Origin of the sequence: Xanthomonas sp. BRIP62418, from assembly GCF_003993495.1 — a bacterium.
GTDB classification, from domain to species: Bacteria; Pseudomonadota; Gammaproteobacteria; order Xanthomonadales; family Xanthomonadaceae; genus Xanthomonas; species Xanthomonas euroxanthea.
On record NZ_QEZG01000047.1, the window covers coordinates 1 to 57,226 of the forward strand.

General features: G+C 67.9%; 46 protein-coding genes, 1 other RNA gene and 1 pseudogene (1 of these 48 cut by a window edge). 30 read left to right on the plus strand and 18 right to left on the minus strand.

Annotated elements, in window-relative coordinates:
- Positions 1–311 precede the first annotated feature (311 nt).
- From betA to EO174_RS16925, 7 genes are all read right to left on the minus strand, one after another.
- Entirely contained in the window at positions 312–1,982 is a 1,671-nt protein-coding gene (betA, locus tag EO174_RS16895; RefSeq protein WP_126946096.1) for a choline dehydrogenase, read from the minus strand.
- Between the two features lie 179 nt (positions 1,983–2,161).
- Positions 2,162–3,634: a betaine-aldehyde dehydrogenase gene (gene betB / locus EO174_RS16900; protein ID WP_126946099.1), complete on the minus strand. Its 1,473-nt coding sequence runs from the start codon at positions 3,632–3,634 to the stop codon at positions 2,162–2,164.
- Positions 3,635–3,674: 40 nt separating this feature from the next.
- Entirely contained in the window at positions 3,675–5,654 is a 1,980-nt protein-coding gene (betT, locus tag EO174_RS16905) for a choline BCCT transporter BetT (RefSeq protein ID WP_104649710.1), read from the minus strand.
- Between the two features lie 136 nt (positions 5,655–5,790).
- Entirely contained in the window at positions 5,791–6,528 is a 738-nt protein-coding gene (locus tag EO174_RS16910) for an endonuclease/exonuclease/phosphatase family protein (RefSeq protein WP_104533297.1), read from the minus strand.
- Between the two features lie 49 nt (positions 6,529–6,577).
- The gene (locus EO174_RS16915; RefSeq protein ID WP_126946102.1) at positions 6,578–7,393 is read right to left on the minus strand and encodes a thiol:disulfide interchange protein DsbA/DsbL; all 816 of its coding nucleotides are present in this window, start codon (positions 7,391–7,393) and stop codon (positions 6,578–6,580) included.
- Between the two features lie 91 nt (positions 7,394–7,484).
- Positions 7,485–8,135 carry a thiol:disulfide interchange protein DsbA/DsbL gene (locus EO174_RS16920; RefSeq protein ID WP_104586010.1) on the minus strand — a complete coding sequence of 217 codons (651 nt, stop codon included), beginning with the start codon at positions 8,133–8,135 and terminating at the stop codon, positions 7,485–7,487.
- A 96-nt stretch (positions 8,136–8,231) separates the two neighbouring features.
- Entirely contained in the window at positions 8,232–9,032 is an 801-nt protein-coding gene (locus EO174_RS16925) for a c-type cytochrome (protein ID WP_164739813.1), read from the minus strand.
- 144 nt (positions 9,033–9,176) lie between these two features.
- On the opposite strand from EO174_RS16925, the gene yihA reads away from it, so the two are divergent.
- Positions 9,177–9,800, plus strand: coding sequence for a ribosome biogenesis GTP-binding protein YihA/YsxC (yihA, locus tag EO174_RS16930; RefSeq protein ID WP_024939454.1), 624 nt, complete (start codon positions 9,177–9,179; stop codon positions 9,798–9,800).
- Positions 9,801–9,872: 72 nt separating this feature from the next.
- On the opposite strand, the gene EO174_RS16935 is transcribed toward yihA, so the two are convergent.
- Positions 9,873–10,847 (minus strand): MBL fold metallo-hydrolase, encoded by a 975-nt coding sequence (locus EO174_RS16935; protein WP_126946105.1) that lies wholly within the window; start codon positions 10,845–10,847, stop codon positions 9,873–9,875.
- A 104-nt stretch (positions 10,848–10,951) separates the two neighbouring features.
- Positions 10,952–11,788 carry a helix-turn-helix transcriptional regulator gene (locus EO174_RS16940; RefSeq protein WP_126946108.1) on the minus strand — a complete coding sequence of 279 codons (837 nt, stop codon included), beginning with the start codon at positions 11,786–11,788 and terminating at the stop codon, positions 10,952–10,954.
- Between the two features lie 312 nt (positions 11,789–12,100).
- Between EO174_RS16940 and EO174_RS16950 the strand changes: the two genes are divergently transcribed.
- Positions 12,101–13,465, plus strand: coding sequence for a glutamate--cysteine ligase (locus EO174_RS16950; RefSeq protein ID WP_126946111.1), 1,365 nt, complete (start codon positions 12,101–12,103; stop codon positions 13,463–13,465).
- 127 nt (positions 13,466–13,592) lie between these two features.
- Here EO174_RS16950 and EO174_RS16955 read toward each other — a convergent pair whose 3' ends face one another.
- Together EO174_RS16955 and EO174_RS16960 are read right to left on the minus strand one after the other, a co-directional pair.
- The gene (locus EO174_RS16955; RefSeq protein WP_104586008.1) at positions 13,593–15,116 is read right to left on the minus strand and encodes an ATP-binding protein; all 1,524 of its coding nucleotides are present in this window, start codon (positions 15,114–15,116) and stop codon (positions 13,593–13,595) included.
- The gene (locus EO174_RS16960; protein WP_104649706.1) at positions 15,113–15,832 is read right to left on the minus strand and encodes a response regulator transcription factor; all 720 of its coding nucleotides are present in this window, start codon (positions 15,830–15,832) and stop codon (positions 15,113–15,115) included. Before EO174_RS16960 ends, EO174_RS16955 begins: the two co-directional genes overlap by 4 nt.
- A gap of 137 nt (positions 15,833–15,969) precedes the next feature.
- Between EO174_RS16960 and EO174_RS16965 the strand changes: the two genes are divergently transcribed.
- The 7 genes from EO174_RS16965 (at position 15,970) to fghA (ending at position 24,795) form a co-directional block, all read left to right on the plus strand.
- Positions 15,970–17,070, plus strand: a complete 1,101-nt coding sequence (locus EO174_RS16965; RefSeq protein ID WP_126946114.1) for a glycosyltransferase — start codon at positions 15,970–15,972, stop codon at positions 17,068–17,070.
- Positions 17,071–17,304: 234 nt separating this feature from the next.
- Complete coding sequence (locus EO174_RS16970; protein WP_126946117.1) at positions 17,305–17,601, plus strand: hypothetical protein; 297 nt, start codon at positions 17,305–17,307, stop codon at positions 17,599–17,601.
- Between the two features lie 363 nt (positions 17,602–17,964).
- A complete protein-coding gene (locus tag EO174_RS16975) occupies positions 17,965–21,534 on the plus strand; it encodes a PAS domain S-box protein (RefSeq protein ID WP_241240037.1) in 3,570 nt (1,189 codons plus the stop codon).
- A gap of 279 nt (positions 21,535–21,813) precedes the next feature.
- The gene (gene frmR / locus EO174_RS16980) at positions 21,814–22,089 is read left to right on the plus strand and encodes a formaldehyde-responsive transcriptional repressor FrmR (RefSeq protein WP_016902624.1); all 276 of its coding nucleotides are present in this window, start codon (positions 21,814–21,816) and stop codon (positions 22,087–22,089) included.
- 63 nt (positions 22,090–22,152) lie between these two features.
- Positions 22,153–23,262 (plus strand): S-(hydroxymethyl)glutathione dehydrogenase/class III alcohol dehydrogenase, encoded by a 1,110-nt coding sequence (locus EO174_RS16985; protein ID WP_104585998.1) that lies wholly within the window; start codon positions 22,153–22,155, stop codon positions 23,260–23,262.
- A gap of 68 nt (positions 23,263–23,330) precedes the next feature.
- Positions 23,331–23,906 carry an S-(hydroxymethyl)glutathione synthase gene (gene gfa, locus EO174_RS16990; RefSeq protein ID WP_104586020.1) on the plus strand — a complete coding sequence of 192 codons (576 nt, stop codon included), beginning with the start codon at positions 23,331–23,333 and terminating at the stop codon, positions 23,904–23,906.
- A gap of 58 nt (positions 23,907–23,964) precedes the next feature.
- Positions 23,965–24,795: an S-formylglutathione hydrolase gene (fghA, locus tag EO174_RS16995; RefSeq protein WP_104585996.1), complete on the plus strand. Its 831-nt coding sequence runs from the start codon at positions 23,965–23,967 to the stop codon at positions 24,793–24,795.
- Positions 24,796–25,374: 579 nt separating this feature from the next.
- Here the strand turns inward: fghA and EO174_RS17000 are convergent.
- Positions 25,375–26,784, minus strand: coding sequence for a PLP-dependent aminotransferase family protein (locus EO174_RS17000; protein ID WP_126946123.1), 1,410 nt, complete (start codon positions 26,782–26,784; stop codon positions 25,375–25,377).
- 157 nt (positions 26,785–26,941) lie between these two features.
- On the opposite strand from EO174_RS17000, the pseudogene EO174_RS17005 reads away from it, so the two are divergent.
- Positions 26,942–27,160 (plus strand): annotated as a pseudogene (locus tag EO174_RS17005) (phenazine biosynthesis protein PhzF); the annotation flags it as partial.
- Complete coding sequence (locus EO174_RS17010; RefSeq protein WP_126946129.1) at positions 27,157–28,083, plus strand: DMT family transporter; 927 nt, start codon at positions 27,157–27,159, stop codon at positions 28,081–28,083. The pseudogene EO174_RS17005 and the gene EO174_RS17010, both read left to right, overlap by 4 nt.
- Positions 28,084–28,122: 39 nt before the next feature.
- Here the strand turns inward: EO174_RS17010 and EO174_RS17015 are convergent, their stop codons facing one another.
- Positions 28,123–28,461 (minus strand): hypothetical protein, encoded by a 339-nt coding sequence (locus tag EO174_RS17015; RefSeq protein WP_161960113.1) that lies wholly within the window; start codon positions 28,459–28,461, stop codon positions 28,123–28,125.
- Between the two features lie 1,539 nt (positions 28,462–30,000).
- Between EO174_RS17015 and EO174_RS17030 the strand changes: the two genes are divergently transcribed.
- The 6 genes from EO174_RS17030 to EO174_RS17055 all read left to right on the plus strand — a co-directional run bounded on the left by EO174_RS17030 (position 30,001) and on the right by EO174_RS17055 (position 38,068).
- Positions 30,001–30,093, plus strand: coding sequence for a potassium-transporting ATPase subunit F (locus tag EO174_RS17030; protein ID WP_006452907.1), 93 nt, complete (start codon positions 30,001–30,003; stop codon positions 30,091–30,093).
- Between the two features lie 15 nt (positions 30,094–30,108).
- A complete protein-coding gene (gene kdpA / locus EO174_RS17035; RefSeq protein WP_126946132.1) occupies positions 30,109–31,923 on the plus strand; it encodes a potassium-transporting ATPase subunit KdpA in 1,815 nt (604 codons plus the stop codon).
- 11 nt (positions 31,924–31,934) lie between these two features.
- Positions 31,935–33,983, plus strand: a complete 2,049-nt coding sequence (gene kdpB, locus EO174_RS17040; protein ID WP_126946135.1) for a potassium-transporting ATPase subunit KdpB — start codon at positions 31,935–31,937, stop codon at positions 33,981–33,983.
- Between the two features lie 3 nt (positions 33,984–33,986).
- On the plus strand, positions 33,987–34,640 hold the full coding sequence (gene kdpC, locus EO174_RS17045) for a potassium-transporting ATPase subunit KdpC (RefSeq protein WP_126946138.1): 654 nt from the start codon (positions 33,987–33,989) through the stop codon (positions 34,638–34,640).
- Between the two features lie 61 nt (positions 34,641–34,701).
- Positions 34,702–37,362 (plus strand): sensor histidine kinase KdpD, encoded by a 2,661-nt coding sequence (locus EO174_RS17050; RefSeq protein WP_126946141.1) that lies wholly within the window; start codon positions 34,702–34,704, stop codon positions 37,360–37,362.
- Positions 37,352–38,068 (plus strand): response regulator transcription factor, encoded by a 717-nt coding sequence (locus EO174_RS17055; RefSeq protein WP_126946144.1) that lies wholly within the window; start codon positions 37,352–37,354, stop codon positions 38,066–38,068. The genes EO174_RS17050 and EO174_RS17055 overlap by 11 nt, the downstream gene beginning before the upstream one ends.
- 10 nt (positions 38,069–38,078) lie before the next feature.
- Here EO174_RS17055 and EO174_RS17060 read toward each other — a convergent pair whose 3' ends face one another.
- From EO174_RS17060 to EO174_RS17075, 4 genes are read right to left on the minus strand one after another with little or no spacing between them, the layout of a single operon-like run.
- Positions 38,079–39,467, minus strand: a complete 1,389-nt coding sequence (locus tag EO174_RS17060; protein ID WP_126946147.1) for an FAD-linked oxidase C-terminal domain-containing protein — start codon at positions 39,465–39,467, stop codon at positions 38,079–38,081.
- Positions 39,464–40,003: a metal-dependent hydrolase gene (locus EO174_RS17065; RefSeq protein WP_126946150.1), complete on the minus strand. Its 540-nt coding sequence runs from the start codon at positions 40,001–40,003 to the stop codon at positions 39,464–39,466. Before EO174_RS17065 ends, EO174_RS17060 begins: the two co-directional genes overlap by 4 nt.
- Positions 40,004–40,019: 16 nt before the next feature.
- Entirely contained in the window at positions 40,020–40,388 is a 369-nt protein-coding gene (locus EO174_RS17070; RefSeq protein WP_104584541.1) for a YraN family protein, read from the minus strand.
- Between the two features lie 4 nt (positions 40,389–40,392).
- Complete coding sequence (locus tag EO174_RS17075) at positions 40,393–42,123, minus strand: penicillin-binding protein activator (protein WP_126946153.1); 1,731 nt, start codon at positions 42,121–42,123, stop codon at positions 40,393–40,395.
- An 82-nt stretch (positions 42,124–42,205) separates the two neighbouring features.
- Here EO174_RS17075 and rsmI point away from each other — a divergent pair, with 82 nt between their 5' ends.
- Together rsmI and rnpB are read left to right on the plus strand one after the other, a co-directional pair.
- The gene (gene rsmI / locus EO174_RS17080; RefSeq protein ID WP_126946156.1) at positions 42,206–43,027 is read left to right on the plus strand and encodes a 16S rRNA (cytidine(1402)-2'-O)-methyltransferase; all 822 of its coding nucleotides are present in this window, start codon (positions 42,206–42,208) and stop codon (positions 43,025–43,027) included.
- A gap of 163 nt (positions 43,028–43,190) precedes the next feature.
- Positions 43,191–43,617, plus strand: an RNA gene (gene rnpB, locus EO174_RS17085) — RNase P RNA component class A.
- Between the two features lie 698 nt (positions 43,618–44,315).
- Here rnpB and EO174_RS17090 read toward each other — a convergent pair.
- The gene (locus EO174_RS17090) at positions 44,316–45,071 is read right to left on the minus strand and encodes an NRDE family protein (protein ID WP_126946159.1); all 756 of its coding nucleotides are present in this window, start codon (positions 45,069–45,071) and stop codon (positions 44,316–44,318) included.
- Between the two features lie 314 nt (positions 45,072–45,385).
- Between EO174_RS17090 and mraZ the strand changes: the two genes are divergently transcribed.
- The 11 genes from mraZ to EO174_RS17145 form a co-directional block, all read left to right on the plus strand.
- Entirely contained in the window at positions 45,386–45,841 is a 456-nt protein-coding gene (gene mraZ, locus EO174_RS17095; protein WP_016903087.1) for a division/cell wall cluster transcriptional repressor MraZ, read from the plus strand.
- A gap of 14 nt (positions 45,842–45,855) precedes the next feature.
- On the plus strand, positions 45,856–46,899 hold the full coding sequence (gene rsmH / locus EO174_RS17100; RefSeq protein WP_164740245.1) for a 16S rRNA (cytosine(1402)-N(4))-methyltransferase RsmH: 1,044 nt from the start codon (positions 45,856–45,858) through the stop codon (positions 46,897–46,899).
- Positions 46,896–47,159 (plus strand): cell division protein FtsL, encoded by a 264-nt coding sequence (ftsL, locus tag EO174_RS17105; RefSeq protein WP_005991913.1) that lies wholly within the window; start codon positions 46,896–46,898, stop codon positions 47,157–47,159. Before rsmH ends, ftsL begins: the two co-directional genes overlap by 4 nt.
- Positions 47,160–47,238: 79 nt before the next feature.
- Positions 47,239–49,107 carry a penicillin-binding protein 2 gene (locus tag EO174_RS17110; RefSeq protein ID WP_104584549.1) on the plus strand — a complete coding sequence of 623 codons (1,869 nt, stop codon included), beginning with the start codon at positions 47,239–47,241 and terminating at the stop codon, positions 49,105–49,107.
- 8 nt (positions 49,108–49,115) lie between these two features.
- The gene (locus EO174_RS17115; protein WP_181116520.1) at positions 49,116–50,591 is read left to right on the plus strand and encodes a UDP-N-acetylmuramoyl-L-alanyl-D-glutamate--2,6-diaminopimelate ligase; all 1,476 of its coding nucleotides are present in this window, start codon (positions 49,116–49,118) and stop codon (positions 50,589–50,591) included.
- Positions 50,588–52,081, plus strand: coding sequence for a UDP-N-acetylmuramoyl-tripeptide--D-alanyl-D-alanine ligase (murF, locus tag EO174_RS17120; protein WP_126946162.1), 1,494 nt, complete (start codon positions 50,588–50,590; stop codon positions 52,079–52,081). Before EO174_RS17115 ends, murF begins: the two co-directional genes overlap by 4 nt.
- Complete coding sequence (gene mraY / locus EO174_RS17125; protein WP_104538520.1) at positions 52,071–53,156, plus strand: phospho-N-acetylmuramoyl-pentapeptide-transferase; 1,086 nt, start codon at positions 52,071–52,073, stop codon at positions 53,154–53,156. The genes murF and mraY overlap by 11 nt, the downstream gene beginning before the upstream one ends.
- The gene (gene ftsW / locus EO174_RS17130) at positions 53,156–54,526 is read left to right on the plus strand and encodes a putative lipid II flippase FtsW (RefSeq protein ID WP_126946165.1); all 1,371 of its coding nucleotides are present in this window, start codon (positions 53,156–53,158) and stop codon (positions 54,524–54,526) included. The genes mraY and ftsW overlap by 1 nt, the downstream gene beginning before the upstream one ends.
- Complete coding sequence (gene murG, locus EO174_RS17135) at positions 54,523–55,794, plus strand: undecaprenyldiphospho-muramoylpentapeptide beta-N-acetylglucosaminyltransferase (protein WP_126946168.1); 1,272 nt, start codon at positions 54,523–54,525, stop codon at positions 55,792–55,794. The genes ftsW and murG overlap by 4 nt, the downstream gene beginning before the upstream one ends.
- Positions 55,791–57,224, plus strand: a complete 1,434-nt coding sequence (gene murC / locus EO174_RS17140; RefSeq protein ID WP_104584564.1) for a UDP-N-acetylmuramate--L-alanine ligase — start codon at positions 55,791–55,793, stop codon at positions 57,222–57,224. The genes murG and murC overlap by 4 nt, the downstream gene beginning before the upstream one ends.
- Positions 57,221–57,226, plus strand: the 5' portion of a protein-coding gene (locus EO174_RS17145; RefSeq protein ID WP_126946171.1) for a D-alanine--D-alanine ligase. 951 nt of this gene lie beyond the right edge of the window; only the first 6 of its 957 coding nucleotides appear in the window; it begins with the start codon at positions 57,221–57,223; its stop codon lies beyond the right edge, outside the window. The genes murC and EO174_RS17145 overlap by 4 nt, the downstream gene beginning before the upstream one ends.

A 57,226-nucleotide genomic window follows, 5' to 3' on the forward strand; every position in this document is an offset into this window, starting at 1 on the left:
ACCATGCAGACCGACCATCTCGACTGGTCCTTGCCCGCCCACCCTCGCGGGACACGCCGTGAGTACGTCCGTGTAGGCTCTTACGCGGCATCCATGCCGCGTAAGGTCCCGCGACGGTGGGCGGGCAAGGACCAGTCGAGATAGTCGGTCTGCAGGGTAAGAGCGGTGCTGATGCGCCTCGTTCGGTCATGAAGCATCGGCTCCACGTGATGCACACCGCACCACAGACAGCTTTTCGAACAAGCGCCGACCAACTTTCTGGTGAGGGCACCGCGCACTCGACCCGGGGCGGCACACCGCGTTTTCTAGCCTCACCCGCGCACGGGCGCATCGCCGGCCACGTAGTAGTCGGCCGTGCTGCGCGGCAGCGGCGTGCGGCCACGCATGCGGTCGGCGATCTTCTCGGCGATCATGATGGTGGTGGCATTGAGGTTGCCGGTGATGATGCGCGGCATGATCGATGCATCGATCACGCGCAGGCCTTCCATACCGTGCACGCGGCCCTGTCCATCGACCACCGCCATGTCATCGCTGCCCATCGCACAGGAGCAGGACGGGTGATACGCCGTCTCTGCGCGCGCGCGCACGAAGGCGTCCAGCGCGGCATCGGTCTTGCAGTCTGCGCTCGGGCTGATTTCGCGGCCGCGGTAGGCATCCAGTGCGGGCTGGGCGATGATCTCGCGGGTGATGCGGATCGCATCGCGAAATTCCTGCCAGTCCTGATCGGTGGATTGGTAGTTGAACAGGATCGACGGATGCTGGCGCGGGTCGCGCGACTTGGCATGCACGCGCCCGCGGCTGGGGGTGCGCATCGAGCCTACATGCGCCTGGAACCCGTGTTCCTTCACCGCATTGCTGCCGTTGTAATTGATCGCGACGGGGAGGAAGTGGTACTGGATATTGGGCCAGTCGAATTCCTCGCGCGTGCGGATGAAACCGCCGGCTTCGAATTGATTGCTGGCACCGGTGCCGGTGCCGGCGAACAGCCACTGCGCACCGATGGCCGGCTGGTTCCACCATTGCAATGCCGGATACAGCGACACCGGCTTGGTGCAGGCGTACTGGATGTAGACCTCCAGATGATCCTGCAGGTTCTGGCCGACGCCCGGCAGGTCGTGCACCAGTTGCACATCGAGTGCGCGCAGCAGATCCGGCGCGCCGACGCCGGAGCGCTGCAGCAGCTGCGGCGAGGCAATTGCTCCGGCACACACCAGCACTTCGCGGCGCGCATGTGCGTCGACGCCTTCGCTGCTGTTGCCGACCAGGTAGTGCACGCCGATTGCGCGCTTGCCGGCAAACAGGATGCGGTCGGTGGTGGCATGGGTGACGATGTGCAGGCCCTCGCGCGGGCGCGCCATGTCCAGATAGCCGCGCGCCGTGCTGGCACGGCGCCCCTGCGGCGTCACCGTGCGGTCCATCGGCCCGAAGCCTTCCTGCTGATAGCCATTGAGATCGTCGGTGCGCGGGTAACCGGCCTGCACGCCGGCATCGACCATGGCGTGGAACAGCACGTTGTTGTCGTTCTTCGGCGTGGCCACGCTGACCGGGCCTTCGCCGCCGTGATACGCGTTGGCGCCGATGTCGCGTGTTTCGGCCTTGCGGAAGTACGGCAGCACATCGCGGTAGCTCCAGTCCTCCAGGCCCGGGCGCCTGGCCCAGTGGTCGAAGTCCAGCGCGTTGCCGCGGATGTAGCACATGCCGTTGATCAACGATGAGCCGCCCAGACCCTTGCCGCGCCCGCATTCCATGCGCCGGTTGTCCATATGCGGCTCCGGTTCGGTCTCGTAGGCCCAGTTGTAGCGGCGGCCCTGCAACGGGAAGGCCAACGCCGCCGGCATCTGGGTGCGGAAGTCCAGCCGGTAATCCGGACCGCCCGCTTCCAGCAGCAACACGCTGACGCCCGGATCCTCGGTCAGGCGCGCAGCCAGCACGTTGCCTGCCGAGCCGGCGCCGATGATGATGTAGTCGTATTCGCGTTGCATGGGGTTCTCCTTGTTGCGGTGCCGGTGTGAAGCGGCTTTCAAAACGATTGCGCGGTGGACCGGCGGCCGCTGTTCGAAACGGCAGCGTTCAAGCCGGCAGCGCGATCCGCAGGTTGCGGCTGGCGCATGGCGCATGGCGCGGTGCCGCTGGCGGCTGCCTGCCAGGTGGTGTCGGCCCGTCAGAACACCGACGCGTAGCGTTCCAGTTCGACCTGGATGGATTTGGTGCGGGTATAGGCCTGCAGCGTCGCCAGGCCGTTTTCGCGGCCCACGCCGGATTGCTTGTAGCCGCCCACCGGCATCGGTGCCGGCGATTCGCCCCAGGTGTTGATCCAGCAGATGCCCGCTTGCAGGCGATGGATCAGGCGATGCGCGCGCGCCAGGTCCGGCGTCACCACGCCCGCGGCCAGGCCGTAGGTGGTGGCATTGGCGCGTGCGATCGCTTCGTCTTCGTCGTCGTAGGTGAGCAGGCTCAGTACCGGCCCGAAGATCTCCTCGCGCACGATGGTCATCACGTCGGTGCAATCGCTGAAGATGGTCGGTGCGACATAGCAGCCTTGCGCCAATGCGCCGTCGCGCAGACGTTCGCCGCCGCACAGCAGGCGTGCGCCCTCGGCCTTGCCCTGTTCGATGTAGTCGAGCACGCGCTGCATGTGCGCGGCGCTGACCATCGGGCCGAAGGTGGTGCGTTCGTCCAGCGGGTCGCCAATGTGGATGCGTTGCACGCGTGCCAGCAGCCGCGCCTCGAAGGCGGTGCGCAGCGCGCGCGGCACGAACACGCGCGTGCCGTTGGTGCACACCTGCCCGGAGCTGTAGAAGTTGGCCATCATCGCGATGTCGGCGGCCAGATCCAGGTCCGCGTCGGCGCAGACGATCAACGGCGACTTGCCGCCCAGTTCCATGGTCACGTCTTTCAGCGACGAACTCGAGGCACTGGCCATCACCTTGCGTCCGGTCGCGGTGCCGCCGGTGAAGCTGATCTTTTCGATCTGCGGATGCTCGGTGAGCGCGGTGCCCACGCTGGCGCCGTCGCCGGGCAGCACGTTGAACACGCCATCGGGCAGGCCGGCCTCGGTGAACAGTTCGGCCAGCTTGAGCGCGGTGAGCGGGGTCACCTCGCTGGGTTTGAAGATCATCGCATTGCCGGCCGCCAGCGCGGGCGCGGCTTTCCACAGTGCGATCTGGATCGGGTAATTCCATGCGCCGATCGCGCCGACCACGCCCAGCGGCTCGTGCCGCGTGTAGAAGAAGCTGCCTTCGCGCAACGGCACCTGTGCGCCTTGCAGCGCCTGCGCCACGCCGGCGTAGTACTCCAGCACGTCCGCGCCGGTGACGATGTCCACGCTGCGGGTCTCGCTCAGCGGCTTGCCGGTGTTGAGCGTTTCCAGCTCGGCCAGCGCGTCGTTGCGCTCGCGCAGCAGCGCCACTGCACGCAGCAGGATGCGCGAGCGTTCCACCGTGGTCAGTGCCGCCCATTGCTGCTGGCCGGCCTTGGCGCTGTCGATGGCAGCATCCAGGTCGTCGGCGCCGGCATTGTGCACATTGGCCAGCACCTCGCCGGTGGCGGGATTGACCACCTCGAAGGTGTGGCCACCGCGGGCGGGAACATAGCGGCCGCCGATATACAGCAACTGGTCGGGGAAACGTGGCATGGCAAACCTCCTGTGGGGCGCACGCGGCAGCGGCGGCACCTCAGCGCGTGAGATGCAGGAACTGCAGGTGACGCTCGTATTGATCGATGATGTCGTTGATGATCTGTTCGCGGCTGTAACCGACCAGGTCGTAATCCTGGCTGCCTTCGTACAGATACACTTCGGCGCGGTAATAGCGTTGGTTGCGCAGGCGCTGCGCGGCAAATGACGGTGTCAGGTAGCCGCGCATCACCACCTGGTAGCGGAAGTCCTGCTGCTCGCCGTGGTCGACGCTGATCTCCATGTCGTCGTCGTCGAGCCGGCTGCTGACCTGCCAGCCTTCTTCCTGCAGCTGCGCGGTGACCGCTTCGATCGCCGGGCGCACCTGGTCGTGCATGAAACGATAGACCTCATCGCGCGCCGGGAAGTGCATCGCCTGGCCCAGGCGCTGACGCCAGCCGCGGTGGTGCCGCGATTGCCCGATCAGCGGGCTGGGGCTGTAGAGCTGCGCACGCTTGCGCTGCGATTCCTGGCTGAGCGCGCGCGACAGGCCCCAGGCCATCAGCAGCAGCACCGCGGAGAACGGCAGCGAGGCCAGCACCACGGCCGATTTCAGCGCGTCCATGCTGCCGGCCAGCAACAGGCCGCCGGTCACCACCGCGGTGAGCACGCCCCAGAACACGCGCAGCCAGCGCGGGCCATCGTCGTGTGGTTCGCCGCCGTGGGAGGACAGCGTGGACAACACAACCGTGCCCGAATCGGCAGAGGTCACGAAGAACACGAAGCTGATCGCCACCGTCACCGTGATAACCGTGCGGCTCCACGGGTAGCCCTGCAGCAGCGCGTACAACACCGTCTCCGGTGCAGCGATGGCCTGTTGCGCCAGCGCACCCTGGCCGTGATGCAGCAACTGGTCCAGCGCGCTGTTGCCGAAGATCGACAGCCACGCCAGGGTGAAGCCGAGCGGGATCAGCAGCACGCCGAGCACGAATTCGCGAATGGTGCGGCCGCGCGAAATGCGTGCGATGAACAGGCCCACGAACGGTGCCCAGCCGATCCACCATGCCCAGTAGAACACCGTCCAGTTGCCGAGCCAGTCGCTGCGGCCGCCGTAGGCGTACACATCGAAACTCTTGTTGACCACACTGCCAAGGTAGTCGCCCAGATTCTGCATCAGCGCGTTGAGCAGGTACTGCGTGGGGCCGGCGAACAGCATGAACAGCAGCAGCGCGATCGCCAGCAGCATGTTGATGTCCGACATCCAGCGCACGCCTTTTTCCACGCCGGACACCGCCACCACGATCGCCGCACCCATCATCGCCACGATCAGCGCCACCTGCACCCAATGGGCGTGCGGCACCTCCATCAAGGTGCTCAGGCCGGCGTTGAGATGCAGCACGCCAAAGCCCATGTCTGCGCCCAGGCCGAACACGGTGGCCACGATGCCCAGTGCATCCACGGTGTAGCCGATCGGCCCGTTGATGCGCTTGCCGATCAGCGGATACAGCGCCGAACGCAAGGCCAGTGGCAAATTGTGCCGGAACGCGAAATACGCCAGCGCCATCGCTGCCAGCGCGAACACGCCCCAGCCGTGCAGGCCCCAGTGCAGGAACAGCAACTGCATTGCCTGACGCGCGGCCGCCTCGCCGTTGCCGGTGCCGCCTTGCGGCGGTTGCAGGTAATGGGTGAGCGGTTCGGAGACGCAGAAGAAGAACAGCGTGATGCTGATGCCCGCAGCGAACAGCATGCCGGCCCAGGAGAGATAGCTGAATTCCGGCTCGTCGTGATCGGCGCCGAGCTTGATGTTGCCGTAGCTGGACAAGGCCACGCCGAGCACGAACACCAGATACACCGTCATCGCCAGCAGGTAGTACCAGCCGACATTGCGCGAGGCCCAGGTCTGCGCGTCCAGCAGCACACGGCCTGCATCCAGCGGAAACAACGACACCAGCAACGCAAACGTGCAGACCACGGTTGCCGCCAGCACGAACACCGGGCGCAGGGTGCGCACCGGCAAGGGCTGCGGCGCTACCGCACTCATGCCGACACACTCATAAGATGCGTATCACGTGCTGTGCTCCCAACGAAAAACCGCCTGCGTTATCGCACAGGCGGCGTCGAGGGGGTGTCATCGGTCGAGTCCGCCAGTGCGAACCCGTAGCCACTTTGCGTGGCTGTCAGCGCAGCAGGTGCAGCGGCACGCGGATATCCATGCCGACCGCAAGATGGTCGGAGAACGCTGCGGGAATCGCTTCGATATGTTCGATCGTCAGGCTGTCGCTGACCAGGATATGGTCGATCGCCCGGTCCGGACGCCAGCTCGGAAACGTATGCACCTCGCAGCTGGGCGGTTGCAAGCGCGTATGCCGATACAGCGCCTGCATTTCCGGCCGGTCGGCCATGCAGTTGAAATCGCCCATCAACATCGCGTTGGGATGCTCGGACAACAACTCGGCGATGAAGGCCAGCTGCGCCATGCGCGAATTGGCGCCCAGCGACAGGTGCGCCACTGCCACCGCCAGGCCTTCGCGGCCCTGCCCGAACTTGGCCAGCAGGATGCCGCGCCCGCCGATCCGGCCGGGCAGGGCATGGTCCTGCACTTCCAGCGGTTCCAGCTTGCTCAGCAAGCCGTTGGCGCTGGAGGCGACCCCGCCCATGCGGCGGTTGGGCTGGTGGCTCCAGTAATGGAAGCCGGCGCGCTCGGCCAGATAGTGGGTCTGGTTGGTGAAGCCCGAGCGCAGGCTGCCCGGGTCGGCCTCCTGCAGGCCGACGATGTCGCGCTCGCCGGCCAGCTTGGCGATGCTGTCCAGGCTGGTGCGCTTGCTGCCCAGCGGCAACGCATGCGACCAGCTGCGCGTGACGTAGTCGCTGTACCGGCGGGTGCTGGAGCCGGCCTGGATATTGGCCGTCAGCACCCGCAGGGTGCGCGAATCCGAAGCGTTCACAGGGCTGCGATCGACAGGATCACTTGGCCAGCGTGGCGCGTTCGCGCGCGATCAGGTGATCGGCGATGCGCAGCATGTCCGGGAAGCTCTGGCCCTTGACCAGGTACTTGCCGTTGACGATCAGCGACGGGGTGCCAGTGAGCTTGCTGCGGGTGGCGAACTGCTTGGCACGGTTGGTCTTGGCCGACACGCCGAAGCTGCTCATGGTGTCGATGAAGGTTTTCTGGTCCACGCCGTACTTGGCGTAGAACGCGGCGATGTCCTGCACCGAATCCTTGCCGCGCTCGCCCTTGAGGGTCTGCTCGGTGTGGATGGCCTTGTACAGCGCTTCGTGGGTCTTCTCCTGCACGCCCAGGGTTTCGGCGGCGTAGAACGCACGGCCGTAGTCGTCCCACGGGCCGCCGAACATCGCCGGCACGTAGACGAAATGCACGTCCGACGGCAGGCCGGCCTTCCACGGCCCGATCAGCGGCTGGAACGCGTTGCAGGCGGGGCAGACATAGCCGAAGACTTCGGCCACTTCGATCTTGCCGGCAGCCTGCTGGTAGGGCTGGCCGCCTTCGATATCAAGATAGTCGGTGCCGGCGACCGGCTCGGGGCCGTTGGGTGCGCGCGGTGCGGCGCTGGGCGCGGCGGCCGGCGCGGTGCTGGCGCTCTCGCCTACGGCAGGCGGCGCGGCGGGGTCGGCGGCCGGCGTGGCAGCGGCCGGAGCAGGTGCCGTCTCGGCGGCCGGCGTGGTGGCGGCAGGTGCGGTATCGGACGAGCCGTCCTGGGCCTTGCAGGCGACCAGGATCGGCAGCAGCGCCATCAGCGTCAGGGCGAAGCGGGTCTTCATCGGATTGGATCTCCAGCGTGGGGCGAGGAAAGGGCCGGACGGCCGCGGGGCGCATGATGCCACGGGCGGCCGTTGGTGGCGGTTACGCGGTTCAGCGCTTGGCAGGCGCGGCGTGTTCGCGGGCGATCAGGTAATCGGCCACGCGCAGCATGTCCGGGTAATTGCGCGCGCCGATCAGGTAGCGCCCGTTGATGATGATGGCCGGGGTGCCCGGGAGCTTGCTGCGCTTGGCGAATTCGCGCGCCGCATCGAGCCTGGCATCCACCGCCTGGCTCTTGTAGGTCTCGATGAAGCGCTGCTGCGGCACGCCGTAGCCGGCGTAGAACGCGGCCAGTTCCTCCGGGGCGACGTTCTGGGTCGGCACGGTCTGCTTTTCGTGGATGGCCTCGAACATGGCGCGATGGCTGCGCTTGGCCACGCCCAGGATGTCGGCGGCGAAGTAGGCGCGTGCGAACGCATCCCAGAATCCGCCGAATGCCGCCGGCACCGGGGTGAAGCGCACATAGGACGGCTGCTTGGCCACCCAGGCCTCCAGGGTGGGCTCGAAGTGCGCGCAGTGCGGGCAGGTGTAGCCGAACACTTCGGTCACTTCGACCTTGCCGGCCAGCGGCGCGTACGGCTGGCCGCCGTCGATCACGATGTAGTCGTCGCCTTCCACCGGTGGGGCGTTCTTGTCGGCGGCGCAGGCCGCCAGCGGCAGCAGCACCAACAGCAGCAGGGACAGACGGGAAAGCAGATTCATGCGGGCTCCGTGGGGATGGGGAGGGGAGAGCGGGAAACGACGACGCCGGTCGCGGGACCGGCGTCGTGACACGGTGTGGCGGTTGCGGCAGTCAGTTCATGAGCGTGCGGGCGTTGCTGCGGGTGGTTGCTGCGCGGCGGCCGCATCGTCGGCGCGGTCGTGCAGACCCTGCAGATAGCTGGCCAGCGCCTGGATCTCCTGCTCGGTCAGCGGGTGCGCCACCTGCGCCATGATATTGAACAGCGCCGGGTTGCGCTCCTGGGTGGTGCCGGCCTGGTATTCCTTCAGGCGCCGCGCCACGTACTCGGCATGCTGGCCGCCCAGGCGCGGATACGCCGGGCCCGGATTGCCGCTGCCGGCCGGGCCATGGCAGGCCATGCAGGCCGGCACGCCGCGCGCGATGTCGCCGCCGCGGTAGAGCTTCTCGCCGACCTCGTAAAACTTCAGCCCCTGGTACGGCCCCTCGTTGACCACCGCGTCGTCGGCCACGCCGGCTGCGGATTTCTGCGTGGCGAAGTAGGCGCCCAGGTCGCGCATGTCCTGCGCGGTGAGGTCCTTGACGAACGGCACCATCACCGCCGACATGCCGGTATTGCGCTCGCCGCTGGCGATCAGGGCGACCTGGTGCGCCACGTAGCGCTCGGTCTGGCCGGCGATGCGCGGGTACATGGCCACCGCCGGATTGCCGTCCGGGCCGTGGCAGGCCGCGCAGGCGGCGGCCTTGGCCTGACCGGCCTTGGCATCGCCCCAGGTGGTCTTGGACAGGTCCACCTCCAGCGGGGCAATGCGCACCGGCGGCGGATCGGGGATCGGCGTGACTGCCGATTGCGCAAACGCCACGGCGGCAATGACCGGCACGGCGACGGCGGCGAGGACTAGCACACGAGCATGGCGCATCAGCTAAAGCTCCGTATGGACCCGGCCCGCGCGCGTTGGGTGCTGGCTGTGGCAGGCGTGCTTCGATTATCGACACGCCTTTGCGCCAGGGTCAACGAACAGTGCAGCAAAACCGTCAGGCCCCGAACGTGCGATCCTAGGGAGATGTCGCTCCTTATCGAACAAGCCCGCTACCACCTGTCCGCCCATAACGCCCGGCAATTGCCCGACGATGGCGGCTACGAGGTCGCCTTCGCCGGCCGCTCCAACGCCGGGAAATCCAGCGCGCTCAATGCGCTGACCCGCCAGAACGCGCTGGCCCGCGTGTCCAAGACCCCTGGCCGCACCCAGCAGCTGGTGTTCTTCCAGATCCAGCCCGAGCGCTATCTGGTGGATCTGCCCGGTTACGGCTACGCCAAGGTGCCGCAGGACCTGCAGGCGCATTGGCAGGCCTTCATCGACCGCTATTTCCGCACCCGCGAGGCCTTGCGCGGGCTGGTGGTGGTGATGGACATCCGCCATCCGCTCAAGGATTACGACCTGCAGATGCTCGGCTATGCGGCCGAGCGCGGCCTGCCCGCGCATGGGTTGCTGACCAAGGCCGACAAGCTCGGCCGTGGCCAGCAGATGCAGACCCTGCAGAAGGTCAAGAAGGAAGTGACCTCGCGCTTCGGCGACAGCGTGACCGTGCAGACCTACTCGGGCGAGTCGCGCCAGGGCGTGGACGAGTTGCGCGGCATCGTCGGCGGCTGGCTGGGCCTGGACGTAGCGGCGCCTGCCGCAGAGTGAGCCGGGCCGGGCTGGCGGATGACGCCTGGCCCTGCAGACAGCCCACAACGGCGAGCCAGGGCTCGCCGTTTTTCATTGTGGCACCGGGCCGAACTCGGTCGGCACCCAGGCGAACGCGGCGCCCTCGTGGCGGACATGGCCCAGGCCCGGGAACGGCAGATGCGCGCCGGCCACCCACCAGCGGCCGTCGGCGGCCTGCGCCAGCAGGCGACGCCGTGAGGCGATTGCCTTGGTGCGATCGCTGTCGGCCTCGAACGATGCGTCCGGCTGGGCAAACTGCACGGCGTGGTAGTGCAACACATCGCCCCACACCAGCAGGGTGCTGCCAGCGCCGCCGTCGAAGCGGTAGGAGACGTGGCCGGGCGTGTGGCCCTGGCTGTCCAGGGCGGTGATGCCGGCCGGCAATGTGGTTTTGCCCGGCTGGAAACGGCGCAGCCGACCCTGGGCCTGATAGGGCGCGACGGCCGCGCGCGCCAACGGGAAGGCGAACTGCAGCGTCGGCGCGGCAGCGGCCTCCGAGGCGGGATCAAGCCAGTACGCGGCATCGGCGTCGGACAGCCACACCGTGGCGTTGGCAAAGGCCGGTGTGCCCTGCGCATCGAGCAGGCCGCACAGGTGGTCCGGATGCGCGTGGGTGAGCAGCACATCGTCGACCTGGGCGGGGTCGACACCGGCGGCGCGCAGGTTGGCCAGCACCTGGCCCAGCCCGGGCCCCAGGCACTGCGCGGTGCCGGTATCGACCAGGCTGAGGTGGCTGCCGTCCTGGATCAGGTAGGCGTTGACTGCGGTCTGCAGCCCCTTGGCGTCTTCGGGCACGTAGCCCCGCGCAAGCAGGCGGTCGCGCTCTGCCGGGTCCACATTGGACAGTTGTTGACGCGTCAGCCCCACGCGGCCGTCGAACAACGCGGTGACGCGCAGCGTGCCGATGCGCTGCAGGTAGAAGCCGGGAACCTGCGCGTGGGGGGATGCGGGCGCAGCGGCGTGCGCCAGCGTGGCGCTTGCGGCCAGTAACAGCGGCACCAGCGTACGCAGGACGGAAACAGACATGAGCAACTCCAGGACAGGCGGCAACTGCCGCGGTGTCGCCATGCTGGCGGCAGCGAGCTGCGCGATTCGCTCAATGCGCTGCGCCAAGCGCTCGCGTTGGCGCCCTAGCGGCTATTGCCGATGCTGGCCGGGTCCAGTCCGTAGCGCTGCTGGAAGCGCTGGCTGAAGCTGCGGGTGGAGCGATAGCCGGCGCGCGCGGCCACGGTCTTGAGCGGCCAGCGCGTGCTGTAGAGCAGGGCCATCGCGTGCGCCAGCCGCGCATCGGTGATCAGTTCGCGCAGCGAGCGTTGTTCGGCGGCCAGATGCCGGCGCAAGGTGGCGCCACTGATGCCCAGGCTGTCTTCGATATCACGCGAGCGCCACGCCCGCTGTGGTTGCGCGACGATCAGCGTACGCACCTGCTCGGCGATGCTTGGCGCCGGCGGCAGCAGCAGGCCGCCATGGCCGCGACGGCACACGTGGATGACCAGTGAGGCCAGCGCCAGGCGTGCTTCGGTATACAGGCCGCGTTGCAGCGCATCGCGCCATTGCCGCAGCGGCAGTGCGACATCGATCGCCGGCAGCCGCGCGATGTCGGCGCCGGCCTCGGGCAGCGGCTCGTTCCACAACGCGCGCGCAGCGGCCAGTGCCTCCTCGCACAGGGGTACCACCGCGCTCATGTAGAGCCCGGTCTGCGGGTCGGGCGTGTTGATCAGATCGATCCGGCAACGGCGCGTTGCCAGGAACAGATCGCCCGGCACGAGTTGCAGCGACTGGGTCGCGCTGCGCACCTGTTGGCGGCCCTGCAGCACAATCGCGAACTGCGGCTGGGTCAGGTCCACCGAGCGCGCCCCGTGTTCGCGCCGTGCGCTCACGCAGGCGTAGCCGTCGGCGCGCTCGCAGTGCATCAGACTGGCCATCTGCGCGAGCAGGGCGTCGGTGGATGTGGGCGCAACGGTCATGGCCGGGCGATGCTACAGGATCGCGGGTGCGCGGCCTGGGTGATCGAACGCCGTGCATCCTGCCTGCGGGGATTTGCGGGTGTCCGTGTTCAGCGTGAACGGCTGCGGCCTGCCGCACCCTTCCTCACGCCTGCCCTCGGGCGGTGGGGTCGCGCTTGCTGCTGCGTCGGCCACGCCGTGCGCATGGATGGAAATCTCAGACCCGGTCGATGGCAGCAATTCTTTCCATGCCCTGCGGTTATAGTGCGGGCCTTGCGGTGGCAGGGGAGGATCCCCACATCGTTCCCCTAAATTTTTCCTGCGAGCCTGCCCTTGTCGAGTCCCAGCCACGTTGCCGAAACGCCGATCACCGAACGCGCGGAACTGGTCCAGGTGCTGGCCTCCGGCGAGAAGCCCAGTGCTGACTGGCGGATCGGCACCGAGCACGAAAAGTTCGGCTTCCAGCTCGACGACCTGCGCGCGCCCACGTTCGAAGGCGCGCGCGGCATCCAGGCGCTGCTGACCGGCCTGACCCGCTTCGGCTGGGAGCCGGTGCAGGAAAACGGCCACACCATCGCGCTGCTGCGCGACGGCGCCTCGGTGACGCTGGAGCCGGCCGGCCAGCTGGAGCTCTCCGGCGCGGCGGTGGAAACCCTGCATCACACCTGCGTGGAAACCGGCACCCATCTGGACGAAGTGGCCCAGGTGGCCGGCGAGTTGCAGCTGGGGTTCCTGGGCATGGGTTTCCAGCCGAAGTGGCGCCGCGACCAAATGCCGTGGATGCCCAAGGGCCGCTACCAGATCATGAAGAACTACATGCCCAAGGTCGGCTCGCTCGGCCTGGACATGATGACCCGCACCTGCACCGTGCAGGTCAACCTGGATTACGCCACCGAAGCGGACATGGTGAAGAAGTTCCGCGTGTCGCTGGCGCTGCAACCGATCGCCACCGCGTTGTTCGCCGATTCGCCATTCACCGAAGGCAAGCCGAACGGCTACCGGAGCTACCGCTCGCACATCTGGACCGACACCGACGCCGATCGCACCGGCATGCTGGATTTCGTGTTCGAAGACGGCTTCGGCTACGAGCGCTACGTCGATTACCTGCTCGATGTGCCGATGTATTTTTCCTACCGCGACGGCGTCTATGTCGACGCCAGCGGGCAGAGCTTCCGCGATTTCATGCAGGGCCGGTTGCCGGCACTGCCGGGCGCGTTGCCGACGCTGCGCGATTGGTCCGATCACATGACCACCGCGTTCCCGGAAGTGCGTCTGAAGAAGTACCTGGAAATGCGCGGCGCCGACGCCGGCCCCTGGGATCGGCTGTGCGCGCTGTCGGCATTCTGGGTCGGCTTGCTGTACGACGACACCGCGCTGGATGCGGCCTGGGATCTGGTCAAGGATTTCAGCACCGCCGAGCGTCACGCGCTGCGCGACGGGGTGCCCAGGCAGGCACTCGGCCTGCCATTCCGCAACGGCACGCTGCGCGAGCTGGCCGTGGAAGCGGTCAAGATCGCCCGCGAGGGCCTGCGCCGGCGGGCGCGGCTGAATGCCGATGGCCAGGACGAGACCGGCTTTGTGGACGTGATCGCCGAGATCGCCGAGAGCGGCGTGACCGCCGCCGAGCGCAAGCTGGCGCTGTATCACGGCGCATGGAACGGCGACATCGATCGGGTGTTCCGCGAGTTCGCGTACTGAGCGCTTGCGGAGTGCCGCAGCTGTAGCCCGTGCCCGGGCTGGCGCGCGGCGCGTTGTTGGCAGGCATGGACCCGGGCGCGACGGTACCGCCGAGCGCGCGTGCGCAAGACCGCATTCCCGCCCGGCTTTAGCGCCGCTCCGGCATGCACGGCAGGCGCACCGTCACGCGTAGGCCGCCACCTGCCGCACGGTTGTCCAGGCGCAGGTCGCCGCCATGCGCCAGCACGATGCTGTGCGCCACCGACAAGCCCAGCCCGATGCCGCCGGTGTCGCGATTGCGCGAGGACTCGCCGCGTACGAAGGGCAGCAGCAACTGGTCGCGCTGGGTCGGGTCGATGCCGGGGCCGTCGTCGTCGATCCACAGCACGCCGTCCTCGCCATCGCGCTGCAGTTGCAGGCGCGCGCGCTTGCCGTACTTCAGCGCGTTCTCCAGCAGATTCATCACCGCCCGACGCAATGCCAGCGGGTCGCCATCCAGGGTGATTTCCGGGCCGGGCAGTAGTTCGGCATCGGCGCCGATGTCGGTGGCATTGTCGACCACGCTCTCCACCAGCAGGCGCAGATCCAGCGGCGCGCGCTTGCCGCGGTGGCGATCGTTCTGGATGAAATCCAGCGCGGCGGAAATCATCGCCTTCATCTCGTCGATGTCGGCCAGCGCCTTGTCGCGCAACGGCGGCTGCAGGCCATCCAGGCGGAACGACAGGCGTGCCAGCGGCGTGCGCAGGTCGTGCGCGATCGCCGCCACCATGTGGGTGCGTTCGTTGATCAGGCGATTCAGGCGTGCCTGCATCGCATTGAACGAGTCGGCCGCGCGCACGATCTCCGGCGGGCCGCTGCGTTGCAGTGCGGCCGCATCCGGATTGCGGCCCAGCCGGTCGGCGGCCTCGGCAAAGCGCTTGATCGGCGCCGACAGCGCACGCGAGAACCACCACGCCAGCGGCACGTTGGCCAACAGGCCGGCCAGGAACAGCAGTACCACGTGGGTCTTGAACTCGGCCGACAGCTGCCGTGGCGGCGATTCGACCGTGCGCCAGCGGCCATCGGGCTGCTGCAGCGCGGCGGTGAATCCATCCAGCAACGGCACGCCCGGGGTCAGCCGCTCGCTTTCCCAGGCGGCGGGGGGAGCGTCCGGACCCAGCCCGTTGCCGACCGGCGGGGTGCCGGGGGCACGATCACCCGGCCAGGCGCCTGGCGCTGGCGGCGATCGCTGCGCGGCATCGCGGCGATTGCCGGCGGGGCTGGCATCGGCGCCAGCGGCCCCGGGGCGCTGCGGCTGGTCGGGCATGCGCGGCGGCCGCGCCATGCCGAGCTGCGGGCCCTGGCGATCGTCGGCGCTGCGGTAGAAGCGCACGCGCTGTTCGGGGACATCCAGCCAATGGGCCAGCAGCATTTCCGCAAACCCATCGCGCACATGGCCTGCCGGCGGCAGCGGGGCCTGGGCCGATTCGCGCACCGTCAGGGTCTGGGTGCCGGCCGGCATGCGGGTGGACAGCAGCGCCACCACCTCCGGCGGATGCACCGGCGGCTCGTAGACCGGGGTGCGCATCACCAGCAGCGCGATGCCGACCGCCTGGGCGGTGAGCAGCGCCACCGCCAGCAACACAAAGGTGCGGGCAAAGATCGACAGCCCGCGACGTGCCGGTTTGCTCACAGACGCGAAACGCCCGGCAGCAGCATGTAGCCCTCGTTGCGCACGGTGCGGATCAACTCGGTATGCACGCGCTCGTTGATCTTGCGGCGCAGGCGGCTGATCTGGCTGTCGATGGCGCGGTCGTAGACGTCGGTGTCGCGGCCACGGGCGTAGTCCAGCAACTGGTCGCGGCTCAGCACCCGCTGCGGATGCTCGACGAAGGTGCGCAGCAGCGCGAACTCGCCATCGGACAGATTGATGAAGATGCCGGTGGGGTCGCGCAGGTCGCGGCGGACCACGTCCAGCCGCCAGCCGGCAAACTCGTAGACGTTGCCGCGCTGGTCGGCCTGCTCGCTGCTGGCCTGGCTGCGGCGCAGCAGGGCGCGCACCCGCGCCAGCAGCTCGCGCGGATTGCAGGGTTTGGCCAGGTAATCGTCGGCACCCACTTCCAGGCCGATGATGCGGTCGGTGTCGTTGCCCAGCGCGCTGAGCATGATGACCGCAGGTGAACCACGCTCGCTGGCCAGCGCCCGCGCCGCGCTCAGGCCGTCTTCTCCCGGCATCATCACGTCGAGTACGATGAGGTCCGGGCGGCGCTGCGCGATGCGCTTGCGCATCTCCGCCACGTTTTCGGCAACCTCGACCTGGTAGCCGTGGGCGCTGAGGAACTCGCCGATCAGCTTGCGCAGGTCCGGGTCGTCGTCGACCACGAGAACGCAGGGTTGTTGCATGTCCATGGAGGTCATCGTCGGTGGCGCGGAGCTTGGCCCGCGCAGGGTGGTGGCTACCGGATACATGGTGCTCGCAGTTGCAAGGCTGGAGCACGCATCATAATGATTGAATTTGTCAACCTTTGGCACACGCGTGACGCACCATGACAGAACGGAACATCGTGCAGGAAACCGGGCAAACGACACTGCGCCGCTGCAATGGCGAGTGTACGCATGACAAGGCGTTTCCGATGATGCGGGTGATCAGCCGCGACAACGGCGTGGGCCTGACCCGGGACATGGTGCTGATGGCGCAGACGCTGCGCGCCGGCGGCATCCCGGTGCAGGAAGTGGGCTTCACCAGTCAGCGGCTGCACGACACCGCGCGCGAAGCCCGTCTGTGGGCCAGTCGCGCGCTGTTCGGGCGGGTGCCGGTGCAGATCTTTTCCGAGCGTGTCTATGCGCGCTGCCTGCCGCTGGGCCAGACCAACCTGCTGGTGCCCAATCCGGAATGGTTGCTGCCCAAGTGGCTGCCACGGCTGCCGCAGTTCGACGCGGTGCTGTGCAAGACCCATCACGCGGAGCGGATTTTTCGCAGCCTGGGCTGCACCACGCGCTTCATCGGCTTCACCAGCCCGGATCGCCACGATGCGCAGGTCCCGCGTCAGCGTGCGTTCTTCCACCTGGCCGGGCGCAGCACCGCCAAGGGCACGCAGGTGCTGCTGGAGACCTGGCAACGGCATCCGGAGTGGCCGCTGCTGACGGTGGTGCAGAGCCCGCGTACCGCCGGCAAGCCGGTGGTGGCGCCGAACATCGACCACCGCGTCCGCTATCTCGACGATGCCGAACTGCGGCGGCTGCAGAACGCACATCTGTTCCATCTGTGTCCGTCCGAGGCCGAAGGCTTCGGGCATTACCTGATGGAAGCGCTGAGCGTGGGCGCGGTGACCCTGGCCACCGACGGTGAGCCGATGAACGAACTGGTCAGGCCCGAGCACGGCGTGCTGATCCCGGTGGCCGAGGTGCGCCAGCGGCGTCTGGCGTCGTACTACTACGTGGATGCGGCGGGCATCGCGCAGGCGGTGGAAACCGCGCTGGCGTTGCCGCAGGCGCAGCTGGATCGGTTGTCGGCCAATGCGCGCGCGTTCTACCAGGCCAACAATGCCGCATTCGCAGCGCGCTTTCGCAGTGCGGTGCTGGCGTCGTTGCCCGCAGAGGTGGCGGACGTCAGCGCGGGCGTGGCCCCGGCAATCGTCGAAAACTGACACGTCCGCCCGGCCTGGCCTTCACCACGGTCCGGGCATATCGCCTGCAGCGCCCGGTGCCCGCGTGGTTGCAGGCCTTGTGCGCCGCATGGCGGCGTACGCCAGCGGGCGGCGCGCAGCGGCAAATGCACGACATGGCGCGATGCGAGGCTCTCCCTGACCAAGCGGGGACATCCCGCAGTGCCATGTGCGTGCAGGACGCGCATGTGCGCCATCCAGCCAGGGAGATCGACGATGGTCCAGACACGCACCACAGCCGCCATCACCGCACTGCTGGCAGTGCTCGGCCTGGGCGGCTGCGCCAGTGTCTGCGGCGCGCCTGCCGGCGGGCCGCCGCCGCCTGCGCCGCCACAGGCGCGTCGTGGCCCGCCACCCCATGATTCCGACTTCGACGCCGCGCTGCAGGCATGTGCCACCGTGCAAGGCATCGCATGGGCTGCGCCTGACGCCTCGTCCCTCGGCCCGCCATCGCCAGCGCTGTTGCAATGCCTGCAGGCCCAGGGTTTCGGGCCGCCGCCCCGGCATGGCTGATCCTGCTGGTGTGGAGATCACGCCCACCGTCGCTGCGAGTTATCCGCGGCGATGCTGCAGCTGGTGAACTCCGCACGCGCGACAGTCGCCCTGCTCGCTGCACTGCGCAACCCGAGCGAAGCGGACGCTTGCCGCGCTTGGCGGTCTCTGCACCGGAGGTCCGGCAGCCGGCAGGCCGAATTAAACGATTCCCCTCGGCTTCGCTTCAGCCGTCTTGTCCGCACGCGCGGCACCGGCAACAACCCGCTGTGTCGAGCACGCTACTGACAAGCCCTTCGCCATCGAGTGCGCACTGTGGGGGCTCACCCGGTACGAATGATCGATCGCGATGGGCGCAGGCCAGGGCCGGACACGATGAGTGCCATGCCCGACAACACCAGGCAGGACAACGCGGCACTGCAGGACGAACTCGCCGGCATGCGTCGCCTGCATGCCTTGCAGGTCAGCCTGGCGGCACAGGCCGACGCCCGTATCGCGCTGCAGGACATCACAGCGCTTGCCTGCGTCTTCGCGCGTACCGACTGCGGCTGCGTGCAACTGGTCAGCGCACACAACAGTGAGATGGAGTTGCGCGTCTATCGCGGACATGACGAACGCAGCGCCTTCGTCCAGCAATTCCTGAAAGACGGTTTCCAGGCCACCTGCGACACCGTGCGGCGCGAACGCCGGCAGTTGGTGATCGAGGACATCGAAACCTTCACCCCGTTGAAGGGAACGCCCGATTACGAGGCTGCGCTGTGCAGCGGCATCCGTGCTGCCCAGTTCACCCCGTTGTTCAATCGTGCCGGTGGCCTGCTGGGATTGCTCGGAACCCAGTTCACCGTGCCGTATCGGCCCGCGGAACACGAACTCAGATTGCTCGAACTGCTCGCATGGACGGCGGCCGACTACATCGAGCGCCATCGGGCCGAGCTGGCATTGCGTACCAGCGAGTCGCGGCTGGCCGCGCTGTCGGCGGCAAGTTCCGAGGTGCATTACCGCATGAGTGCGGACTGGGACGAGATGCACCAGCTGACCGCCGGCACGCGCGCCGCCGATGCGCCGGCGACCAGCCGTTCGTGGATCATGGATTACATTCCCGCAGAGGATCAGGCGCTGGTGCGCAGCAGGATCGATGCAGGAATCCGCTCGCGCAGCGCGATCGTGTTCGAGCACCGGGTACGACGCGCCGATGGCAGCATTGCGTGGATGGCGACCAAGGCGGTCCCGGCACTGGATGCGGAGGGACGCATCACCGAGTGGTTCGGTGCCGGAACCGACGTCACGGCGCGCAAGCAGGCCGAGGAATGCCTGCGCGATAGCGAGGCGCGGCTGACGTACGTGCTCGACCAGGTCCCCATCGGGATCGGCCTGTTCGATCTGCAAGGTCGCTTCACCTACCGGAATCCACAACTGCGGGACCAGCTGGCCGCACGGGTCCCCTCGTGCGCGCCGCCGCTGGAGCAGCCGCGCGCCGGTGTCGATCAGCAAGGGCAGGCGGTTGCGATCCAGGACTTTCCCTGCGCCCGCGCGCTGCGTGGCGAAGACACGATCGCGCCGGTGGACTTCCTCGACCCCCATGACGCTGCACAGCGCTGGTTGCGGATTACCGCAGTGGCGCTGCGCGAAGCCGGCCGCGTCACCGGTGGCGTTGCAGTGTTGCAGGATGTCACTGCGCAACGCCGGGTGCAGATGGAGGTGGGCGCGCTTGCCGAGCGCAATCGCGACATTCTCGAAAGTATTTCCGACGCGTTCTACGGCGTCGATGCGGACGGGCGCTTCACCTACATCAATCAGAAGGCCGAGTTGCTGTGGGGGCGCGCGCGCGATCAATTGCTCGGGACCTTGCTGTGGGAGCAATTTCCCGACTCGATCGGGTCGCTGCCGTATCAGGCCTATGTGCAGGCGTCGCAGACCCGCCAGGTGGTCAGGCTGGAAACCGTGTCGCCGGCATTGGGGTACTGGGTGGATGTCAGCATCTACCCCACCAACGATGGCGGAATGTCGGTCTACTTTCGCGACATCTCCGACAAGCGCCGGGCCGACGAGCGGCTGCGTGCCAGCGAAGAACGCTTCCGCACCGCGTTGACGATCGAAACCGTCGGCGCGACGTATTTCGACATGGGCGGTCGCCTCACCGATGCCAACGACACATTCTTGAAGATGAGCGGCTACAGCCGTGCCGACGTGGAAGCGGGCACGCTTTCCTGGCAGGCGCTGACGCCACCCGAATTCAGGGGCGTGTGCGAGCAGGCCTTCGAGGAGCTCAAGAGCAAGGGAAGTGCCACGCCTTACGAGCGCCAATATCTGTGCAAGGACGGAACCCGGCGCTGGGCCCTGTTTGCGTCCAAGTGCCTGCCGGATGGCACCGGTTTCGAGTTTGTACTCGACATCACCGACCGCAAGCTCACCGAGGCGGCGCTACGCGAGGTGCAGGACCGCAATGCCTTCCTGCTGAAACTCTCCGACGCCTTGCGGCCGCTGCCCGATCCGGCCGCCATCCAGGCCGAGGCCGCGCGCGTGCTCGGCGAGCATTTGAACGCCGGCCGCGCCTACTACGTGGACGTGGATGCCAGGGCGCACCAGTACGTGGTTGAACGCGACTGGCATCAGCCCGATGAAACCAGTCATGCGCGTCGCTTCGCGTCGACGGACTGGCCGATGCCCTGGCTGCTCGACGCGCAGACCTGGGTGGTGCGCGATGCCGTCGCTGACCCTGCATCGCCCGACGATCGGCGCCCGGCCGATGCGGGCCACGAGATCGGCGCGCTGATCGTGGTGCCGCTGATCAAGGGCGGCCAGCTGGTGGCCACCTTCGTGGTCAATCAACGGACCGCGCGTAACTGGAGTGCGGCCGAGATCCGCCTGGCGGAGGAGACCGCCGAGCGCACCTGGGCGGCGCTGGAGCGTGCGCGCGCGCAGGCCGCGCTGCTCGAAAGCGAAGAGCGCTACCGGGTGATCGTGGAGAGCGCGCTCGACTACGCAATCTTTACCACCGATACGCGCGGGCATATCCAGACCTGGCCGCCGGGTGCCGAAGCGGTCTTCGGCTGGACCGCCGAGGAGGCGATCGGCCAGCACATCGCAATGACCTTCGTGGCCGAAGACCGTCTCACCGGCGTGCCGCAGCGCGAGATCGAGCAGGCGCATTACACCGGCGGCGCGCCGAGTGTTCGCTGGCATCAACGCAAGGACGGCCGGCGCGTGTTCATCGAGGGCGCAACGCGGCCGCTGCGCGACGGCAGCGCCGAGCCGCTGGGCTATCTCAAGATCGGCCAGGACGTGACCCGGCGACGGCAGTGGGAAGATCGCCAGCAGGTGCTGCTGGCCGAGCTGCAGCACCGCACCCGCAATCTGATGGGGGTGGTGCGCGTGGTCTTCAATCGCACGCAACGCAGCAGCACGACCATCGCCGAGCTGACGCTGATCTATAACGACCGCCTGGACGCCCTGGCGCGTGTGCAGGGGCTGCTGTCGCGCCTGAACGAAGGCGATCGCATCCTGTTCGATGAATTGATCCGGGCCGAGCTGTCGGCGATGGGCGCGATTGATGCGCACGGCCATGGCGACCGCGTCACCCTGGACGGCCCGGACGGCGTGCGTCTGCGCTCCAGCACCGTGCAGACCTTCGCGCTGGCCCTGCACGAACTGGCCACCAACGCCACCAAGTACGGCGCGCTTGCACAGGCCGGCGGACAGTTGCAGGTGCGTTGGCGCTTGCTGCGTCCGGCCCAGGGCACCCGCCTGCGCATCGAGTGGAGCGAGACCGGCGTGCACATGCCGGCGCCTGGCGAGGCGCCGCAAGGGTCCGGCTACGGCCGCGAGTTGATCGAACGTGCGCTGCCATACCAATTGCAGGCCGAGACCACCTACGTGCTGGGGCCGGACGGGGTGCGCTGCACCATCGAACTCCCGGTGTCGGAGAGCATGCGCCTGGACCGCGACGAGGGCTGACACTGCGTGCCGCGCCTGCACATGCCTGCCAGTGCCGTGCTGCAGTGCGACGACGGCGGCTGCCGGCGCGCGGAATCCATAGCACCCCGATACAACGCGTCGATCACCTGCAGGCGCCTGGATGGACGTGCAGCGCCATGGCTGACGCGAAAGGTGTAGCGGCGGCCGCCCGGTCCCGGCTGCGGCCGCCCGGGCTTTGTTCGGGCAGGCGTGTTCGCAGGCGTGGCTTTTTTCGAGCAGATCCATATACTACCCCCCAGTATTTGGCCGGGGGGCGCCATGCCGCATTCGCCACAGGAGAAAAAGCGGGCGCTTGCGCGCGTGCGACGCCTGCGCGGGCAATGCGACGCCCTTGAGCGCGCGCTGGAGGCGGGAGCAGACTGTGCGCCTGTCCTGCAGCAGATCGCCGCGATCCGGGGTGCCGTCAATGGACTGATGTCGCAGGTGCTCGAAGCGCATATCCGCGAAGACTTCGGCCACGCCGCCGCTTCCGATGCGCAGCGTGCCGAGCGGGTGCAGGAGTTGCTCGGGCTGGTCCGGTCCTACCTCAAATGAACTCCCACCGGGCCGGCGCATGCCGTGCCCGTCCTTGAATCTCATCGTCAGGAGCGCCATCACATGAAATCCCGTGCAGCAGTTGCATTCGGACCCGGCAAGCCGCTGGAAATCGTCGAGATCGACGTCGCACCGCCGAAGGCCGGCGAAGTGCTGGTCCGCATCACCCACACCGGCGTGTGCCACACCGATGCATTCACCCTGTCTGGCGACGACCCGGAAGGCATCTTCCCGTCCGTGCTGGGCCACGAAGGCGGCGGCATTGTCGAGCAAGTGGGCGAGGGCGTGACCAGCGTCAAGGTGGGCGATCACGTGATCCCGCTGTACACCGCCGAATGCCGCAAGTGCAAGTTCTGCCTGTCCGGCAAGACCAACCTCTGCCAGGCGGTACGCGCCACCCAGGGCAAGGGCCTGATGCCCGACGGCACCACGCGCTTCTCCTACAACGGCGAGCCGATCTACCACTACATGGGCTGCAGCACCTTCAGCGAGTACACCGTGGTGCCGGAGATCTCGCTGGCCGTGGTGAACCCGGACGCGCCGCTGGAAAAGGTCTGCCTGCTCGGTTGCGGCGTCACCACCGGCATCGGTGCGGTGCACAACACCGCCAAGGTCAAGCCGGGCGAAAGCGTGGCGGTGTTCGGCCTGGGCGGCATCGGTCTGGCGGTGATCCAGGGCGCGGTGCAGGCCAAGGCCGGGCGCATCCTGGCCATCGACACCAACCCGGGCAAGTTCGACCTGGCGCGCAGCATGGGCGCCACCGACTGCATCAACCCCAAGGACTACGACAAGCCGATCCAGGAGGTCATCGTCGAGTTGACCGATGGCGGCGTGGACTTCAGCTTCGAGTGCATCGGCAACGTCAATGTGATGCGGTCGGCGCTGGAGTGCTGCCACAAGGGCTGGGGCGAGAGCGTCATCATCGGCGTGGCCGGTGCAGGCCAGGAAATCAGCACCCGTCCGTTCCAGCTGGTGACCGGCCGCGTGTGGCGCGGCTCGGCCTTCGGCGGTGTCAAGGGACGGACCCAATTGCCGGGCATGGTGGAGCAGTCGATGACGGGCGAGATCGATCTCGACCCGTTCATCACCCACACCATGCCGCTGGAAGAGATCAACGAGGCCTTCCACCTGATGCACGAAGGCAAGTCGATCCGCACCGTGATTCATTTCTGACCGTACGGCCAGAATCGGCGCGCGGCCGCTTCCGCGCACGTGGTACCCGATACTCCGGGAGGGGCATGATGACCAGCGTCTCGATTCATCCTTCGGTAGACAGTGGTGTAGCGCGTGGAGGTGCGGAAAGTTTTCAGGGCGGAACCCTTGCGTGCCACTGCGCCAGCGACAAGGTGACCGTGGACGTGGCTGCGCAGACCGCGCACAACCACGCCTGCGGCTGCAGTAAATGCTGGAAGCCGGAAGGCGCGACATTTTCGGTGATTGCAGTGGTGCCGCGCGACAAGGTCACGGTGACCGCGCATGCGGAAAAGCTCAAGGTCGTCGACGAAACTGCGGCGATCCAGCGGCATGCATGCACCGGCTGCGGTGTGCACATGTTCGGTCGCATCGAAGACAAGGAACACGCGTTTTACGGTCTGGACTTCATCCATACCGAGTTGTCGCAGCAGTCGGGCTGGTCGCCGCCGGGCTTTGCGGCGTTCGTGTCCTCCATCATCGAAACCGGCACGCCGCCGGCTGCCATGGACGGCGTGCGCGCCCGTCTCAACGAGCTCGGGCTGACCCCGTACGACTGCCTGTCGCCGGGATTGATGGATGCACTGGCTGCCAACGTGGCACGCAAGAAGGGCCTGCTGCACTGATCGCCCAACCCCGCGGCCGGCACGCATGCCGGCCGCAGGTTCTTATCGAAGGAATCTCATGGAACGTATCGAACACCATGCCTGCTTCGGCGGCTGGCAAGATGTCTATCGGCATCAATCGCAGAGCTTGAACTGCAGCATGCAGGTGGGTGTCTATCTGCCGCCACAGGCCGCCGATGGCCCGCTACCGGTGCTGTACTGGCTCAGCGGCCTGACCTGCACCGAACAGAACTTCATCAGCAAGGCCGGCGCGCAGCGGTACGCGGCCGAGCATGGCGTGATCCTGGTCGCCCCCGACACCAGCCCGCGTGGCGACGATGTGGCCGACGCGGACGGCTACGACATCGGCAAGGGCGCCGGCTTCTACGTCGATGCCACCGAGCAACCGTGGGCGGCGCATTACCGCATGTACGACTATGTGGTGAACGAATTGCCGGCGTTGATCGAAGCGCACTTTGCCACCACCGGTGCGCGCGCGATCAGCGGCCACTCGATGGGCGGCCATGGCGCCCTGACCATCGCATTGAAGAATCCGGGCCGCTATCGCAGCGTGTCGGCGTTCTCGCCGATCGTCGCGCCCAGCCTGGTGCCATGGGGCGAGAAAGCGTTTGGCCAGTATCTGGGGCCGGACCGCGCAGCGTGGAAAGCGTACGACGCCACTGCGCTGATCGCACAGGCACAGGAGCGCCTGCCGTTGTTGATCGACCAGGGCGATGGCGATGAATTCCTCGAAAACCAGCTGAAGACGTCGCTGTTTGAACAGGCCGCCAAGGCCGCCGGTTATCCGGTCACGGTGCGGCTGCAGCCCGGTTACGACCACAGCTATTACTTCATCGCCAGCTTTATCGGCGAGCACATCGCACACCATGCCGCGGCGTTGCGTGGTTGATCGTTTTGGGCAAGCGGGTGGTGCTGCGTGCCATGAGACCGCGCATGGCGGTGGTGCGCATCGCGTTGCGTTGCCGCGCTGCCGTATTGCGCGCGCCGTGGCATGAGTAAGGTGTCGAGCTGAACTCCCTTCTCCCCCCCGAGAGAAGGAGCCCCGCAGGGGCGGATGAGGGGAGGGCCGAAGCCCGGCGGAGGGGAGGCCAGCTGGTAAAACGGCTGACGTGCGGCCTGGCTCCCTTCTCCCCTCGGGAGAAGGTGCCCCGCAGGGGCGGATGGGGGTACGGGCTCACTGGCGGATGAGGGACGGGCGACGCCCGGTGGAGCGGGTAGCTGGCCTTGTAGAGCAGCCGATCTGCGCGTGGCGGCGGGGCCCTTGCCCGCCCACCCTCGCGGGACACGCCGCAAGTACGTCCGTGTAGGCTCTTACGCGGCATCCATGCCGCGTAAGGTCCCGCAACGGTGGGCGGGCAAGGACCAGCCAGGATGGTCGCTGTGCATGGTGCAAGCAGGGCATGACGACGTTGCCTGGATGACCGCGCGTCCAGCCAGCGCGCAAGTTGATGCGAACCACCAAGAACGGCTAACGCGCCACCTGCGCCGCAAGCTTGCCCAGCCGCCGCATCGCGCGCTCCAGCGTATCGCTCCACGGCTGGCCACAGGTCAGGCGCAGGTGATCTGCGTAGTCGCCACGGCTGGAGTACAGATGGCCGGGCGAGGTGCCGATGCGTTCTGCCAGCGCGGCTTCGAACAGGGCCTGGCCGCTGCCGGCGTCGGGTAATTGCAGCCATAGCGATAACCCGCCGGCCGGGTCGCCCACGCGTGTGTCCTGCGGCCAATGCCGCACGATCGCATCGCGCAGCCGCTGCCCGTTGTCGGCCAGGGTGCGGCGCAGCTTGCGCAGGTGCCGTTCCAGATCGTGTTGCGCCAGATAATCAGCCAGTGCCAGTTGCGGCAGGCTGGCGCTGCCGACAGTGGAAAAGTACTTGGCGCGTACCAGGGCGTCGGTCCAGTCGCCACCGAGCAACCAGCCCACACGCAAGCCGGGCGACAGCACCTTGGAGAACGAGCCGCAGGTGATCACGTTGGCATGGGTGTCGAAGTGGCGCAGCGGGCGCGGGCGCTGGCCCGACCAATCCAGTTCGCCATAGATGTCGTCTTCGATCACCACCGTGCCATGGCGGGCGCAGCTGTCGAGCAATGCGCGCTTGGCGCTGTCGGGAGTGAGGCTGCCGTTTGGATTGTTGAAGTTGGGGATCAGCACTGCCGCACGCACCGGGGTGCGCTGCAGCAGCGCATCCACACGTGCGACATCGATACCGTGACCGGGGCGATTGGGTACCTCCAGCACCTTGAGGCGCAGTGCAGCCACCGCCTGCAGTATGCCGTGATAAGTGGGTGTTTCGACCAGCACCACATCGCCTGGCGCGGTGAGCGTGCGCAGCGCAAGGCTGATCGCTTCCATCGCGCCGGCGGTGATCACCACTTCGTCGGCATCGACGGTGGTTGCGCAGTGTGCATACCGCTGTGCGATCTGGCGGCGCAGTGCGGCGTGGCCCTGCGGCGGTGCGTAATCCAACGCAGCCGTGCGCTGGCGACGCAACTGCCGCGCCAGGGCTGCGGCCAGGTGCGCGGTGGGCAACAGCGCAGGCGCGGGCGTGGCGGTGTGCAGCGGCACCAGGTCGGTACGCGCCAGGGTTTGGAGCACGCGCTGCAAGGCCGGGTTGTCGACCATGCCCGGTTTGCGCCGACGCGGGAGGGGGGCTGTGGCCGGTAATGCAGACGCCGTGCTGCGCACGAAGTAGCCCGAGCGCGGGCGCGCCTGCACGCGGCCTTCGCGTTCGAGTTGCAGGCAGGCCTGCACGGCGGTGGCGGTGCTGATGCCGTGGTTGGCGGCCAGTTGCCGGATCGAGGGCAGGCGCTCGCCGGCACGCAGAGTGCCGCCTTCGATCTGCTGCCGCAGCTGCGTGGCCAGCGATTCATACAGCAGCATCCGCGGGCGCCTCCCATCTGTATTGGTCGATTTGCAGCGTATCTGAATCTGTCATGGTCGTGTGGCACGTTGCAGACTGGGCGTGCCCGGTGAGTACGTCGGGTGTGTGTTCCCTTCTGTGAGGTTGGCCGTGCTGCTTGCTGCGTTTGCTGTTGCCCGCTATTTCTGCCCTTCCGATGGCGTTGGCGAGGGGCCGCTCACCCAATCGATCGATGCTGCGCATGCACCACGCTGGGCACAGCGGCTGGTCAGCACGTGGCTCACTGCGCTGCAGGGCCTTGCGCGGGGCGGCCAACTGCAGTGCCGGGTCGTACCGCAGCACGTCTACGTGCGCGGCAGTGCCGTCCAGTATCTGCAGGGAACCATTACGCCATGAGCACGCCCGTGTATGTGCAAGCGGCATCGGCCGGCGCTGGGCGACGTGCGATCTGGCAATTGCTGGTTGCCGAAGTGTTGATCGGATCGGTCGGCGTATTCGTGCACGAAAGCGGGCAGGATCCGGTGACGGCGGTGTTCTATCGCTGCCTGTTCGGCGCGCTGTTTCTCAGCGTATGCGGGGTGATCGGTGGGCAGCTGCGAGGACTGTGGCGCGAGCGTGCGCTGTTGCGTGATGCCACCATCAGCGGCGTGCTGCTGGTGTTGAACTGGGTGGCATTGTTCGCGGGGATGGCGCGCTCGTCGATCGGCGTGGCGACCATGGTCTACCACGTGTTCCCGTTCGTGATGCTGCTCCTGGCCGCATTGTTGCAGGGCGAGCGCACGCGGCGTGCCGATCTGGGCTGGACGCTGCTGGCATTCGTCGGCGTGGCCTGCTCGGCAGATCCGGCACGCTTGTGGCAGGCGGCCGATCGTGGCTACCTGATCGGCATTGCGCTCACGCTGTTGGCAGCGTTACTGTGCGGCGCCTCGTTGCTGATGTCGCGTCGCATCAGCCGTGAACGGCCGCTGGCGGTGGTGACCGTGCAGTGCTGGGTCGGCACGTTCCTGCTGGCCGGGTTTTCCAGCGGCGCGGCATTGCATCCGGGCCTGCATTGGCTGTGGCTGGTGGGCCTGGGCGTGATCCACAGCGGCATCGTCTATGTGCTGTTCTATTCGTCCTATCGCCATCTGCATGTGGCCACGATCGCGGTGCTGGCGTTCGTGTATCCGCTGGTGACGCTATTGCTGGACTATCTGCTCTACGGCCACGCATTGGTGCCGGTGCAGTGGTTGGGCCTGGCGCTGATCGTGGTTGGCACGCTGGCGGTGAATCTGAAATGGCGCTGGCCGCGGCGGGTGGCACACAGTGCACCGACCTGAGCGAAATGCCGCCGCGCTGTACGCACGGCGGCAATAGAGTCAACGCACGTCGCGCAGTTCCCAGTGGTGTCCGGCCAGGGCCTGCATGCGCTGCTTGAGCAGGTCGCCGGGGATGCTGGTGGTGGCGACCAGGTCGATCCGCAGGTCGCCCTGCTTGCCGGTCACCGTCGCCGAGGGATCGGTGACGCCCAGGCTGGGGTCCACCGCATCCGGGTCGGCCTGCAGCAGGCGCCAGCGATCGAACCAGGCCGGATCACGCAAGGCGGCCTGCAACTGTTCGGCAAAGGCCTCGGCACCATGGGCGGTGAAGCTCACGCTCGCATCGCCGCCACGGGCGAGCTTGGGGTCGGGCAGGCTGATCGAGTAGCTGACAGGCATGTGCAAGGACTCTGATGGATGACGCCGGCACGTTAGTGCAGCGGCAGTGAGCGTTCCGTTGACAGGCCGCATATGTGGGAGTCTTCAACTGCGGAGTTGCTGCCTGTTCCGCGAGTGGTAGGGCGCCGCGCCCCCTCGACGCTGTGAGTTTGCTGCAGGGCCCTTGCCAGCCCACCATCGCAGGACACGCCGCAAGTACGTCCATGTAGGCTCTTACACGGCATCCATGCCGTGTAAGGTCCCGCGACGGTGGGCGGGCAAGGACCAGTCCAGATAGTCGGTGTGCATGGCTAAGAGCAGTGCTGGATGCGCCTTGTTCCACCATGAAGCATCGGCTCCAGGTCTGATGCACACCGCACGAGAGACAGCTTTTCAGATGAGCGCCGAGCAACTGCCTAGTGCGGTGTCCTTGCCGGTTGCGGGACCGTGTGGCGGCATGGATGCCGCCACCGAGGCCCCAGGATGGGTTTACGGCGTGTCCCGCAAGCGGTGAGGGCGCCGCGCCCTCGATGCTGCGAGTTTGCTGCGGGGCCCTTGCCCGCCCACCATCGCAGGACACGCCGCAAGTACGTCCATGTAGGCTCTTACGCGGCATCCATGCCGCGTAAGGTCCCGCGACGGTGGGCGGGCAAGGACCTATCGAGTTGGTCGGTGTGCATGGAAGAGCAGTGCTGGATGCGCCTTGTTCGATCATTGAAGCATCGGCTACAGGTCTGATGCACACCGCATGAGAGACAGCTTTTTTAGATGAGCGCCGACCACTTGTCTGGTGCGGTGTCCTTGCCGGTTGCGGGACCGTGTGGCGGCATGGATGCCGCCACCGAGCCCCCAGGGACGGGTTCACGGCGTGTCCCGCAAGCGGTGAGGGCGCCGCGCCCTCGATGCTGCGAGTTTGCTGCGGGGCCCTTGCCCGCCCACCATCGCGGGACACGCCGCAAGTACGTCCCTGTAGGCTCTTACGCGGCATCCATGCCGCGTAAGGTCCCGCGACGATGGGCGGGCAAGGACCTATCGAGTTGGTCGGTGTGCATGGTAGAGCGGTGCTGGATGCGCCTTGTTCGATCATTGAAGCATCGGCTCCGGGTCTGATGCACACCGCACGACAGACAGCTTTTCAGATGAGCGCCGCGCCCTCGACCGGCAGAGCGTTGCTACAGCTTCATAACGCCCCTGACTCAAAAGCTGGTCGTCCTGAGTTGGCGCCGGAGGGTGTGGATGAGCCAGAAGTCGTGGTTGCCTGGAACGGCTGCATGGTCGGGATACCCGACTGCACACCGTCGCTGCGCAGCATTTATGCGGAATTTACGCGAGGGCTGTCGCAGGTCCATAGCGACTTTACGTAGCCGGGGAAGACACTGCGCAGGTTGGCGGAGCGGTTCCGCCCTGGACGATTCCGATGCATCCCTTGACCTGTCTGCTCCATCGCCGCTGCGCGTGCGGTGCGGCAGCGCTTTGCCTCGTCGGCCCGCAGATGCTGCATGCGCCGCCGCACACCGTCTCCATCGCGCCGCGTTGCGCGCGTCTCGGGGAGTAGCCGACATGCCTGCCTGGTTGTCCCTGTTGTGCGGCGTGGCCGTGCTCGTTGCCGCTGCGTACCTGTTGTACGTGGTCCTGCGCCCCGAAGACTTCTGATGCGAGTGCGCTCCAATGATTGAAACTCTCCTTGTCTATGCGCTGGCCATTGTGCTGGCCTGGCCGCTTGGCCGCTATCTGGCGGCGGTGATGCGCGGCGCCCCGATGCGTGGCGATGCGCTGTTCGGCTGGATCGAACGGCCGCTGTATGCACTGCTCGGCACCCGCCCGCAGCAGGGCATGTCGTGGCGCGGCTATGCAGTGGCGTTTTTGCTCAGCAACCTGGTGGTCGGCCTGCTGACCTGGGCGGTGTTCATGACCCAGGCGTGGCTGCCGTTCAACCCGGACGCCGTCCCGAACATGCGCTGGGATACCGCGTTGCACACCATGGTGTCGTTCGTCACCAACACCAACCAGCAGCATTACTCGGGCCAGGCGCAGTTGTCGTATCTGGCGCAGATGACCGGCATCGTCGGCCTGCAGGTGGTGACGCCGATGATGGGCCTGGCGTTGGCGGTGGCGACCTTGCGTGCATTGTTCGGTGGGCGAGGTGCCGCAACGGTGTCCGATGCCTCGCTGCTGCCTCATGCGGCGGCGGGCGCCAAGTCGCTGGCGGCTGGGCCGGACGAGCCGGAGCTGGGCATGCCGCGCCAGGGACGGCAGCCGTCGGGTTCCGGCGTGGAGGACCTGCCGGACGCGGATGTCGGCAATTACTGGGCCGATGTGATCCGCGCCAGCGTGCGCGTCCTGCTGCCGTTGTGCCTGCTGTGGACGGTGCTGCTTGGCTGGCAGGGCGTGCCCTCCACGTTGCAGGGTGCGGCCACTGCCGCACCGCTGGACAGCAGTGCCGGCATGCCCAAGCAGACCATACCGGTCGGGCCGGTTGCGGCGATGGTCGCGGTCAAGCAGCTTGGCACCAATGGCGGCGGCTGGTACGGCCCCAACAGTTCGGTGGCGCTGGAAAATCCCACGCCGCTGAGCAATCTGCTGGAGACGCTGGCGCTGGTGCTGTTGCCGATGAGCGTGGTGTTCATGGTCGGCTACCTGACCGGGCGCAAACGTCTCACCGCCCTGGTATTGGGCACCATGCTGACGATGTCGGCCGCGTCCACCGCACTGTTGCTGTGGTCCGAAGCGCATTCGGCCAGCGCCAGCTCGCCTGCCCTGATGGAAGGCAAGGAGGTGCGCATCGGCGCGGATGCGTCCGCGTTATGGGCGGCGTTGACCACGCAGACCTCCAACGGCTCGGTCAACGCGATGCACGATTCGCTGGCGCCGTTGAGCGGCCTGGTCACGCTGGTGGACATGCTGATCAACGCGATCTGGGGCGGCGTCGGCTGCGGTTTGCAGCAGTTCGTGGTGTATCTGCTGCTGAGCGTGTTTCTGGCCGGTTTGATGACCGGGCGCACGCCGGAGCTGTTCGGCCGCAAGATCGAAGCGCGCGAGGTGCAGCTGCTTGCGCTGCTGATCCTGCTGCAGCCGTTGGTGGTGCTGGGCTTCACCGCGGTGGCACTGGCGGTGCCTGCATTGACGGCCAATTCCAATCCCGGCTTCCACGCGATCAGCCAGGTGTTCTACGAGTACACCTCGGCCTTTGCCAACAATGGCTCCGGTTTCGAGGGGCTGGGCGATGCCACGTACTGGTGGAACCTGAGTTGCTCGGTGGTGCTGGCATTGGGCCGCTACCCCGCGTTGATCCTGCCGCTGATGGTGGCCGCGCGCATGGCGGTGAAGCGGCGTGCGCCCGAATCGGCCGGCAGCCTGCAGGTCGAAACACCGACCTTCGCGCTGACCCTGATGGCGATCGTGCTGGTGCTCACCGTGCTGCAATTCATGCCCGCGCTGGTGCTGGGTCCTATCGCTGAACACCTCGCCCTGGCGGCGTCCTGAGAGTTTGAGCAATGTCTACGATCGATACGACTGAAAAACGCGAGCGCGGTGACGCAGCGTTGTTCGACGCCGCCGTGCTGGTGGCGGCGATGCGCGCAGCCTTCCGCAAGTTGGCGCCGCGGCATCTGCTGCGCAGCCCGGTGATGGCGGTGGTGATGGGCGGCACGGTGCTGGCGGCGGTGATCACCGCCAGCGGGCATGGCAATGCCGGGTTCGGCTGGGCGGTGACGGCGATCCTGTTCGTGACCGTGCTGTTCGGCAACTTTGCCGAGGCCATCGCCGAAGCGCGCGGGCGTGGACAGGCCGCATCGCTGCGCCGTGCGCGCAAGGATCTGGTCGCGCGCCGGGTGGAAACCGCACTCGGCGGCCGCGAGACCCGCGTGCCGGCGGCCGAGCTGCGCCCGGGCGACTACGTGATGGTGTCCGAAGGCGAGTTCGTCCCGGCCGATGGCGAAATCGTGCGCGGTGTTGCAACGATCAACGAAGCGGCGGTGACCGGCGAATCGGCACCGGTGCTGCGCGAGGCCGGCACCGATCGCAGTGGCGTGATCGGCGGTACGCGCGTGCTTTCCGACGAGATCGTGTTCAAGGTCACCGCCGAACCGGGGCAGAGTTTTCTCGATCGCATGATCGCCCTGGTGGAAGGCGCCAACCGGCAGAAGACGCCGAACGAAATCGCGCTTACCTTGTTGCTGGCGGCGATGACGCTGACCTTCCTGATCGTGGTCGCCTCGTTGCCGGCAATTGCCGGTTTCGTCGGGGTCATGCTGGATCCGCTGTTGTTGATCGCGCTGCTGGTATGCCTGATTCCAACCACCATCGGCGGGCTGTTGCCGGCCATCGGCATCGCCGGCATGAACCGCGCGCTGTCGGCCAATGTGCTGGCCAAATCCGGCAAGGCGGTGGAAGTGGCCGGCGACGTGGACGTGCTGTTGCTCGACAAGACCGGCACCATCACCTACGGCGACCGCCAGGCCACCGCGTTCCATCCGCTGGCCGGTATCGACCGTGCGCAACTGCGCGATGCGGCCATGCTCGCCTCGCTGGCCGACCCGACGCCGGAAGGCAAGTCCATCGTCAAGCTGGCGCGCCAGCAGGGTGCCGTGGCTGTCGAGCCGGAGGGCGCGCATTTCATCGCCTTCACCGCGCAAACCCGCATGTCCGGCGTGGATCTGGCCGGGCGCAGCATCCGCAAGGGCGCTGGCGATTCGATCGTGGCGTATGTGCAGGGCATGGGCGCGACGGTGTCACCGGAATTGCAGGGACGTATCGAAGAAGTCGCACGCGGCGGCGCCACACCGCTGGTGGTGGCCGAAGGCCGGCATGTGCTGGGCGTTGTCGAGCTGAGCGACGTGGTCAAGCAAGGCATCAAGGAGAAGTTCGCGCAGCTGCGTGCGATGGGCATCAAGACGGTGATGATCACCGGCGACAACCCGCTCACCGCCGCCGCGATTGCCGCCGAAGCCGGCGTGGACGACTACATCGCCCAGGCGCGCCCGGAAGACAAGCTGGCCCGCATCCGCGCCGAGCAGGCCGGCGGGCGGCTGGTGGCGATGGTGGGCGACGGCACCAACGATGCGCCGGCGCTGGCCCAGGCCGACGTGGGCCTGGCAATGAACTCCGGGACGCAGGCGGCCAAGGAGGCCGGCAACATGGTGGACCTGGATTCGGATCCGGCCAAGCTGCTGGCGGTGGTCGAAGTGGGCAAGCAGCAGCTGATCACGCGCGGTGCGCTGACCACGTTCTCGCTGGCCAACGACGTGTCCAAGTATTTCGCGATCCTGCCGGCGTTGTTTGCCGCGGCGATTCCGTCGATGGCCGCGCTCAACGTGATGCAGTTGTCCAACCCGCGGCATGCGGTGCTGGCGGCCTTGATCTTCAATGCGTTGATCATCCCGGCATTGATCCCGCTGGCCTTGCGCGGCGTGCGCTTTCGTCCATCCAGCGCCACGGCCCTGCTGCGCCGGAACATGCTGATGTACGGCGTGGGCGGCGTGTTGCTGCCGTTTGCCGCCATCAAGCTGATCGACCTGGCGCTTGTCGCCACCCTGGGGAACTGAGTCATGACGATTTCTTCGAAAACCGGTACACCCGCTGCGCTGCCGTTGTGCGACGACGGCGCCCTGCGCGGGGCAGTGATGCTGGCGCTGTTCATCCTGCTGGGTCTGGGCCTGAGCTATTCGCTGGTCGCCACCGGCATCACCGGCGCGCTGTTCCCGGTGCAGGCACACGGCTCGCTGCTGCGCGATGACGCGCGTGTGGTCGGCTCGGCCCTGGTGGCCCAGCCGTTTGCCGATGCGCGCTACTTCCAGCCACGCCCCTCGGCCGCCAAGTACGACCCGACCGCGGCGGCCGGCAGCAACCAGGCGCGTTCCAATCCAGACCTGCAGACCCGCATCGCCGCCACGCGCGCCGAGGTGGCGGCACGCGACCGCATCGCGCCGGAGGCAGTTCCCGGCGAATTGCTGACCCAGTCTGGCAGTGGCCTGGACCCACACCTGAGCCCGGCCGCGGTGCAGGTGCAACTGCGCCGCGTCGCCACCGCGCGCGGCTGGCCGGAGCAACGGGTCGCCGCGCTGGTCCAGGCCGCCACCGAATCGCCACAGTTCGGCCTGCTCGGGCAGCCGCGGGTGAATGTGCTGGCGCTGAACCTGGCGCTGGATCGCGCCGGGAATGGGGAGTCGGGAATCGGGAATGGGTCAAAGCCACAACGCTAGATCTGTCAGCTCGCGGTAGGCTCCACACATCCCCAATCCCGACTCCCCAATCCCGGCCTCCATGATCGACGCCCGCACCCAACAAGCCGACGCGCTGATCGGCGAACTGCAGCGCGAACATGGCGGGCGCCTGACCGTGTTTCTGGGCGCGGCGCCCGGGGTGGGCAAGACCTACGCCATGCTGTCGCGGGCGCGCGAGCGCCTGCGCCAGGGCATGGACGTGGTGGCCGGAGTGGTGGAAACCCATGGCCGCAGCGAAACCGCGGCACTGCTGGATGGCCTGCCGCTGCTGCCGCGCACCCGCATCAACTACCAGGGCCGGCAGCTGGAAGAACTCGACCTGGACGCCTTGCTGGCGCGCAAGCCGAAGCTGGCGCTGATCGACGAGCTGGCCCATCGCAACGTGCCGGGCAGCCGGCACGAGCGGCGCTGGCAGGACATCGTGGAACTGCTCGATGCCGGCATCGATGTCTACACCACGGTCAACATCCAGCATCTGGAAAGCCTCAACGACATTGTGCTGCGCATCACCGGGGTGCGCGTGTCCGAGACCGTGCCCGATGCGGTGTTCGATCGCCTGCGCGACATCGTGCTGGTGGATCTGCCGCCACGCGAACTGATCGAACGCCTGCAGCAGGGCAAGGTGTATCTGCCCGAACAGGCCACGCAGGCCTTGCAGGCGTTCTTCTCGCCCTCCAACCTCACCGCCCTGCGCGAGCTGGCGATGCAGACCGCGGCCGACCGCGTCGACAGCGATCTGCGCGACACCCAGGCCGCGCGCGGCCTGCCCGGCACCGCCGCCTTGCGTCGCCGCGTGGTGGTGGCCATCGATGGGCGTGGCGGCTCGGATTATCTGGTGCGGGTGGCGCGGCGGCTGTCCGAGCGGCGCGATGCGCCGTGGACGGTGGTCACCGTGCAGACACGCACCGTGGCCGATGCCGCCTGGCAGCTGGAGATCGACCGCGCGTTCGCACTGACACGTCGCCTGGGTGGCGATACCGCGCTGCTGCATGGCGCCAACGTCGCGCAGGCATTGCTGGATTTCGCTGCGCAAAACGGCGTGTCCACGCTGGTGCTGGGGCGCACGCGCGAGCGTCCGCTGGCGCGCATGTTCAACCGCACGCTGACCCAGCAACTGCTGCAGCGTGGCGCGCATTACGAACTGGTCATCGTCAGCTCCGCCGATGCGCGCGCACGCGCGCGCCAGCGTTGGCGCAATCCGCGCCAGTGGCTGCAGCGCTACGACCTGGCCTTCGCGGCGATCGCCGCCGCTGCGGCGGTCGCGGTGGCGTGGGTGATCCAGCGCTGGACCGACATCGACGACCTGTCGATGGTGTTCATCGTCGCGGTGGTGCTGGTGGCCTCGCGCACACGCATGGCCGCCGCGGTGATCGCCGCGCTGCTGAGTTTTGTCGCCTACAACTTCTTCTTCATCGAACCGCGCTTCACCCTGCACATCAGCGCGCGCCAGGGCGTGGTGACGGTATGCCTGTTCCTGATCGCCGCGCTGGTCGCCGGCCGCCTGGCCTCGCGCCTGCGCAGCCAGGTGCTGGCCCTGCGCGCCGCCAACGCGCATGCCAATGCACTGCAGGCGCTGGCCCGCGAGCTCAGCACCGCCGCCGACCTGGGGCAGGTGCTGGAAGCCGGCCGCCGTGCGCTGGCCACTGCACTGGATGCCGAGGCCTGGTTGCGGCTGGAGCAACGCGAAAGCGATGCGCCGGCCAGCTTCGGCGCACTCGATCGCAGCGCGGCGGAGTGGACCCAGCGCCACGGGCAGCCGGCCGGCCACTTCACCGATACGCTGGCCGGCGCGCAGTGGTGGTGCCTGCCGGTGCGGCACGAACGTGGCAGCCTGGGCGTGGCCGCGTTGCGCTTTCGTCAGAGCGTGCAGCGGCCCGGCCTGGAGCAACGTCGGCTGGCCGAAGCGATGGTGGAGGACATCGGCCAGGCGGCGCTGCGCACGCGCCTGGTCGCCGATCTGGAGGGCGCGCGCGTCAGTGGCGAAACCGAGCGCCTGCGCTCGGCATTGCTGTCCTCGGTCTCGCACGATCTGCGCTCGCCGCTGGCCTCGATGATCGGCTCGGCTAGCAGCCTGGCCAGCTACGGCGATGCGATGGACGCGCAGGACCGCCACAGCCTGCTGGACACCATCCAGCTGGAAGGCGAGCGGCTGGATCGCTACATCCAGAACCTGCTCGACATGACCCGGCTCGGCCATACCGGGCTGACCTTGAAGCGCGACTGGATCGGCGTGGACGAGTTGATCGGCTCGGCCACGCGGCGGCTGCAGCGCTACCAGCCGGCAGTACGGCTGCAACTGGAGCTGGCCGCCGACCTGCCGGCGATCTGGGTGCACCCGGCACTGGTGGAGCAGGCCATCTTCAACGTGCTGGAGAATGCGGCGAAATTCTCGCCAGCCGGCGTGGCCGTCACCGTGCAGGCGCGGCTGCAGGCCGGCGCCCTGCAGATCGATATCGGCGACCAGGGCCCCGGCATTCCCGAGGACGAGCGCGCACGCATCTTCGACATGTTCTACAGCGTGGAGCGTGGCGACCGCGGCCGCCATGGCACCGGGCTGGGCCTGACCATCTGCCAGGGCATGATCGGCGCGCATGGCGGCAGCGTGGAGGCGCTGGCCGGCGCCGATGGTCACGGCACCACGATCCGCATTACGCTGCCGTTGCTCGTTCCCGCCGCGCCACCTCGCCCCGATGCCGACTGACCCCACTGCCATCCCGCCTGCCCGCGTGCTGATCGTCGACGACGAGCCGCAGATCCGCCGTTTTCTCGACATCAGCCTGCGCGCACAGGGGTATCGCGTGCTGCAGGCCGGCACCGCCGAGGAAGGCCTGGCCATGCTGGCCGGGCAGGGCGCCGAACTGGTGGTGCTGGACATCGGCCTGCCCGATCGCGACGGCCACGAGGTGCTGCGCGAGATCCGCCAGTGGTCCAGCGTGCCGGTGATCATGCTCACCGTGCGCGCCGGCGAAACCGAAAAGGTCGCCGCGCTCGATGCCGGCGCCAACGACTACGTCACCAAGCCGTTCGGCGTGCAGGAACTGATGGCGCGCATCCGCGCGTTGCTGCGCCAGGCCGGCACCGGCAGCACGGTGGAGGAGAGCGTGTTCGACGACGGCCGCCTGCACATCCATCTGGGCCTGCGCGAGGTCACCCTCGATGGCGAGGCGGTGCCCTTGAGTCGCAAGGAATACGCCCTGCTCGCGCTGCTGTTCAAGCATGCCGGCCGCGTGGTCACCCAGCCGCAGCTGCTACGCGAGGTGTGGGGCCCCACCCATGAAGACGACACCCATTACCTGCGCATCCTGGTCGGCAAGCTGCGCCAGAAGCTGCACGACGATGCCGCCGCCCCGCATTACATCGTCACCGAACCGGGGGTGGGGCTGCGCTTCATCGGGGTGACGCGCTGAGGCGGCAGCGTCACTCGAGCGGTGGCAACACCTTGCCCGGATTCAGGATCCCGTCCGGATCCAGCGCGGCCTTGATCGCGCGCATCGCCGCCAGCGTCGGTGCGCTGAAGGCCTGGGCCATGAAATCGCGCTTGGCCACGCCGATGCCGTGCTCGCCGGAGAGCGTGCCTTCCAGCGCCAGCACCAGCGCAAACAGGCGCGGCAATGCGGCATGGGCGCGTGCGTCTTCGTCGGCATCGGCCGGGTCGTACATGATGTTGACGTGCAGGTTGCCATTGCCGGCATGGCCGAAAGCGACGATGGGCAAGGCGAATTCGGCCGCAAGCGCTTCCACGCCGGCCACCAGCTCGGGGATGCGCGAGACCGGCACCACCACGTCTTCGTTGATCTTGCCGGGCTTGATCGTGCGCAGCGCCGGCGACAGTGCGCGGCGTGCCGCCCACAGCTTGTCGCGCGCGCTGCCATCGGCGGCCACGTCCAGGCTCAACGCGCCCTCGCCCTCGGCCGCAGCGTGCAAGGCCTGCAGCGCGTAGGGCAGGGTGTCGTGATCGCCATCGGCTTCGATCAGCAGCATCGCGCCGGCCTCGGGGACATCGCTGCCGTTGCGGCGCAATAGCGCAATCGCACTGGCATCCATGAATTCCAGCATTGTCGGCGTGGTCGGTTGCGCCATGATGCGCGACACCGCTGCCGCGGCGCTGGCCGCGTCGCGATACAGCGCGCGCAAACCGGCTTGTGCGATCGCACGCGGTGTCAGCTTCAAGGTCGCCTCGACGATGATCGCCAGGGTGCCTTCGCTGCCGACCAGCAGATGCGTCAGGTCGTAACCGGTGGAATTCTTCGTGTATGCACCGCCGCAGCGGATCACCTCGCCGGTGCCGGTCACAGCGACCAGGCCGAGCACATTGTCGCGGGTGGCGCCGTATTTCACCGCGCGCGGGCCGCCGGCATTGGTGGCCAGGTTGCCGCCGACGCTGCAGATGTCCGCGCTGGACGGATCCGGTGGCCAGAACAGGCCGTGCGGCTGCAGGGCCTGCTGCAGTTCGCCGTTGAGCAGGCCCGGTTGCACCACGGCGCAGCGGTCTTCCGGGCGCAAGGCCACGATGCGATTCATGCGCGCCATCGACACCACCACGCCGCCGGAAAACGGCACTGCCGCACCGGTGGTGCCGGTGCCCGCGCCACGCGCCACGATCGGCACGCCATGGGCGCGACAGGCCTGCACGATCGCCACCACCTCCTCGGTATCGCGCGGCAGGGCGACGGCGGCGGGCAAGGCCCAGCTGCGCGAATCGTCTTCGCCATGGCGGCGCCGCGCGTCGGCGCCGGTCAGCCAGCCATCGGGGCCAAGCCGCGCGGCCAGCAAGTCGGCCAGGGCAGTGGGAAGCACATCGGTCATGACAGGTGATCCTGTGGTGCCGCGCGCTGGATGCATCTCCATCCCAGCGCGGCGGCGGTGAGCGGCAGCCAGACCCAGCGCAGCTCGGAGAGCAGCGTGGCCAGGCCGCGCGCATTGAAGAAACCATTGACCAAGGGCGACACGCGGATCGGCCGCCACGGTGCGAACCAGCGTGCCTCGCTCCATGGCCAGGCCAGCGCAACGCCCAATCCGCCGGAGGTCATCGCATCCAGCAGCGGATGCGAGGCGGCACAGACGAACAAGAACGTTGCTGCCTGCAGCGCGTCCGCACGCAACAGGCGATGCGCAACACCGCCCAGCAGCGCAATCAGCACGGCGAACAGCAACGAGTGGCTGGCGCCGCGATGGCCGAACGCATCGGCGTACGGAACATGCAACGCGAACGCCAGCACATCGGCGTCCGGCAACATCGCCGCGACGATGCCGGCAGCGAGCAGGCGTGGCGACAGGCGGCCGCGTTCACTGGCGCACCAGAGCGCCAGCGGCACGGCGGCGTGGGTGATGATGGTGGGCATCGCGCGTGGGCCGTTGTCAGCAGTCGTCGGCGCGGAAGGCGTCGCGGATCCAGTTCAGCACCGGCGGCTCGCCGCTGGCTTCGACCACGTCGAAGCGGCACGGCAGTGTCGCCAGTGCCGGGTGATAGGCAAGGAACAGTTGCGCGGCCAGCACCAGCTTGCGGCGCTTGCGCGCATCCACCGATGCCGCGCCACCGCCGAAGCGGTTGTCGCGGCGATAACGCACCTCCACGAACACCAGCGCCTGTCCGTCGCGCATCACCAGATCCAGTTCGCCGCCGCGGTAGCTGGCATTGCCCACCACCAGCCGCAGCCCGGCTTGCTCCAGCAGTGCGCGGGCGGCCGCTTCCACCGCCGCACCACGTTGCTGACGCGCTGCCGGCATGGCGTCAGCGGCCGTCGGCGATCGGCACCGGGCGGCCACCGTTGAAGGTGGACCAGGCCGGGGTGCGCAGCACGTTGCCGAAGCCGTCCAGATGCAGGGTGCCGGTGGCGCCGCGCAGGCCGCCATCGGTGCCGGTGGCGAGCTTTTCCAGATACGCGCTGATCTTCCAGGCGTCGTAGCCGAACGCGAACAGGCGCGCACCCGGTCCGCGTGCGCTGGGCAACGTGCTGGCGACCTGGGTGGAGGCCGGCAGCCCGGACACGCCCAGGGCGGTCCAGGTCTCGCTCGGGTAGACGATGCCGTCCAGGGCCAGGTCGTCTTCGACCTTGCCGGTGCCGGCCACCAGCTGCGAGGTTCCCACGCGCGACTTGCCGGCGAACCCGCTCAAGGCCAGTTGCGGCGCCAGCGCGCGCGCGGTGTTGCCACGCACTGCCAGGAACACCGCATCGGCGGTGCCGTAGTTGCGCAGCTGCGCACCGATGTCGCCCGGCACCTCGGCCACGCTGATGCTGCCGGCGATGGTGCCGCCGCGTTCGCTGAAGCGGTCGCGGAAGGCCTTGATGGTGCGCTTGCCGTTGTCGTCGCTGGTGCCGACGATCAGCACATTGCGGCGCTCGCGCGCGAGCAGGTATTCGGCGGCCATGATGCCGTCGTCTTCCGGCGCCAGCGAGAAGCCGGCGCTGCCGCTGGGCGGTGCCTTGTTGTCGGTGGGGCGGTTGAGCGCCAGCACCGGCACCGCCAGCTGGCCGCGTGCGAACACGGCGCTAACTTCGTCGCGCCCCAGCGGGCCGACCACGTAATCCACCCCGGCGCTCACTGCCTTGTCGTAGGCGGCATTGGCGCCGGCGGCAGTGCCGGCGGTGTCGAAGAAGCGCAGTTCCGGGCGGCGGCGGGTTTCGGCGTAGTAGCCGGCCAGCAGACCGTCGCGCACCGGCGCCGAGGCGGTGGCCAGGTTGCCGCTGAGCGGCAGCAGCACGCCCAGCTTGATCGGCGGGCGATAGCCATCGCGTTCGGCCGGCGGGCGCTTGCTGGTGTCAAAGCCCCATTGCGCGTCGCGGTCGAACGCGCGCGGCAGCGCCAGGCCGCGGCTGATCAGGGCGCGGCCGGCGAAGTTGTACAGCGGATCGCCCGCCGGCAGCGCCGCGGTGCGGCCCTTCAGCGTGGCGTCGTCGAGTGCGGCCAGCAGGCGCACGATCGCGCGCTGGTTCTCGCTGCGCGGGGTGCCGGTCAGGCTGGCATCGGCGCGTGCGCGGTCGGCGGCAGCGCCGAACAGGTCGCCGGTGCCTTCCAGTGCGGCGGCGCGTGCCAGCAGCCAGCGGGTCTGCAGCGGCTGGGGCAGGCCTTGCGGGCTGTCGCCCAGGGCCTGCAGCGCCTGCGCGGCCTGCTTGTCGATCACCGCCAGCTCGCCGGTCAGCAGCGCGAAGCGGGCGCGGTCTTCGCCGCCGAGATGCCGCGCGGTGACCTGCGCCAGCAGCGTGCGCGCACGTGCGTCATCGCCGGCGTCATGCCAGCCGAACGCGGACGCGGCCAGCAGGCGGCTGCGCTGCGCACCGCTGGCGCCGACGGCCTCGGCTTCCAGTTGCTGCGCCGCCTCGCGCGGCTTGCCCTGGTCCAGCAACGCCAGCGCCGCGCTCTGGGTCGGCGAGGCGGTCTGGGTGACGCTGCTGGTGGCGCAACCGGCGGCCAGCATCACCATCAGCGACAGGGCGGAGATCCTTGCAACACGCTTGTTCATTTCAGATCCATTGGACGGGGCCCGCCGGGGCGGACCGTTAAAAACGCTACGATTCTACCCTTTGCCCTACGGAATACCGTCGATGACCTCCCCTGGAACCCTGCACGTGGTCGCCACGCCGATCGGCAACCTGGCCGACCTGTCGCCGCGTGCGCAGGAGGTGCTGCGTGGCGTGGCCGCGATCTGCGCCGAAGACACCCGCCACACCCGCCAGCTGCTCGGCCACTTCGGCATCGACCGTCCGCTGCTGGCCCTGCACGACCACAACGAAGACGCCATGTCCGAGCGTATCGTCGCGCGCCTGCGCGAGGGCGAGTCGCTGGCCATCGTCAGCGATGCCGGCACCCCGCTGGTCAGCGACCCCGGCTTCAAGCTGGTGCGCGCCGCCCGCGCGGCCGGGATCCGGGTCAGCCCGGTTCCCGGCGCCTGCGCGGCGATCGCCGCGCTCAGCGTGGCCGGCCTGCCCAGCGACCGCTTCGGCTTCGAGGGCTTTTTGCCGGCCAAGAGCGCCGCGCGTCGCGAGCGCCTGGCGCACCTGGCCGGCGAAACCCGCACCCTGGTGTTTTACGAGTCCTCGCACCGCATCGTCGAATCGCTGGCCGACCTGCGCCTGGCCTTCGGCGACGAGCGCCCGGCGGTGATTGCGCGCGAGCTGACCAAGCTGTTCGAAACCGTACTCGACGGCACCCTGGCGCAGTTGCAGGGCAAGGTCGAAGCCGACGACAACCAGCGCAAGGGCGAGTTCGTGGTGATGGTGCAGGGCGCCGCCGATGCCGCCGAAGGCCTGCTGGCCGAAGGTCGCCGCGTCTACGCCAAGCTTGCCGAGCACCTGCCGCCGTCCACGGCCGCCAAGCTGGCGGCCGAGCTGACCGGCGCGCCGCGCAAGGCCTTGTATGGTGGCTAGGTGTGCTGTTGCAGAAGCGAGTTTGTGTGCACTGGGATTTTTCTCGGTAAGGCCTCTCGCGCCCGGGTGCGCTCCTACGGGCAATTGCGGGCCTACCGGCGCTGGCGGGGGGAAGTCGCGGCGCCGTTGTGCACGGTGGCGATAGCGTATAGTGCGCCCCGGCGGAGTCGGCCAGACAGTCGCGTCACTCGCAAGAGTGCCGAGGAAAGTCCGGGCTCCATAGGGCAAGGTGCCAGGTAACGCCTGGGCGGCGCGAGCCGACGGAAAGTGCAACAGAAAGATACCGCCTACGTCCCTCGTCACCCCTCTGCAGCCACTGACGCGTGTCGGCGATGCGCAGCATCGCCAAGTGCGTTTAAAGGCTGCAGAGGGGTGGCGAGGGGCCGGTAAGGGTGAAATGGTGCGGTAAGAGCGCACCGCGAGTCCGGTAACGGACCGGCACGGCAAACCCCACCTGGAGCAAGACCAAATAGGGATCCATTGGCGTGGCCCGCGCTGGATCCGGGTAGGTTGCTTGAGCGCTGCGGTGACGTAGCGCCTAGACGAATGACTGTCCACGACAGAACCCGGCTTACCGGCCGGCTCCGCCACCTTCGTTCGGCGTTCGCCCTTCTCGAAGGTGCCCACGCTTTGTACCGCCGTTGGCGGTACAAAACGCGGGTCCCGCTCCGGGCATTCCAAATCCCTGCGGCTGTTCGCTGCCTTCTTCGGGCGTTCGCCCAAAGAAGACACCCACGCTTCGTACCGCCGGTGGCGGTACGAACCGCGGGCCCCGCTCCGGGCATGCCACACCCCTGCGGCTGTCGCTGCCTTCTTCGGGCGTTCGCCCAAAGAAGACACCCACGCTTCATACCGCCGGTGGCGGTACAAACCGCGGGCCCCGCTCCGGGCATGCCACACCCCCGCGGCTGTCGCCGCGCCCCCTTGACTCAAGGGGGCTTGCACTCGGGTGCAATGCTGGAGCGTCGGGTCGTCCGCCATCGATGGAACTGCTGTCGATGGAATTGCTTGGTAATGACTGCTGCTTTCTGCTCCGGCTTGCGGAGGGGAATGGCGGGTCCAGACCTTTTTGCCTTCCACCGCTTGCGGGGGAAGGTGCCCGAAGGGCGGATGGGGGCGCCGTGGGGACGGGGTGCCCATTCCCTCATCCGGCGCTGCGCGCCCCCTTCTCCCGCAGGCGGGGAGAAGGGGGGCTGGGCGATCTGCATTTGCCCGGCCTACGGGAGCGATGCGTGGGCCAGGCCCTTTGTTTCTCGCCTTATCGTCCCGCCACGCAGTACCGGTGTCTCTAAATCTCCAGCCGCGTCTCGCCCTGAAAGATGCCGTTCGGGCCGAAGCGCCGTTCGTGGATGAAGCCGTTGCCGTGGTGGTCCACTGCGACGATGGTGCTGGCGCGGGTGCCGTAGCTGGCGCCGCTGATGAAGGCGGCCGACAGCAGGCGTTCGGTGGGCAGGTCCACGCCGGTGTGGGGCAGGGCGTGGTCCGGCGCGATGGCGGGGTTGCCCAGGGCGGTCCACAGCGGTTGCAGGTCGTCGCTGCCTGCGGCGCACCAGTCGTGCAAGGCCGCGGTCAATGCAGCGGTCTTGGGCCAGTGCGCGTCCAGCGGGCCGTTGGACATGCCGTGGATGCCAGGCGCCAGCGTGCGTGCCAGTGGCGGGTGATTGCTGAGGTGTTCGCAGCGCTCGGCGTCGCACACCACCAGATTGAACGGCGGGAACTCGTGCGCGGCGGCCGCCAGGTCGCCGGCGTAGACGGCCGCGTCCAGGCTACCGGCCAGGTAATCGGCAATCAGGTGACCGCGCGAGCGGCCGGACGCGCTGGCGAGCGGGTCACGCACGTTGGTCACCACCGCGGCGCGGCCGTCACTGCCCAGGCCCACCCAGCTGCCGCCCGAGCGCAGGTCGCGGCCCGCCAGCACCCCGTCGGCGGGTGCTGGCCAGCGCGCCAGCGCAGCGGTCGGGCGCTCGTGGAATTCATCGCGGTTGCCCACCAGCAGCAGGCGCCAGCGCGGGTGGGTTTTCCAGGCAAGAGCGACCAGGCACATGCCGCCGATTGTCGCCTGTTTGCGCATTAACCATGTGCAGCTGGCGCAGTGTGAAGTGAGACTGCGGTCGGGTTTACATGGCCTTCACGCCCCTGAATTTTTGTTCAATCTCAAAATCTGAGATGAAACAGCAACTTGTGGATAACCTTTGAACAAGTCTCTAAAGAGTGCCGCAACTCATTGATGCGACTGGCGATTTGTGGCCCTCAAAGTTGTTGACAACCTTTGACGCGCTGCTAAGGTGGGCAACGGAGGGAAAACCAGGTGTTTTGTGGTTTTTCGTGGTTCAATGATCCCCCAGCGGGTATTCGAGGTTGTATTCGGTGTTTCAGGGCGAGACTGCCATCACGGTGGACGACAAGGGGCGTATGGCGGTGCCAACCGCGTACCGCGACCTGGTCACGCGCGTGAGCGGCAATCGCCTGGTGCTCACCTACAACCCGTTCGAAGCCGGCTGCCTGTGGCTGTATGCGGAAAAGGAGTGGGAGCGGGTGCGTGACGATGTGATGTCCAAGCCCAACACCCAGCGCGTGGTCCGCACGCTGCAGCAGAAACTGGTGGGTTCTTCCGCAGTGCTGGAGCTGGACGCCAATGGCCGTCTGAGCATCCCGGCCAGCCACCGCAACGCGGTCGGCATCGAGAAGAAGGCCGTGCTGCTGGGCATGGGCGACAAATTCGAACTCTGGAGCGAGCAGGCACATCGCGCACTGATCCAGCAGACATTGTCTGACGGGGATCTGGGCGATGAATTGCTCGATCTCAGGTTGTGAGCCGGGGTGCCCGGATGCGCGGTGAAGCGCAGCCCGGTCACCCGGTGTCGCAGCCGCCGGCGGCCCACGTGCCGGTGCTGTACACGCAGGTTCTGGACGGCCTGCAGGTGATCGAAAACGGAACTTATCTCGATGGCACGTTCGGACGTGGCGGACACGCCCGTGGCGTGCTGCAACACCTTGGCCCGGGAGGTCGACTGCTGGTGATGGACAAGGACCCCGACGCGATCGCCGTGGCCGAACAGTCGTTCGGTGGCGATGCGCGCGTGTCCATCCATCGCGGTAGCTTTGCCGGCCTCGGCCAGGTGGTCGCTGCGGCAACCGTCGACGGCATCCTGCTGGATCTGGGCGTGTCCTCGCCGCAGCTGGATGTGGCCGGGCGCGGTTTCAGTTTTGGCAAGGACGGCCCGTTGGACATGCGCATGGACCCGGATGCCGGCCAGAGCGCGGCCGAGTGGCTGGCGCAGGCCAGCGAGCGCGACATCGCCGACGTGCTGTGGACCTATGGCGAAGAGCGCCAGAGCCGCCGCATCGCGCGCGCCGTCGTGGCGCGCCGCGCCGAACAGCCGCTGCTGCGCACCGCGCAGCTGGCCGAGCTGATCGCCTCGGTGATGCCGCGCGGCGACAGCAAGACCCATCCGGCCACGCGCAGCTTTCAGGCGATCCGCATCTATATCAACCGCGAGCTGGACGACCTGGAAGCCGGCCTGGATGCCGCCCTGGGCGCGCTCAAGCCCGGCGGCCGCCTGGCGGTGATCAGCTTCCACTCGCTGGAAGACCGCATCGTCAAGCAGTTCATGGCCCGCTACGCCAAGGCGCCGCCGAGCAACCGCCGCCTGCCCGAAGCCCAGCCTTTCGTGCCGACGCTGCAGCTGATCAGCGGCGCCATCAAGGCCGACGACGCCGAACTGAGCGTCAATCCGCGCGCCCGTAGCGCGGTATTGCGGGTGGCTGAGAAGCTGGGATTGGGGATTCGGAATTCGGGATTGGAAAAGCGCTCTGAGCGAATCTCGAATCCCCAATCCCCAATCCCGGCGTCTCAAGGAGACGCCGCATGAGCCGCCTGCTGCTCATCGTACTGCTGGCCTGCAGCATCGCCTCGGCGATCGGGGTCGTGTACATGCGCCACATGCATCGCAAGCTGTTCGTGCAGTTGTCCAAGCTCGAACACACGCGCGATGAATTGAATATCGAATTCGGCCGGCTGCAGCTGGAGCAGGCTACCTGGGCGGAGAGCAACCGCGTGGATCAGGTCGCGCGTGCGCGCATCGGGATGAAGTTCCCGGAGACCAACGACATCGTGGTGGTGCGCCCATGACGGTGCGGCAGGACAACCGTTTTGCACGGCGAAGCCGCCCGCAGGGTGGCGCACTGGGTGGCGCACACGGAGGTGCGCCATGAAGGCCGGCCGCAACCGCGCGCGCAGCAACTTCAACCTGCGTGGCCGCCTGACGCTGGTCGGCATCGCGCTGGGCCTGTGCTCGGTGACGCTGATCGGCCGGGCGGCGTTCGTGCAGCTGGTCAACCGTGACTTCTACCAGCGCCAGGGCGAAGCGCGCTACCTGCGCGAGCTGCCGATCGCCACCTCGCGCGGCATGATCACCGACCGCAACGGCGAGCCGCTGGCGGTGTCCACGCCGGTGGAATCGATCTGGGTCAATCCGCAGGAGCTGTTGCGCAATCCGGACCGCATTCCCGAGCTGGCCAAGGCGCTCGGCCAGCCGCTGGACGAATTGAACGCCAAGCTGGCGCAGAAGGCCGGCAAGGAATTCATGTACCTGCAGCGCCGGATCAACCCGGACAAGGCGCATGCGATTGTCGATCTGAAGATTCCCGGCGTGTTCTCGCAGCGCGAGTTCCGGCGCTTCTATCCGCAAGGCGAGGCGATGGCCCACGTGCTGGGCTTCACCAATATCGACGACCGCGGCCAGGAAGGCCTGGAGCTGGCCTTCGACGAATGGCTGCGCGGCAAGCCGGGCTCCAAGAAGGTGGTGCGCGATGCGCGCGGCGCGATCGTGGAGAGCGTGGATCTGGTGCGTCCGGCGCAGCCGGGCAAGGACCTGACGCTGAGCATCGATCGCCGCATCCAGTTCCTGGCCTACAAGGAGCTGCGTAACGCGCTGGTCGAAAACAACGCTGCCGGCGGCTCGATGGTGGTGATGGATGTGGCCACCGGCGAAGTGCTGGCGATGGTCAACCTGCCCACCTACAACCCCAACGCGGTCACCGGCATCAACCCGTCGGCGCGCCGCAACCGTGCGGTCACCGATCTGGTCGAGCCGGGCTCGACGATGAAGCCGCTGACCGTGGCCACCGCGCTGACCGCCGGCGTGGTGACCAAGGACACCGTCATCGACACCAACCCCGGCTACATGTCGGTGGGGCGCTTCACCATCCGCGATGTGCCGCGCAACAACGGCGTGCTCAACGTCACCGGCGTGATCACGCGCAGCTCCAACATCGGCGCGGCCAAGATCGCGGCCAAGGTGCCGGACCAGACCTTCTATCAGTCGATCCGCAACTTCGGTTACGGCGCTGCGCCGCATAGCGGGTTTCCCGGCGAATCGGCCGGTGTGGTGCTGCAGCCGGCGCGCTGGAGCGGCCCGTCCAAGACCACGATGTCGTACGGCTACGGCCTGTCGGTGACGCCGCTGCAGATCGCGCAGGCGTACGCCACGCTGGGCAATGGCGGCAAGCTGACCCCGCCGACCTTCGTGCGCGGCCAGCACAACGAAACCCGCCAGGTGGTCACCCCCGAAGTGGCGCGCCAGGTCATCGACATGATGGAAACCGTGGTCACCCAGGGTGGCGCCAAGGGCGCGGCGATCCTGGGCTACCACGTGGCCGGCAAGACCGGTACCGCGCGCAAGAACGGCGCCAACGGATACGAGCGCGGGCATTACAACGCGCTGTTCGCCGGCCTGGTGCCGGCCACGCGTCCGCGCTTTGCCACCGTCATCGTGATCAACGATCCGCAGGGCAAGGTGTATTACGGCGGCCTGGTGTCGGCACCGGTGTTCCATCGGGTGATGGAAGGCGCGCTGCGGCTGATGGACGTGCCGCCGGACGACATCCAGTCGTGGCTGGCCGCGCAGGCTGCCGGCAAGACCGGGCAGCCGGTGGTCAAGCCGCAGCCGGCCGACCTGGACCCGGCATTGGTGCCGGATCCGGTGGACGAAGTGTCCGCCGGCATCCCGACCGCGATCGCACCGCCGGCCGCGCCCACCACCGCCCAGCCCGCGCCGTTGCAGGAGAGCCGCCAGTGAGCCGCGCCATGCCGCTGTCGCAGCTGTTGCCGGACGTGCGGCTTGCGCACGACGTGCAGGTGTCGGGCCTGGTGATGGACAGCCGTGTGGTGCGTGCAGGCGATGCCTTCGTGGCGATCGCCGGTTTCGGCGCGCACGGCCTGGGCTTTGTCGACCAGGCGCGCGCCAATGGCGCAGTGGCGGTGTTGTTCGAGCCGCCGGCGCCGGCCGATCTGCCGGTACCGGTCGATGCGATCGCCGTGCCCGGTTTGCGTGCGCGCCTGGGCGCGATGGCCGATCAGTTCCACGGCCAGCCTTCGCAGGCGATGCGCATGGTCGGCGTCACCGGCACCAACGGCAAGACCTCGACGGTGCAATTGCTGGCACAGGCCCTGACACTGCTCGGCACGCCCGCCGGCACGCTCGGTACCCTGGGCGTGGGCCTGTACGGCAGCGCCGTGCCGACCGGGTTCACCACACCGCTGGTGCTGCAGACGCATGCCTTGCTGGCGCAACTGCGCGACGAGGGCGCGCAGGCCGTGGCGATGGAAGTCAGCTCGCATGCGCTGGACCAGGGCCGCGTGGATGCGGTGCATTTCGACGTGGCGGTGTTCACCAATCTCACCCGCGACCATCTCGATTACCACGGCGACATGGCGCAGTACGGCGCCGCCAAGGCCAGGCTGTTCGCGCGCGCCGGATTGAAGGCCGCTGTGGTCAACCTGGACGATGACTTCGGCCGCACGCTGCTGGCCTCGCTCGATCCCGCGCTGCGCGCGATCGGCGTGAGTTCGCGCGCGCAGGCCCAGGCAAGCGTGCGTGCACAGGCGCTGCAGCTGGATCACAACGGGATCAATTTCGCGCTGCACATCGACGGTCACGTGCATCCGGTGCACTCGCCGCTGCTGGGCCGTTTCAACGTGGACAACCTGCTGGCCGTGGCCGGCGCGTTGTCTGCGCTGGACATCGCGCCGGCACGGATCGCCGAGGTGCTCGGTCGGCTGCAGCCGATCCACGGGCGCATGAACCGCCTCGGTGGTGCGCATGGCGCACCGTTGGTGGTCGTCGACTACGCACACACGCCCGACGCGCTGCAACAGGCACTGGCCAGCTTGCGCGCGCATGCGCAGGACCGGTTGATCTGCGTGTTCGGTTGCGGTGGCGAGCGCGATACCGGCAAGCGCCCGCAGATGGCGGCCATTGCCGAGGTCAACGCCGACGTGGCGATCGTCACCGACGACAACCCGCGGGGCGAAGATGGCGATGTGATCGTGGCCGACATCCTGCGCGGCTTCGCGCGTCCGGATGCGGCGATCGTGCAGCGCGACCGCGCCGCGGCGATCCATCAGGCCATCAGCATGGCCGGTGCCTCCGACATCGTGTTGATCGCCGGCAAGGGCCACGAGCCATATCAGGAAGTGGCCGGTGTGCGGCATGCCTTCGACGACGCCATCGTGGCGGCGCAGGCCTTGTTGCCGCGGACCGGGCTGGGAGTGCGCGCATGAAGCTCACTCCATTGTCGTTGATCGCCCACTGGGCCGGTGGCGAGCTGCATGGCGAGGACGCCATGATCGACACCGTCGGCAACGACACTCGCACGCTGGCCAACGGCAGCCTGTATGTGGCACTGCGCGGCGAGCGTTTCGACGGCCACGATTTTGCCGCAGACGCGGTGGCACATGGCGCCAGCGGACTGCTGGTCGATCGGCTGCTGCCGGCGCTGAGCGTGCCGCAGGTGCTGGTGGGCAATACCGAACTGGCGTTGGCGCGTATCGCCGCCGGCATGCAGCGCGACCGCGCCACGCGGGTGATCGCCTTGACCGGCTCCAACGGCAAGACCAGCGTCAAGGCCCTGCTGCTGGCCATCCTGAGCGAGGCCGGGCGTGTCGACGGCATCACCGTGTACGCCACGCCGGGCAACCGCAACAACGAAATCGGCCTGCCGCTGGCGGTGATCGCCGCCCCGGACGATGCGGATCTGGCGATCTACGAAATGGGCGCCGGCAAGCCGGGCGATATCGCCTATCTCACCGAGATCGCGCAGCCGCACGTGGCCCTGGTCAACAACATCGCACCCGCGCATCTGGAACGCCTGGGCAGCCTGCTCGGCGTCGCCCGCACCAAGGGCGCCATCTACGCCGCATTGCCGGCCGATGGCGTGGCGGTGATCAATGCCGACGATGCCTTCGGTGCCTGGTTCGAGCAGCAACTGCAGGCGCAGCCGGTGCAGGGCCGCCGCGTGTTGCGTTACGGCCTGCAGGCCAGTGCCGAGATCACCGCGCATGGCCTGCGGCTGCAGGCGGGCGGGGCGCAGTTCACGCTGGTGACCCCGCAGGGCCAGGCACAGATTGCGCTGCCGTTGCCGGGCCGCCACAACGTGCTCAACGCGCTGGCTGCGGCCGGCCTGGCGTTGGGTGCGGGCATCGCCCTGCCGATCATCGCCGCCGGTCTGGCGCAGGTGCGCCCGGTGGCCGGTCGTCAGATCACCCACACCCTGCCCGGCGGCGCGGTGTTGATCGACGACAGCTACAACGCCAATCCCGGTTCGCTGGACGCGGCCATCGACACGCTGGCCGCGGCATCTGGCCAGGGCTGGCTGGTACTCGGCGACATGCGTGAACTCGGCCCGGAAGGCGCAGCCTTGCATGCGGCCGCCGGCCGTCGCGCGCGCGCGGCCAAGCTGCAGCGCCTGTACGCGCTGGGCGAGCTCAGTGCCGCCGCCGCGCAGGCGTTCGGCGAGGGCGGCCGCGTGTTCGCCACCCATGCCGCATTGATCGCGGCCTTGCAGGCGGATCTGGCGCAGCTCGCCGTTTCGCCGACTCAAACGCAGGAATCTTCTTCGATGTACGAACACACCGGTGCGGCGGCGCAGACTGCCGCCACCACGGCGCACACCCCGCCCACGCTGCTGGTGAAAGGCTCCCGTGGCAGCGCCATGGACCGCATCGTCGCCGCGCTGCTGGCCCCGGCGGAGGACGCATCCCATGCTGCTTGAGCTGGCGCGTTGGCTGCAGCAACTGGAGAGCCTGTTCGGGCTGTTCAACTATCTGACCTTCCGCGGCATCCTGGCGGCGTTGACCGCGCTGTTCCTGTCGTTGTGGATGGGCCCGGCGGTGATCCGCAAGCTGGCCCAGTTCAAGGGTGGCCAGCCGATCCGCCAGGACGGCCCGCAGACGCATTTCTCCAAGGCCGGCACGCCCACCATGGGCGGCTCGCTGATCCTGCTGACGGTGACCCTGTCGGTGCTGCTGTGGGGCGACCTGCGCAACCGCTACGTGTGGCTGGTGCTGGCGGTGATGATCTGTTTCGGCGCGATCGGCTGGTACGACGACTGGATCAAGATCGTGCGCCGCGATCCCAACGGCCTGAAGTCGCGCTGGAAGTACCTGCTGCAGTCGATCTTCGGCCTGGCAGCGGGCCTGTTCCTGTACTACACCGCCGACGTGCCGGCCGCGATCACCTTCTACATTCCGATGTTCAAGTCGATCGCGCTGCCGTTGGCCGGCGTGAGCTTTGTGGTGATCGCCTATTTCTGGATCGTCGGCTTCTCCAATGCGGTGAACCTCACCGATGGCCTGGACGGCCTGGCGATCATGCCGACCGTGCTGGTGGCCTGCGCGCTTGGCGTATTCGCCTATGCCTCGGGCAATGTGGTGTTTGCCGAATACCTGAAAATCCCGCTGATTCCGGGGGCTGGCGAGCTGATCATCATCTGCTCGGCGATCGCCGGCGCAGGCCTGGGCTTTCTGTGGTTCAACACCTATCCGGCCATGGTGTTCATGGGCGACATCGGCGCGCTGTCGCTGGGCGCGGTGCTCGGCACCATCGCGGTGATCGTGCGGCAGGAGCTGGTGCTGGTGATCATGGGCGGCGTGTTCGTGATCGAGACGCTGTCGGTGATGATCCAGGTCGCCAGCTTCAAGCTGACCGGCAAGCGCGTGTTCCGCATGGCGCCGATCCATCACCACTTCGAACTCAAGGGCTGGCCGGAGCCGCGCGTGATCGTGCGCTTCTGGATCATTTCGGTGGTGCTGGTGCTGATCGGCCTTGCCACGTTGAAGGTGCGCTGATGAACGACATGTCCCGCCAGGCCACGCGACTGGACGCCATCGGCGGCCGCTACGACCCGTGGCTGCTCGGGGCCGCGGCCACGCTCGCCTCGCTGGGCGTGGTGATGGTGGCGTCCAGCTCGATCGAGCTGTCCGACAACCCGTTCTATTACCTGACCCGCCACCTGCTGTTCCTGGGCATCGGCGTGGGCCTGGCGTTCTGGGCGATGCGTACCGAGCTCAAGACCATCGAGCAGTACAACCAGGTGCTGCTGCTGGCCTGCTTCGGCCTGCTGATGGTGGTGTTCGTGCCCGGCCTGGGCAGCAGCGTCAACGGCGCCAAACGCTGGATCAACCTGGGCGTGTCGAAGTTCCAGACCGTCGAAGCGGTCAAGGTGCTCTACATCGTGTGGCTGTCCAGCTATCTGGTGCGCTTTCGCGACGAGGTCAACGCGACCTGGCCGGCGATGCTCAAGCCGCTGGGCGTGGCGATCGCCCTGGTCGGCCTGCTGCTGATGCAGCCGGACTTCGGCTCGTCCACGCTGCTGCTGGCGATCACCGCCGGCATGCTGGTGCTGGGCGGGGTGAACCTGCCGCGCATGTCGATGCCGATCGTGTTCGGCCTGCCGGTGTTCGCCTTCATCGCGATCCTGGAGCCGTACCGGCTGCGCCGCATCACCTCGTTCCTGGACCCGTGGGCCGACCAGCTCGGCTCCGGCTACCAGCTGTCCAACGCCTTGATGGCGGTGGGCCGCGGCCAGTGGACCGGCGTGGGTCTGGGCGCCTCGGTGCAGAAGCTCAACTACCTGCCCGAAGCGCACACCGACTTCATCTTCTCGGTCATTGCCGAAGAACTCGGCTTTGTCGGCGTGTGCGGGGTGATCGCGCTGTACGCGCTGCTGGTCGGCCGCGCGTTCTGGCTGGGCATGCGCTGCGTGGAAATGAAGCGTCACTTCTCCGGCTACATCGCCTTCGGCATCGGCTTGTGGATCAGCCTGCAGAGCTTCGTCTCGGTGGGCGTGAACCTGGGCATCCTGCCGACCAAGGGCCTGACCCTGCCGCTGATTTCCTCTGGCGGTTCGTCGGTGCTGATGACCTGCGTGGCGATGGGCCTGCTGCTGCGCGTGTCCTACGAGATGGATCGTGCCGAGCGCCTGCGCAGCAAATTGTCGCCGCAGGGCGCGGGCGCGCCATCGGCCGAGCCGGCCGAACCGGTGGTCGAATCGGTCGCGCCAGCCTATACGCCGGCGCACAAGCCGCAGCGTGACCCGGTTGCCGCCGCACCAGCCGCACCGGTCGCTGCCGCATCGGTGGCACCGGCGTCGGCCATCCTGCGCGGCACCAGCCGCATGCAGCCGCGTGTGGAACCGACCTTCGGGAGGATTGCATGAGTGCCCATGCGAATCCCTCGCAAGCGCCCGCACATCCAGGTGCGGGGAGTCGACCAGTGATGATTCTGGCTGGCGGCACCGGCGGGCACATCTTCCCCGGTCTGGCCGTGGCCAAGGTGCTGCGCGCGCGTGGCGTGCCGGTGACCTGGCTGGGCGCCGATGGCGCGATGGAAACCCGGCTGGTGCCGCAGCACGCCATTCCACTGGACACGCTGGCCATCAGCGGCCTGCGCGGCAAGGGGCTGGTGAAATTGCTCGGTGCACCGGTGCGGGTGATGCGCGCGGTGCGCGCCGCCGGTTTCGTGCTGCGCAAGCGCCAGCCGCGTGCGGTGATCAGTTTCGGCGGCTTCGCGGCCGGCCCGGGTGGCCTGGCAGCGCGGCTGCTCGGCGTGCCGTTGCTGGTGCACGAACAGAACCGCGCTCCTGGCATGACCAACAAGGTGTTGTCGCGGTTTGCGCGCCGCGTGCTGACCGGTTTCCCGGGCAGCTTCACTGGCGAGGAGGCGGTGGGCAATCCGGTGCGCGCGGAAATCGCAGCGCTTCCCGCGCCGGCCACGCGTCTGGTCGGCCGTGGCGGTGCCGTGCGTGTGCTGGTGCTCGGTGGCAGCCAGGGCGCGCGCGCATTGAATCAGGCCGTGCCGGCCGCCCTGGCCGCGCTCGGCCACCCGGATGTGGACGTGCGCCACCAGTGCGGTGAAAAGCTGCGCGCCGAAGCCGAGGCGGCGTACGCGCAGGCGGGCGTCAACGCCAGCGTCGAACCGTTCATCGCCGACATGGCCGCCGCTTACGCCTGGGCCGACCTGGTCGTGTGCCGCGCCGGTGCATCGACGCTGGCCGAACTGTGCGCCGCCGGTATCGGCAGCGTGCTGGTGCCCTTTGCCGCAGCGGTGGACGACCACCAGACCCGCAATGCCGAATACCTGGTCGGCGCCGACGCCGCCGTGCTGCTCAAGCAGGACGACACCCTGGCCGTGCGCCTGCAGCAGGTCTTGCAGACCCTGCTCGCCGACCCCGCACGTCGCCTGTCGATGGCACAGGCCGCCCGCACCCTGGCCAAACCGGATGCGGCCGAACGCATCGCCGACATCATTCTGCAGGAAGCCGGGAGTGGGGATTCGGGATTGGGGATTCGTAAAGAGCAACAGCACAAGCAGGAAAGCATGCAGAAATCCGTTAATGGTCAATTTTCGGCGCGATCGATCGCCGCCGTTGCCAATCTCCAATCCCTAATCTCCAATCCCGGCACCTCCGCCGGAGGTGCCCAGTGATCCGCCGCCTGCAGGACAGTGGCGATCTGGTGCGTGCATTCCCGCGCGTGCATTTCGTCGGTATCGGCGGCACCGGCATGAGCGGCATTGCCGAAGTGATGCTGACGCTGGGCTACGAAGTCTCCGGTTCGGACAACTCCGATAACGTGGCGACGCGGCGGCTGGCCAAGCTGGGCGCGCGGGTGATGCGCGGGCATTCGGCGGCCAACGTGCTCGGCACCGATTGCGTGGTGGTGTCCAGTGCGATCCGCGAAGACAACCCCGAGCTGATGGAAGCGCGCAGCCAGCGCATTCCGATCATGCCGCGTGCGGCGATGCTGGCCGAGCTGATGCGGTTCCGTCGCGGCATCGCGGTGGCCGGCACGCATGGCAAGACCACCACCACCAGCCTGGCGGCGGCCGTGCTGAGCGAAGGCGGGCTGGATCCGACCTTCGTCATCGGCGGGCAGTTGCTGGCCGCCGGTGCCAACGCCAAGCTCGGCGGTGGCCAATGGCTGGTGGCCGAGGCCGACGAGAGCGATGGCAGCTTCCTGCGCCTGAATCCGTTGATGGCGGTGATCACCAACATCGATGCCGATCACCTGGAAAACTACGGCAACGATTTCGCACGCATCCAGGCCGCATTCGCCGAGTTCCTGCAGCGCCTGCCGTTCTACGGGCTGGCGTTGCTGTGCATCGACGACCCGGAAGTGGCCGCGCTGGCTGGCAAGACACCGCGCCACGTGATGAGCTACGGCATGAGCGAGAACGCCGACGTGCGCGCCGAGGACGTGGTGCAGGACGGCCCGCGCATGCGCTTCACGCTGCGCCTGCCCGAAGGCACCACCACGCCGGTGACGCTGGCATTGCCGGGCCGTCACAACGTGCTCAACGCACTGGCCGCTGCCGCGATCGGCTGGCAGCTGGGCGTGGCACCGGAGACCATTGCGCGTGCGCTGGAAAACTTCGCCGGCATCGGCCGCCGCTTCAACGACCTGGGCGAAGTCACCACCAGCACCGGTGCGCGCGTGCGTGTGGTCGACGACTACGGCCACCATCCGCGCGAGCTGGAAGCGGTGTTCGCCGCCGCCCGCGGTGGCTGGCCGGACAAGCGCCTGGTGGTGGCGTTCCAGCCGCATCGCTACAGCCGTACCCGCGATCAGTTCGACGCCTTTGCCGCGGTGCTGAGCACCGTCGATGCGCTGGTATTGAGCGAGGTCTATCCGGCCGGTGAAGCGCCGATTCCGGGTGCCGATGCGCGCGCGCTGGCGCGTGCCATCCGTGCGCGCGGCCGCAGCGAACCGGTGGTGGTCGGGCAGATTTCCGGCCTGGCCGAAGTGTTGCCGGACGTGCTGCAGGATGGCGATCTATTGCTGATGATGGGGGCCGGCGATATCGGCTATGTCGCACAGCACATCATCAACAACGGTTTCACCGGAGCCACGGCATGAGC

What these genes read in the sequence shown, in the direction of transcription:
- EO174_RS17055 (WP_126946144.1), top strand. Translation starts at nt 37,352, where the DNA reads ATGCCGACTGACCCCACTGCCATCCCGCCTGCCCGCGTGCTGATCGTC.
- EO174_RS16975 (WP_241240037.1), top strand. Translation starts at nt 17,965, where the DNA reads ATGCCCGACAACACCAGGCAGGACAACGCGGCACTGCAGGACGAACTC.
- kdpA (WP_126946132.1), top strand. Translation starts at nt 30,109, where the DNA reads ATGATTGAAACTCTCCTTGTCTATGCGCTGGCCATTGTGCTGGCCTGG.
- EO174_RS16920 (WP_104586010.1), bottom strand. Translation starts at nt 8,135, where the DNA reads ATGAATCTGCTTTCCCGTCTGTCCCTGCTGCTGTTGGTGCTGCTGCCG.
- EO174_RS17010 (WP_126946129.1), top strand. Translation starts at nt 27,157, where the DNA reads ATGAGCACGCCCGTGTATGTGCAAGCGGCATCGGCCGGCGCTGGGCGA.
- gfa (WP_104586020.1), top strand. Translation starts at nt 23,331, where the DNA reads ATGACCAGCGTCTCGATTCATCCTTCGGTAGACAGTGGTGTAGCGCGT.
- EO174_RS17070 (WP_104584541.1), bottom strand. Translation starts at nt 40,388, where the DNA reads ATGCCGGCAGCGCGTCAGCAACGTGGTGCGGCGGTGGAAGCGGCCGCC.
- EO174_RS16915 (WP_126946102.1), bottom strand. Translation starts at nt 7,393, where the DNA reads ATGAAGACCCGCTTCGCCCTGACGCTGATGGCGCTGCTGCCGATCCTG.
- kdpC (WP_126946138.1), top strand. Translation starts at nt 33,987, where the DNA reads ATGACGATTTCTTCGAAAACCGGTACACCCGCTGCGCTGCCGTTGTGC.
- EO174_RS17090 (WP_126946159.1), bottom strand. Translation starts at nt 45,071, where the DNA reads ATGTGCCTGGTCGCTCTTGCCTGGAAAACCCACCCGCGCTGGCGCCTG.
- EO174_RS17060 (WP_126946147.1), bottom strand. Translation starts at nt 39,467, where the DNA reads ATGACCGATGTGCTTCCCACTGCCCTGGCCGACTTGCTGGCCGCGCGG.
- yihA (WP_024939454.1), top strand. Translation starts at nt 9,177, where the DNA reads ATGTCGCTCCTTATCGAACAAGCCCGCTACCACCTGTCCGCCCATAAC.
- EO174_RS17110 (WP_104584549.1), top strand. Translation starts at nt 47,239, where the DNA reads ATGAAGGCCGGCCGCAACCGCGCGCGCAGCAACTTCAACCTGCGTGGC.
- murG (WP_126946168.1), top strand. Translation starts at nt 54,523, where the DNA reads ATGAGTGCCCATGCGAATCCCTCGCAAGCGCCCGCACATCCAGGTGCG.
- EO174_RS17115 (WP_181116520.1), top strand. Translation starts at nt 49,116, where the DNA reads ATGCCGCTGTCGCAGCTGTTGCCGGACGTGCGGCTTGCGCACGACGTG.
- EO174_RS16960 (WP_104649706.1), bottom strand. Translation starts at nt 15,832, where the DNA reads ATGGACATGCAACAACCCTGCGTTCTCGTGGTCGACGACGACCCGGAC.
- murF (WP_126946162.1), top strand. Translation starts at nt 50,588, where the DNA reads ATGAAGCTCACTCCATTGTCGTTGATCGCCCACTGGGCCGGTGGCGAG.
- EO174_RS17065 (WP_126946150.1), bottom strand. Translation starts at nt 40,003, where the DNA reads ATGCCCACCATCATCACCCACGCCGCCGTGCCGCTGGCGCTCTGGTGC.
- EO174_RS17000 (WP_126946123.1), bottom strand. Translation starts at nt 26,784, where the DNA reads ATGCTGCTGTATGAATCGCTGGCCACGCAGCTGCGGCAGCAGATCGAA.
- EO174_RS16935 (WP_126946105.1), bottom strand. Translation starts at nt 10,847, where the DNA reads ATGTCTGTTTCCGTCCTGCGTACGCTGGTGCCGCTGTTACTGGCCGCA.
- EO174_RS17015 (WP_161960113.1), bottom strand. Translation starts at nt 28,461, where the DNA reads ATGCCTGTCAGCTACTCGATCAGCCTGCCCGACCCCAAGCTCGCCCGT.
- EO174_RS17050 (WP_126946141.1), top strand. Translation starts at nt 34,702, where the DNA reads ATGATCGACGCCCGCACCCAACAAGCCGACGCGCTGATCGGCGAACTG.
- EO174_RS16970 (WP_126946117.1), top strand. Translation starts at nt 17,305, where the DNA reads ATGGTCCAGACACGCACCACAGCCGCCATCACCGCACTGCTGGCAGTG.
- mraY (WP_104538520.1), top strand. Translation starts at nt 52,071, where the DNA reads ATGCTGCTTGAGCTGGCGCGTTGGCTGCAGCAACTGGAGAGCCTGTTC.
- betB (WP_126946099.1), bottom strand. Translation starts at nt 3,634, where the DNA reads ATGCCACGTTTCCCCGACCAGTTGCTGTATATCGGCGGCCGCTATGTT.
- rsmH (WP_164740245.1), top strand. Translation starts at nt 45,856, where the DNA reads ATGCGCGGTGAAGCGCAGCCCGGTCACCCGGTGTCGCAGCCGCCGGCG.
- ftsW (WP_126946165.1), top strand. Translation starts at nt 53,156, where the DNA reads ATGAACGACATGTCCCGCCAGGCCACGCGACTGGACGCCATCGGCGGC.
- EO174_RS17075 (WP_126946153.1), bottom strand. Translation starts at nt 42,123, where the DNA reads ATGAACAAGCGTGTTGCAAGGATCTCCGCCCTGTCGCTGATGGTGATG.
- EO174_RS16940 (WP_126946108.1), bottom strand. Translation starts at nt 11,788, where the DNA reads ATGACCGTTGCGCCCACATCCACCGACGCCCTGCTCGCGCAGATGGCC.
- EO174_RS16925 (WP_164739813.1), bottom strand. Translation starts at nt 9,032, where the DNA reads ATGCGCCATGCTCGTGTGCTAGTCCTCGCCGCCGTCGCCGTGCCGGTC.
- betT (WP_104649710.1), bottom strand. Translation starts at nt 5,654, where the DNA reads ATGAGTGCGGTAGCGCCGCAGCCCTTGCCGGTGCGCACCCTGCGCCCG.
- EO174_RS16985 (WP_104585998.1), top strand. Translation starts at nt 22,153, where the DNA reads ATGAAATCCCGTGCAGCAGTTGCATTCGGACCCGGCAAGCCGCTGGAA.
- betA (WP_126946096.1), bottom strand. Translation starts at nt 1,982, where the DNA reads ATGCAACGCGAATACGACTACATCATCATCGGCGCCGGCTCGGCAGGC.
- fghA (WP_104585996.1), top strand. Translation starts at nt 23,965, where the DNA reads ATGGAACGTATCGAACACCATGCCTGCTTCGGCGGCTGGCAAGATGTC.
- ftsL (WP_005991913.1), top strand. Translation starts at nt 46,896, where the DNA reads ATGAGCCGCCTGCTGCTCATCGTACTGCTGGCCTGCAGCATCGCCTCG.
- EO174_RS16965 (WP_126946114.1), top strand. Translation starts at nt 15,970, where the DNA reads ATGACAGAACGGAACATCGTGCAGGAAACCGGGCAAACGACACTGCGC.
- frmR (WP_016902624.1), top strand. Translation starts at nt 21,814, where the DNA reads ATGCCGCATTCGCCACAGGAGAAAAAGCGGGCGCTTGCGCGCGTGCGA.
- kdpB (WP_126946135.1), top strand. Translation starts at nt 31,935, where the DNA reads ATGTCTACGATCGATACGACTGAAAAACGCGAGCGCGGTGACGCAGCG.
- EO174_RS17030 (WP_006452907.1), top strand. Translation starts at nt 30,001, where the DNA reads ATGCCTGCCTGGTTGTCCCTGTTGTGCGGCGTGGCCGTGCTCGTTGCC.
- rsmI (WP_126946156.1), top strand. Translation starts at nt 42,206, where the DNA reads ATGACCTCCCCTGGAACCCTGCACGTGGTCGCCACGCCGATCGGCAAC.